Source organism: Paenibacillus physcomitrellae (assembly GCF_002240225.1).
GTDB lineage: Bacteria > Bacillota > Bacilli > Paenibacillales > Paenibacillaceae > Fontibacillus > Fontibacillus physcomitrellae.
This window is the reverse complement of the sequence record NZ_CP022584.1, coordinates 1,499,458-1,557,128: the sequence shown is the minus strand read 5'-3', so window position 1 is coordinate 1,557,128 and position 57,671 is coordinate 1,499,458. Positions and strand designations below refer to the sequence as shown.

50 protein-coding genes and 1 other RNA gene (2 of these 51 only partly in view) are annotated in these 57,671 nt (G+C 52.4%); 45 read left to right on the top strand and 6 right to left on the bottom strand.

What is annotated here, in order from left to right:
- A protein-coding gene (locus tag CBE73_RS07155; protein ID WP_157739432.1) for a GNAT family N-acetyltransferase crosses the window boundary here: on the top strand, positions 1 to 629 show its 3' portion. Its footprint begins 334 nt before the window's first position; only the last 629 of its 963 coding nucleotides appear in the window; the start codon falls outside the window, past its left edge; the stop codon is at positions 627 to 629.
- 64 nt (positions 630 to 693) lie between these two features.
- Here CBE73_RS07155 and rpsT read toward each other — a convergent pair whose 3' ends face one another.
- Positions 694 to 966, bottom strand: a complete 273-nt coding sequence (gene rpsT, locus CBE73_RS07150; RefSeq protein ID WP_068696583.1) for a 30S ribosomal protein S20 — start codon at positions 964 to 966, stop codon at positions 694 to 696.
- A gap of 178 nt (positions 967 to 1,144) precedes the next feature.
- Here rpsT and gpr point away from each other — a divergent pair, with 178 nt between their 5' ends.
- The 10 genes from gpr to dnaJ all read left to right on the top strand — a co-directional run bounded on the left by gpr (position 1,145) and on the right by dnaJ (position 13,809).
- Complete coding sequence (gene gpr, locus CBE73_RS07145) at positions 1,145 to 2,149, top strand: GPR endopeptidase (RefSeq protein WP_094093651.1); 1,005 nt, start codon at positions 1,145 to 1,147, stop codon at positions 2,147 to 2,149.
- A gap of 295 nt (positions 2,150 to 2,444) precedes the next feature.
- The gene (locus CBE73_RS07140; protein WP_094093650.1) at positions 2,445 to 3,851 is read left to right on the top strand and encodes a stage II sporulation protein P; all 1,407 of its coding nucleotides are present in this window, start codon (positions 2,445 to 2,447) and stop codon (positions 3,849 to 3,851) included.
- 49 nt (positions 3,852 to 3,900) lie between these two features.
- Positions 3,901 to 4,443, top strand: coding sequence for a hypothetical protein (locus CBE73_RS07135; protein ID WP_094093649.1), 543 nt, complete (start codon positions 3,901 to 3,903; stop codon positions 4,441 to 4,443).
- Positions 4,444 to 4,530: 87 nt separating this feature from the next.
- Positions 4,531 to 6,348: a translation elongation factor 4 gene (lepA, locus tag CBE73_RS07130; protein WP_094093648.1), complete on the top strand. Its 1,818-nt coding sequence runs from the start codon at positions 4,531 to 4,533 to the stop codon at positions 6,346 to 6,348.
- 263 nt (positions 6,349 to 6,611) lie between these two features.
- The gene (gene hemW, locus CBE73_RS07125) at positions 6,612 to 7,865 is read left to right on the top strand and encodes a radical SAM family heme chaperone HemW (RefSeq protein ID WP_094093647.1); all 1,254 of its coding nucleotides are present in this window, start codon (positions 6,612 to 6,614) and stop codon (positions 7,863 to 7,865) included.
- A 205-nt stretch (positions 7,866 to 8,070) separates the two neighbouring features.
- Positions 8,071 to 8,538, top strand: coding sequence for an N-acetyltransferase (locus CBE73_RS07120; protein ID WP_094093646.1), 468 nt, complete (start codon positions 8,071 to 8,073; stop codon positions 8,536 to 8,538).
- 107 nt (positions 8,539 to 8,645) lie between these two features.
- Positions 8,646 to 9,674, top strand: a complete 1,029-nt coding sequence (gene hrcA / locus CBE73_RS07115; protein WP_094093645.1) for a heat-inducible transcriptional repressor HrcA — start codon at positions 8,646 to 8,648, stop codon at positions 9,672 to 9,674.
- A 90-nt stretch (positions 9,675 to 9,764) separates the two neighbouring features.
- A complete protein-coding gene (gene grpE, locus CBE73_RS07110) occupies positions 9,765 to 10,355 on the top strand; it encodes a nucleotide exchange factor GrpE (protein WP_094096179.1) in 591 nt (196 codons plus the stop codon).
- Positions 10,356 to 10,641: 286 nt separating this feature from the next.
- Entirely contained in the window at positions 10,642 to 12,480 is a 1,839-nt protein-coding gene (gene dnaK / locus CBE73_RS07105) for a molecular chaperone DnaK (RefSeq protein WP_094093644.1), read from the top strand.
- A 201-nt stretch (positions 12,481 to 12,681) separates the two neighbouring features.
- Positions 12,682 to 13,809 carry a molecular chaperone DnaJ gene (dnaJ, locus tag CBE73_RS07100; protein WP_094093643.1) on the top strand — a complete coding sequence of 376 codons (1,128 nt, stop codon included), beginning with the start codon at positions 12,682 to 12,684 and terminating at the stop codon, positions 13,807 to 13,809.
- A gap of 149 nt (positions 13,810 to 13,958) precedes the next feature.
- On the opposite strand, the gene CBE73_RS07095 is transcribed toward dnaJ, so the two are convergent.
- From CBE73_RS07095 to CBE73_RS07085, 3 genes are all read right to left on the bottom strand, one after another.
- Positions 13,959 to 14,237, bottom strand: coding sequence for a YxcD family protein (locus CBE73_RS07095; protein ID WP_094093642.1), 279 nt, complete (start codon positions 14,235 to 14,237; stop codon positions 13,959 to 13,961).
- A 3-nt stretch (positions 14,238 to 14,240) separates the two neighbouring features.
- Positions 14,241 to 14,678 (bottom strand): hypothetical protein, encoded by a 438-nt coding sequence (locus CBE73_RS07090; protein WP_094093641.1) that lies wholly within the window; start codon positions 14,676 to 14,678, stop codon positions 14,241 to 14,243.
- Positions 14,679 to 14,811: 133 nt separating this feature from the next.
- A complete protein-coding gene (locus CBE73_RS07085) occupies positions 14,812 to 15,156 on the bottom strand; it encodes a hypothetical protein (protein WP_094093640.1) in 345 nt (114 codons plus the stop codon).
- Positions 15,157 to 15,281: 125 nt separating this feature from the next.
- Here CBE73_RS07085 and CBE73_RS07080 point away from each other — a divergent pair, with 125 nt between their 5' ends.
- The 7 genes from CBE73_RS07080 to CBE73_RS07050 all read left to right on the top strand — a co-directional run bounded on the left by CBE73_RS07080 (position 15,282) and on the right by CBE73_RS07050 (position 20,499).
- Complete coding sequence (locus tag CBE73_RS07080; protein WP_094093639.1) at positions 15,282 to 15,611, top strand: hypothetical protein; 330 nt, start codon at positions 15,282 to 15,284, stop codon at positions 15,609 to 15,611.
- A 44-nt stretch (positions 15,612 to 15,655) separates the two neighbouring features.
- The gene (locus CBE73_RS07075; protein WP_094093638.1) at positions 15,656 to 15,838 is read left to right on the top strand and encodes a YfhD family protein; all 183 of its coding nucleotides are present in this window, start codon (positions 15,656 to 15,658) and stop codon (positions 15,836 to 15,838) included.
- A gap of 227 nt (positions 15,839 to 16,065) precedes the next feature.
- Positions 16,066 to 16,989 (top strand): 50S ribosomal protein L11 methyltransferase, encoded by a 924-nt coding sequence (prmA, locus tag CBE73_RS07070; protein WP_229752513.1) that lies wholly within the window; start codon positions 16,066 to 16,068, stop codon positions 16,987 to 16,989.
- A gap of 2 nt (positions 16,990 to 16,991) precedes the next feature.
- The gene (locus tag CBE73_RS07065; RefSeq protein ID WP_094093636.1) at positions 16,992 to 17,672 is read left to right on the top strand and encodes a site-2 protease family protein; all 681 of its coding nucleotides are present in this window, start codon (positions 16,992 to 16,994) and stop codon (positions 17,670 to 17,672) included.
- Positions 17,673 to 17,788: 116 nt separating this feature from the next.
- Positions 17,789 to 18,553 (top strand): 16S rRNA (uracil(1498)-N(3))-methyltransferase, encoded by a 765-nt coding sequence (locus tag CBE73_RS07060; protein WP_094093635.1) that lies wholly within the window; start codon positions 17,789 to 17,791, stop codon positions 18,551 to 18,553.
- A 2-nt stretch (positions 18,554 to 18,555) separates the two neighbouring features.
- A complete protein-coding gene (gene mtaB, locus CBE73_RS07055) occupies positions 18,556 to 19,899 on the top strand; it encodes a tRNA (N(6)-L-threonylcarbamoyladenosine(37)-C(2))-methylthiotransferase MtaB (RefSeq protein WP_094093634.1) in 1,344 nt (447 codons plus the stop codon).
- 168 nt (positions 19,900 to 20,067) lie between these two features.
- The gene (locus tag CBE73_RS07050) at positions 20,068 to 20,499 is read left to right on the top strand and encodes an NUDIX hydrolase (RefSeq protein ID WP_094093633.1); all 432 of its coding nucleotides are present in this window, start codon (positions 20,068 to 20,070) and stop codon (positions 20,497 to 20,499) included.
- Here CBE73_RS07050 and CBE73_RS07045 read toward each other — a convergent pair.
- A complete protein-coding gene (locus CBE73_RS07045) occupies positions 20,496 to 21,470 on the bottom strand; it encodes a Na/Pi cotransporter family protein (protein ID WP_094093632.1) in 975 nt (324 codons plus the stop codon). The genes CBE73_RS07050 and CBE73_RS07045 overlap by 4 nt on opposite strands.
- A gap of 120 nt (positions 21,471 to 21,590) precedes the next feature.
- Here CBE73_RS07045 and CBE73_RS07040 point away from each other — a divergent pair, with 120 nt between their 5' ends.
- The 27 genes from CBE73_RS07040 to rnpB all read left to right on the top strand — a co-directional run bounded on the left by CBE73_RS07040 (position 21,591) and on the right by rnpB (position 56,936).
- Positions 21,591 to 22,952, top strand: a complete 1,362-nt coding sequence (locus CBE73_RS07040) for a class I SAM-dependent rRNA methyltransferase (RefSeq protein WP_094093631.1) — start codon at positions 21,591 to 21,593, stop codon at positions 22,950 to 22,952.
- A gap of 253 nt (positions 22,953 to 23,205) precedes the next feature.
- A complete protein-coding gene (gene addB, locus CBE73_RS07035; RefSeq protein WP_094093630.1) occupies positions 23,206 to 26,790 on the top strand; it encodes a helicase-exonuclease AddAB subunit AddB in 3,585 nt (1,194 codons plus the stop codon).
- Positions 26,778 to 31,310, top strand: a complete 4,533-nt coding sequence (gene addA, locus CBE73_RS07030) for a helicase-exonuclease AddAB subunit AddA (RefSeq protein ID WP_094093629.1) — start codon at positions 26,778 to 26,780, stop codon at positions 31,308 to 31,310. The genes addB and addA overlap by 13 nt, the downstream gene beginning before the upstream one ends.
- An 84-nt stretch (positions 31,311 to 31,394) precedes the next feature.
- A complete protein-coding gene (locus CBE73_RS07025) occupies positions 31,395 to 32,582 on the top strand; it encodes an exonuclease SbcCD subunit D (RefSeq protein ID WP_094093628.1) in 1,188 nt (395 codons plus the stop codon).
- On the top strand, positions 32,579 to 35,989 hold the full coding sequence (locus CBE73_RS07020; protein WP_094093627.1) for an AAA family ATPase: 3,411 nt from the start codon (positions 32,579 to 32,581) through the stop codon (positions 35,987 to 35,989). Before CBE73_RS07025 ends, CBE73_RS07020 begins: the two co-directional genes overlap by 4 nt.
- A gap of 807 nt (positions 35,990 to 36,796) precedes the next feature.
- A complete protein-coding gene (locus CBE73_RS07015) occupies positions 36,797 to 37,162 on the top strand; it encodes a histidine triad nucleotide-binding protein (RefSeq protein ID WP_094093626.1) in 366 nt (121 codons plus the stop codon).
- 315 nt (positions 37,163 to 37,477) lie between these two features.
- Positions 37,478 to 37,651, top strand: a complete 174-nt coding sequence (gene rpsU / locus CBE73_RS07010; protein ID WP_005547957.1) for a 30S ribosomal protein S21 — start codon at positions 37,478 to 37,480, stop codon at positions 37,649 to 37,651.
- Between the two features lie 15 nt (positions 37,652 to 37,666).
- Positions 37,667 to 38,110 (top strand): GatB/YqeY domain-containing protein, encoded by a 444-nt coding sequence (locus CBE73_RS07005; RefSeq protein WP_094093625.1) that lies wholly within the window; start codon positions 37,667 to 37,669, stop codon positions 38,108 to 38,110.
- Positions 38,111 to 38,631: 521 nt separating this feature from the next.
- Positions 38,632 to 38,925 (top strand): sporulation protein YqfC, encoded by a 294-nt coding sequence (gene yqfC / locus CBE73_RS07000; RefSeq protein WP_094093624.1) that lies wholly within the window; start codon positions 38,632 to 38,634, stop codon positions 38,923 to 38,925.
- Positions 38,922 to 40,103: a sporulation protein YqfD gene (yqfD, locus tag CBE73_RS06995; protein ID WP_094093623.1), complete on the top strand. Its 1,182-nt coding sequence runs from the start codon at positions 38,922 to 38,924 to the stop codon at positions 40,101 to 40,103. The genes yqfC and yqfD overlap by 4 nt, the downstream gene beginning before the upstream one ends.
- Positions 40,104 to 40,109: 6 nt before the next feature.
- Positions 40,110 to 41,078, top strand: coding sequence for a PhoH family protein (locus tag CBE73_RS06990; protein WP_094093622.1), 969 nt, complete (start codon positions 40,110 to 40,112; stop codon positions 41,076 to 41,078).
- Positions 41,079 to 41,291: 213 nt separating this feature from the next.
- Entirely contained in the window at positions 41,292 to 43,577 is a 2,286-nt protein-coding gene (locus tag CBE73_RS06985) for an HD family phosphohydrolase (protein WP_094093621.1), read from the top strand.
- A complete protein-coding gene (gene ybeY, locus CBE73_RS06980) occupies positions 43,549 to 44,046 on the top strand; it encodes an rRNA maturation RNase YbeY (RefSeq protein ID WP_094093620.1) in 498 nt (165 codons plus the stop codon). Before CBE73_RS06985 ends, ybeY begins: the two co-directional genes overlap by 29 nt.
- The gene (locus CBE73_RS06975; RefSeq protein ID WP_094093619.1) at positions 44,046 to 44,420 is read left to right on the top strand and encodes a diacylglycerol kinase family protein; all 375 of its coding nucleotides are present in this window, start codon (positions 44,046 to 44,048) and stop codon (positions 44,418 to 44,420) included. The genes ybeY and CBE73_RS06975 overlap by 1 nt, the downstream gene beginning before the upstream one ends.
- A gap of 36 nt (positions 44,421 to 44,456) precedes the next feature.
- Complete coding sequence (locus CBE73_RS06970; protein WP_483406840.1) at positions 44,457 to 44,876, top strand: cytidine deaminase; 420 nt, start codon at positions 44,457 to 44,459, stop codon at positions 44,874 to 44,876.
- A 25-nt stretch (positions 44,877 to 44,901) separates the two neighbouring features.
- The gene (era, locus tag CBE73_RS06965) at positions 44,902 to 45,801 is read left to right on the top strand and encodes a GTPase Era (protein ID WP_094093617.1); all 900 of its coding nucleotides are present in this window, start codon (positions 44,902 to 44,904) and stop codon (positions 45,799 to 45,801) included.
- A 95-nt stretch (positions 45,802 to 45,896) separates the two neighbouring features.
- Complete coding sequence (locus CBE73_RS06960) at positions 45,897 to 46,037, top strand: YqzL family protein (protein ID WP_094093616.1); 141 nt, start codon at positions 45,897 to 45,899, stop codon at positions 46,035 to 46,037.
- 63 nt (positions 46,038 to 46,100) lie between these two features.
- On the top strand, positions 46,101 to 46,847 hold the full coding sequence (recO, locus tag CBE73_RS06955) for a DNA repair protein RecO (protein WP_094093615.1): 747 nt from the start codon (positions 46,101 to 46,103) through the stop codon (positions 46,845 to 46,847).
- A 325-nt stretch (positions 46,848 to 47,172) separates the two neighbouring features.
- Entirely contained in the window at positions 47,173 to 48,057 is an 885-nt protein-coding gene (glyQ, locus tag CBE73_RS06950; RefSeq protein WP_094093614.1) for a glycine--tRNA ligase subunit alpha, read from the top strand.
- Positions 48,050 to 50,131, top strand: a complete 2,082-nt coding sequence (gene glyS, locus CBE73_RS06945) for a glycine--tRNA ligase subunit beta (protein WP_094093613.1) — start codon at positions 48,050 to 48,052, stop codon at positions 50,129 to 50,131. The genes glyQ and glyS overlap by 8 nt, the downstream gene beginning before the upstream one ends.
- Positions 50,132 to 50,211: 80 nt before the next feature.
- Positions 50,212 to 50,667 (top strand): YaiI/YqxD family protein, encoded by a 456-nt coding sequence (locus tag CBE73_RS06940; protein WP_094093612.1) that lies wholly within the window; start codon positions 50,212 to 50,214, stop codon positions 50,665 to 50,667.
- 40 nt (positions 50,668 to 50,707) lie between these two features.
- Positions 50,708 to 52,525 (top strand): DNA primase, encoded by a 1,818-nt coding sequence (dnaG, locus tag CBE73_RS06935; protein WP_094093611.1) that lies wholly within the window; start codon positions 50,708 to 50,710, stop codon positions 52,523 to 52,525.
- 46 nt (positions 52,526 to 52,571) lie between these two features.
- Complete coding sequence (rpoD, locus tag CBE73_RS06930; RefSeq protein ID WP_094093610.1) at positions 52,572 to 53,702, top strand: RNA polymerase sigma factor RpoD; 1,131 nt, start codon at positions 52,572 to 52,574, stop codon at positions 53,700 to 53,702.
- Between the two features lie 63 nt (positions 53,703 to 53,765).
- Positions 53,766 to 54,605, top strand: a complete 840-nt coding sequence (locus tag CBE73_RS06925) for a hypothetical protein (RefSeq protein WP_174704676.1) — start codon at positions 53,766 to 53,768, stop codon at positions 54,603 to 54,605.
- Positions 54,602 to 55,360 carry a tRNA (adenine(22)-N(1))-methyltransferase gene (locus tag CBE73_RS06920; RefSeq protein WP_094093608.1) on the top strand — a complete coding sequence of 253 codons (759 nt, stop codon included), beginning with the start codon at positions 54,602 to 54,604 and terminating at the stop codon, positions 55,358 to 55,360. Before CBE73_RS06925 ends, CBE73_RS06920 begins: the two co-directional genes overlap by 4 nt.
- A complete protein-coding gene (locus CBE73_RS06915; RefSeq protein WP_094093607.1) occupies positions 55,336 to 56,451 on the top strand; it encodes a Nif3-like dinuclear metal center hexameric protein in 1,116 nt (371 codons plus the stop codon). The genes CBE73_RS06920 and CBE73_RS06915 overlap by 25 nt, the downstream gene beginning before the upstream one ends.
- Before the next feature lie 73 nt (positions 56,452 to 56,524).
- An RNA gene (gene rnpB / locus CBE73_RS06910) (RNase P RNA component class A) lies at positions 56,525 to 56,936 on the top strand.
- A gap of 229 nt (positions 56,937 to 57,165) precedes the next feature.
- Here rnpB and CBE73_RS06900 read toward each other — a convergent pair.
- Positions 57,166 to 57,671, bottom strand: partial view of a S8 family peptidase gene (locus CBE73_RS06900; protein ID WP_094096178.1) — the 3' portion only. It continues 1,420 nt past the right edge of the window; 506 of the gene's 1,926 nt are visible here — the last part of the coding sequence; the start codon falls outside the window, past its right edge; the stop codon is at positions 57,166 to 57,168.

Genomic DNA, 57,671 nt, shown 5'->3' with positions numbered 1-57,671 from the left:
TAAGAGAAACGGAGAGCAAGCTCGCCAGTTTATACAGTCAATACGGATTTCAGGAGGTTCGGCGAACTTATTTGACGGCCTTGCCTCTTGAGCTTGTTTGCGACAGTAGGTTTGAACTTGAAATTGATCAGACTGTGAACCTTCCGCAGCATTACGAAATCATAAATATGTCCGTTTTATTATCCGGGCGCCCTCATCTTACAGAGGAGCTGGTCAGACTTGTGAAACGATATTACGAAGCTACCCATACGGTTAATCCTCCCGGGGAATTTGCGCTGGAACGTTGGGAGCAGCTGTGTTTCAGTGAAGATGTTGTGCTGGAAGGCAGTTATGTCGTTATAACGAAGCATGGCATTGCGGCATATGCATTTCTGCATAAGACGGATCAGCCGGAGGCGCTGGAGCTGGGGTGGCGGGGGACAAGGGATGCCGGCAGTCTGCCTTATTCGGTTCTGCTTGCTTCATTGCAAATCCGGTTCGCTTTGGATCACGGGTACAAACAACTGGAGGCAGAGATCGATACGACCGATCCCTGCGCCATGGCCATGTTTGAACGTTATCCCTTTTCCAGAGAAGCTGCCCTTATTACCTATCAGAACACAATCCATACAAAGCTTGTAGAAAGTTAAAAACCCCAAACGATTGCTCGTTCGGGGTTTCTCCATGTCAGCTATGCTGTATATAAACGGACAATTACGCTTGGGACGTAAGAGCGTTCAATTTCTTGGCAAGACGGGACTTCTTGCGGGCAGCTGCATTTTTGTGGATCAAACCTTTAGTTGCGGCTTTATCCAATTTCTTAGTAGCAGCAACGATTGCAGCTTTAGCTGCTTCCACATCGTTACCTACCAGCGCTGTATCGGCAGTTTTAACAACTGTACGAAGTGCGGATTTTTGGGAAGCGTTCAGAGCACGGCGTTTCTCGCTAGTCTTAACGCGTTTAATTGCGGATTTAATGTTTGGCATTGCATTTCACCTCCTGTAAGGCATGATCACTCAGATGGTTCACAACTTAAAATAGTTTAGCACGTGGTAGGACAAATTGCAATAAAATCCGCAAAATCCTTAAATCCATATCTTTTGTATAAACTTGACGGTTGTCCCGCAAACTACAGCTAAACAGGTGTAAGCAGGAGGTTAGACAATGGAACTGGATTTGCAGAAATATAATGTACGGACAGATTTGGCGGTTGATGCCAAAGAAATCGCGGAAGCTTCTTACGGGGGGCCGATCCCGGGGTTAAATGAAGAAGTCGAGGAACATGGCGGCATTAAAGTCACTCGTATCGATGTCACCAACGAGGCTGCTTCGCAGCGCATCGGGCGTGTTCCGGGCCATTATATTACGGTAGAGGTACCAGGCCTTCGCAATCAGGATACGGATCTGCAGGAGCGGGTAGCCCGGACGTTTGTACAAGAGTTCAGCGGATTCCTGCAAAAGATCGGCATTTCCTCGGAAGCCAAAATTCTGGTGGTTGGCCTTGGCAACTGGAACGTTACACCGGATTCGTTAGGACCGCTTGTAGTGGAAAATATCCTGGTGACCCGCCATTATTTCGAGCTTGCTCCGGAACAGGTCAACGACGGCTACCGTGAAGTCAGCGCAGTTGCACCGGGCGTGCTGGGCTTAACAGGCATCGAGTCCAGCGACGTCGTTAAAGGGATTGTGGACCGCATCAAGCCTGACGCGGTTATCGCTATCGACGCTCTCGCCTCCAAATCGCTTGAACGGGTGAATACGACGATTCAGATCGCGGACATCGGCATCCATCCGGGCTCCGGGGTGGGAAACAAACGCCGGGGGCTGACCAAAGATATCCTCGGTGTGCCGTGTATTGCGATCGGCGTGCCTACCGTTTGTTATGCTTCCACCATCGTTGGCAGCGTTATTGACATGATGAAGCAGCATTTTTCGGGCAGCGGGGCTGAACAGACGAAACAGATCCTCGGTATGCTGCCGGAGCTCGGCGAACAGGAGCGGCTTATGCTGGTTAAGGAAGTGCTTCAGCCGCTTGGCCACGACGTGGTGGTTACTCCTAAAGAAATCGACGAGTTTGTCGAGGACATTGCCAACGTGATTGCCAGCGGTTTGAATGCGGCCCTGCATCAGGCAGTGAACGGCGACAATGTGGCGTCTTACACGCATTAACCCTATATTAACCCTATATTCATCTAAACCAAGTCTGCTTCAGATTCCTCCCTATAAGAAGCGGCTCCGCGCCTGGTAAAGCTAAGGCAGCGGGGTTGCTTTTTTTCATTCCTGCAATTCTTGTACCTTCTAATTATTCTACTTTTACTTTTTACTTCTTATTCTCAAACCTCTGATTCTCAAAGGAACTCTCACAAACAGCAAAAAATAATAGATTCCAGGTTCTACCTCTATCACCCGGTTCATAGATTTGAAGTATAAACACGTAATTAACCAGGGTAAGGAGGCATCAAGGATGAACGGGTTCAAAACATGGAATGTCGGACAGTTCAAACGGAGAACCATTCAAATATTGGCGATGGGCCGGACGATGGTTGTGCTCACGCTATTGTCATTTGTGTTTTTTGTGCTGCTGGGGATTGGCGGGCTCGCCGAGAAACGGATCAACAGCTCCCCAGTCTCCTCTATGAAGGGGTTGGCAGCATCGATGCCCGGTAGCTTCTTTGCCGAAATGCTGGGCATGGAAGTGCCTCATTTGAAAGATAAGGAGCCGGTGGAGAATGAAGTTTTGTCCGGGGAAAATATGACCAACTTCGTCTTCCAGCTGCTGACGAACGTTAATCCATCGGATCCGAAAAGTCTGGTTGCCCGGGAAGTCCCGGGTTTGGCTGCCGGCAATCCGATTCTGCTTCGCGCCGGTTCGGGAACAGCTGCGCCGACTGCGCCGGAGGATTACCGGACGGGCGATACCGAGGATCATCCCGACAGCGGCGTAACCGGTGACTCGGACAAGCCGGATACGGATTCGGATCAAAGCCCGGATCAAAACGGATCTCCGTCTACCAGTTCCAAAGACCAGACAGACAGCGGCGGCAGTCCAACCAAGGATTCATCGGACCAGCAGCCTTCCGGGGCACAAACGGGAACAAGCAAACCTGATAATACGGGAAGTTCCAAGGGAACCGACGGGAAGGATGGAGCTTCGAATGGAGCCTCGTCCTCCTCGGCCAAAGAGCGTAAAACCGTCATGATCTATCATTCCCATCCCTACGAATCTTACAATCCGCTGCTCAGCAAGCAAACGGACAATCCAAGCTCGTCCGACCCGGCTAAAAATGTTGGTGTCGTCGGTGACTTTGTTGCCCAAGAATTGGAGAAAAAAGGAGTAGGGGCTTATCACGCCTTCGAAGACTATATGAAAAATGTACAGGGCTACAATTATAACTACTCCTATAAGTACTCCCGCGTGACTGTAAAAGAAACGCTGGCCGAATACGCGGATTTGAATTATTTCATCGACATTCACAGGGATTCGCAGAGATACAGCAAAACAACCACAACGATTAACGGAGTCAGCTATGCACAGCTGTATTTCATCATCGGACACGGCAACCCGGACTGGAAGAAGAACGAAGCGTTCGCGAACAAAATTTATGAGCGGATCGAAAAAGAATATCCGGGTTTATCCCGCGGCATCTGGGGCAAAACGAGCGCTCAGGGCAACGGGGAATATAACCAGTCCCTATCGCCGAACAGCGTCCTGATCGAGGTGGGCGGTATTGATAACACGAAGGAGGAGCTGCAGCGCACCTCCAAGATTCTGGCAGATACGCTGGCCGACGTTTATTTCGAAGACCAGAAAGCGGAGAAAGTAGGCGGCACAGCCTCCAGCTCCAATAAGACTAAGACGACCAAGCCTTAATTTAAACAGAAGCTGATCATCCAGCAAATCTAATCAAGGAGGAAACCTTATGGCCCGTGGATTAAAAAGAGTTCTGCTGTATGGAGGCCTGCTGGCCGCCGGGGCGGCCCTGGGCATGCAGCTCGTTTCAGGAGGGGATACAGCCGGCGGTTCTGGCGGTTATACCGCCCAGGCCGGCTCGCTGCAGGGAACGCTTCCCTCGGGCGCGGCCGCCGCTTCGCAGGGAGCCCCGGCTGCTTCTGCTCCGCTACAAGACGGCAGCGGAACTTCCGCAGCAGGAAGTGGATATGAGCAAGGAACTTATGTGAAACTGCCGGATGGGACGACTTATTATTATATTCAAACTCCGGGGCAATCGGGAGGCTCCCTGCCGGCTCCCACGAAGCTGCCGCAGGTTGCAGGCGGCTCAGCCGGAGAGTCTGGAAATACGGCTGGTGTTCCGCAGTACCAGTCGCCAGGCCAGCTTCTGCTGTCGCCTTCCCCGCAGACGTCGGTGGATCGCTTCGCGGATAAAACGGGGGAATTGCTGCAGAACGTCTCGCAGAAAAGCATCAATTGGGTGGTTTCTCTGTTTGGGTCGTTGACCGAATAGTTTGATTTTTGTACTTGCCATTGCTGGTGCCTCCTATGATCTGTTATAATGAAGTAATGGTTATAAGTACCTGTGTGGGGGTAAGGCATGAGCGACATTAGAGAACGACAGAAGAAAATCAGAAATTTCAGTATCATTGCACATATAGACCACGGCAAATCCACGTTGGCCGACCGGATTCTTGAATTTACCGGAGCGCTTTCGTCCCGCGAAATGCAGGAGCAGGTGCTGGACCAAATGGAGCTGGAACGGGAACGTGGAATCACGATTAAACTCCAGGCTGTCCGTTTGACCTATAAAGCCGATGACGGCGAAGAATATTTGCTGAACCTGATCGATACACCGGGACACGTCGATTTTACTTATGAAGTATCCCGCAGTTTGGCAGCCTGTGAAGGCGCATTGCTGGTCGTGGACGCGGCCCAGGGGATTGAAGCCCAGACCTTGGCGAACGTATACCTGGCTCTGGACAATAACTTGGAGATCCTGCCGGTCATCAACAAAATCGATCTGCCGAGTGCCGATCCGGAACGGGTCAAGCAGGAGATCGAAGACGTTATCGGTCTGGATGCCAGCGAAGCCGTATTGGCTTCTGCCAAAGCCGGAATCGGCATCAAGGAAATTCTGGAGCAGGTAGTGCGCCAGGTTCCTGCTCCGACCGGAGATCCGGACGAACCGCTTAAAGCGCTGATCTTTGACTCGCATTACGACCCTTATAAAGGGGTTATCGTTTATGTCCGTGTAGTGAACGGCAAAATCAAAGCAGGTTCCAAAATTAAAATGATGGCGACCGACAAGACGTTTGAGGTCATTGAAGTCGGCGCATTTAAACCGCGTATGAGCATCGTCGACGAACTTAATGTCGGAGACGTAGGTTTTATCGTAGCCGGCATCAAAAATGTCGGCGATACCCGGGTCGGCGACACCGTAACGGACGCCAAGACCCCGACGGCGGAGCCTTTGCCGGGTTACCGCAAAATCAATCCGATGGTTTACTGCGGGTTGTACCCGATCGAAACCTCGGATTACAACGACCTGCGCGAAGCGCTGGAGAAGCTGCAGCTGAACGACGCTTCCCTGAGCTTTGAGCCGGAGACGTCGAGCGCGCTGGGCTTCGGTTTCCGCTGTGGCTTTCTCGGTTTGCTGCACATGGACGTTATCCAGGAGCGGATTGAACGCGAGTTCAACATTCCGTTGATTACTACGGCGCCAAGCGTTATTTACAAGGTTACGCTGACGAACGGCGAAACGATCGAAATCGACAACCCTTCCAATTATCCGGAAGTGGGACGAATCGAATATGTAGAAGAACCATACGTGAAAGCAGCCATTATCGTGCCGAATGATTATGTAGGTACCGTAATGGAGCTTTGCCAGGGCAAACGCGGTGAATTCGTAAATATGGAATACCTGGATACGACCCGGGTGACGATTACGTATCAGATTCCGCTTTCGGAGATCGTTTATGACTTCTTCGATCAGCTGAAGTCGAGCACGAAAGGTTATGCGTCGTTTGACTATGAGCTGTCCGGCTACCGCAAATCCAATCTCGTGAAGATGGATATCCTGCTGAACGGAGAGCAGGTCGATGCCTTGTCCTTTATCGTCCACCGGGACAAAGGTTACCATCGCGGCCGGGTTATCTGCGAGAAGCTTCGCGAGCTGATTCCGCGCCAAATGTTCGAGGTGCCGATTCAGGCTTCCATCGGCACGAAGGTCGTGGCCCGTGAAACCGTTAAGGCGATGCGTAAGAACGTACTCGCGAAATGTTACGGCGGCGACATTTCCCGGAAACGGAAATTGCTCGAGAAGCAGAAGGAAGGCAAGAAACGGATGAAGCAGGTCGGCAACGTTGAAGTGCCACAGGAAGCATTTATGGCCGTGCTCAAGATTGACGATAACTAAGATTCATATAGAATCTGGGATTCATTGACGTTGGCGTTTGGTTGATGAATGGTGAGCTTAGTTCATAGCCGGGATCAAAGTATCCTTTATAGTAGGGATCAAGTAACAGGGGGAGCCGTTCAACCGGCTCCCTCTTACAAATTTTTCTGTCAGGAATGAAGGTCTGGATGAAGGATAGAAATGAAAGTCCGGAATGAGGATAAAGTGGTAAGTGGTAATTAAGGAAGAGGGAAGGTTTTGCTTTCAGGAGGTGTTATTGATCAATGAATGTTCATGCAGGTGGAACAGGAGTGGACAATCAAGGTTTGGCTGGTCAGCAAGTTGACGCAGGGGCAGGGGAAATCCGCTCCAGCTTTGGGCCGCCTAAAGCCGTTTATATTCATATTCCGTTTTGTACGAATAAATGTTTTTACTGCGATTTCAATTCCTATGTGCTGAAGGATCAGCCGGTTATGGATTATTTGCGGGCGCTGGACCGCGAAATGGAGCTGACGGTACAGCAGACGCCGCCGCAGCAGATCGATACGATTTTTGTGGGCGGCGGTACGCCGACCGTGCTGACTCCGGCCGAAATGGAATTTTTCTTGGCTTCGGTCCGCAAGCATTTTCCAAACTGGGCTCCGGATATTGAATTTACGATGGAAGCCAATCCCGGGACAACCGACCTGGATAAATTGGCTGTCATGAAGGCGGGCGGAGTGAACCGCGTGAGCTTTGGGGTTCAATCCTTCCAGAATACGCTGCTGAGCGGCATTGGCCGTATTCATAATACGGATGACGTTTACCGCAGCCTGGAGAACGCGCATAAAGCCGGACTTCACAATCTGTCGATCGACCTGATGTTTGGACTGCCGAATCAGACCGTGGAGATGCTGAACGAAAGCATTACTAAAGCGCTTGAGCTGGATCTGCCGCATTATTCGGTCTACAGCCTGAAGGTGGAAGAGAATACGCTGTTCCATACGATGTATCAGAAGAATCAGCTGCCGCTTCCAAATGAAGAAGATGAGCTGCAAATGTACCTGCTGCTGATGTCGCGGATGAAAGAGGCCGGCTACAAGCAGTATGAGATCAGCAATTTTGCCAAACCGGGCTTTGAGAGCCGTCATAATATGACTTACTGGCGCAACGAGGACTATTATGGTCTGGGTGCCGGAGCGCATGGTTATGTCGGAAGACAGCGGCACGTCAACATCAAAGGAGTCACCCCTTATAATCAAGGGGCCGCGGCCGGGCTTCCGAGATTGGAGCAGTTTACGGTATCCGCAGAGGAAGCGATGGAGGATTTCGCCATGGTTGGGCTGCGTATGCTGGACGGGATGCAAACCTCCCGTTTTGAAGAGCAGTTTGGCCGGAAATTTGAAGACGTGTTCCAGGCTCCGCTTGAACGCCTTCTCAAGCAAGGACTGCTCGTAAGCCGCAGCGACGGAGACGGGTATAAATTGAGTGAACAGGGCGTTTTATACGGAAACGATGTATTTGGTGCGTTTATTGGTTATTTGACGGTGGGAGACTGAACTTGGGGCAGATGCCCTTCACTATAAAAAGTTTTAAAACGGATTTTGCCCTTGCGGCAGGGTCCGTTTTTCTTTTTGATTAAAGGGTGTCCGGCCCTGAAAATAGGAGAAAATATTCCTTTAAAATTTGGAAGGAACCTATTGAAGTTTTATACGCGTTATTGTATATTTATTCGTGTTATTAACCCGAGGAGGTGCGCTGACGATGCCAGCCGTTGCCGTATGCAGAACTGCAACCATTGATGATGTTGAGCCTTTGTTTTTGATGATAGAAGAATACGCACGAAGGGGCATCATGCTTCCAAGGTCGCGCAAGGTTCTGGAACGACAGATCAACGACTTTGTAGTGGTTGAGGTAGACGGGCAGGTAGCCGGATGCGGATCACTTTGCCAGCTTGGCGACGATTTGGTGGAGATCAGATCCTTGGGAATTACGGAAGGCTGCAAAGGCCAGGGATTAGGTTCGATGATCGTCAGCAAGCTGATTGAACAGGCGAAAGCCAGATCTATTCCGAAAATTATGGCGCTAACTTATGAGGTTTCCTTTTTTATAAAAAACGGCTTCGAGGTCGTCAATAAAGAGATCTTTCCGGAGAAGGTCTGGACGGATTGCATCCACTGTGCAAAGCAGCATTGCTGCGACGAAATTGCCGTTCTTAAAATGCTGGACTGACTTGACAATCGTCATGTTGGTCTGGTATTTTTGTAATAGTGATTAGCACTCTATTGTAGTGAGTGCTAAAGCGGAAGCGTTAGATAACGAACGGGGAGGGATTACCTATGTTGACGGAGCGCCAGAGACTTATTTTAACAACGATTGTGGATGATTACATCCGTTCTGCAGAACCGGTAGGGTCCCGCAGTATCTCGAAACGCGGCGATGTCGGCTACAGCCCGGCAACCATCCGTAATGAGATGTCCGATTTGGAGGAGCTTGGTTTCCTGGAACAGCCGCATACGTCGGCAGGCCGGATTCCATCCCACAAAGGTTATCGGTATTACGTGGATCACCTGGTGCCTTTGACTTCGCTGGACGCATCGGAATTGAAGGTCCTTAAGGCCTTTTTTGCAGAAAAGCTGAATGCGGTCGAGCAGGTCGTGCAGCATGCAGGTACGATTTTATCCCATTTGACGAATTATACTTCGATCCTGTTAGGACCGGAAGTGTTCCATACAACGCTTCGTCATTTTGGACTGCTTCCTTTAAATGATAATAAGGCGGTAGCTATTGTAGTAACAAATACCGGACAGGTAGAGAATAAGACGGTAGCGATTCCGCCCGGCATTGCGGTTTCGGAAATCGAGCGGATGGTTAATCTGCTGAATCACCGTTTATCCGGCATGCCGATTTATAAGCTGAAAGCGCGAATTTTTCAGGAGATCGGCCGGGAAATGGAACGTCATGTGTCCCACTATCAGGAACTGATGAGTGTGCTTGATGAAACGTTTGGCTCCAATTTGGAGAGTCAGCGGATCTTCCTGAGCGGTACAACGAATATGCTGACCCAACCCGAGTTCAAGGATGTGGAGAAGGTCAAAAATATTCTTGATCTGCTTGAGGAAACACCGACCCTGACCAAGATGATTTCTTCGGTCGCCAGCGGTTCAGGTATCCAGGTCCGCATCGGCAGCGAGAACTCCCATGAGGCCATCGCCAATTGCAGCCTGATTACGGCCACGTATTCGGTTGAGGGAGAGGCTCTCGGATCCATCGCCATTCTGGGGCCGACCCGGATGGATTATGCGCGGGTAATCGGGATTTTGAACATTTTGTCCAACAACCTTACGGCGGCATTGTCGAAATCATAACGCGGGAAGCGGGATGGTCAAGCAGGCCTGCCCTTCAAGGAGGTGAAGATTTCTTTGAAGAATATCAATCGAACTGAAGAGGAAACCCATATGAACAACGAAGCAAATGTGAATGAGCAAGAGCAAGAGCAAGCGACAGTGGAAAATGAACAGGATCTTCAGCAGGAAACTGCGGTTCCTGAAGCGGGCACAGAATCCGTAACGGAAGAAGCCAAAGAAGCGGCTTCCGATTCGGAACTGGACAGTTTGCGTGCCGAAGCTGCTGAGCATCAGCAGCGGCTGCTTCGCGTTCAGGCCGACTATGATAACTTCCGCAGACGGACGCAGAAAGAGAAAGAAGAACTGGCTAAATACGCATCATCCAAGCTGATCGGCGAGCTGCTGCCGGTGTTTGATAACTTTGAACGCGCTTTGGCTGCCGGCCTTCCCGAACAGGAGGACCAGTCTTCTTTCGTCAAAGGGGTGGAGATGATTTTCCGCCAGTTTGAAGGCGTCCTGAAGAGCGAAGGTTTAACCATTATGGAAACAGTAGGACAACCGTTTAATCCGGAATACCATCAAGCGATCATGACGGTCGAAACCGATGAGTATGAAGAAGGCATCGTGGTGGAAGAACTGCAAAAAGGCTATATACTGAAAGACAAAGTTCTTCGTCCGGCGATGGTGAAGGTGAGCGGCTAAACGCCGTTAAGGAAACATTCAAGTTAAGCGGTTAACTTGAATGCCTGTACTTAGAGGCACGGATGCGGGAATCGCTTGTGCTTCCGGAAGTTTTTACGACCAAAGAATACCTAACGAAGCAAATGCTTCATAAAAATTAAGCTGATGCTTACGAAGTCATTTTGTTTCGAAGATAATTCAAGAAGCGTATGCTCAACAAAAAGCTTATGCTTCCGAAGTGAATTTTTATTGCGAAGTTAACCTAACGAAGCAAATGCTTCATAAAAATTTTAGGAGGACATGTTCCATGAGTAAAGTAATCGGTATTGACTTGGGTACAACCAACTCTTGCGTAGCGGTAATGGAAGGCGGCGAAGCCGTTGTTATCCCGAACCCTGAAGGCGCGCGTACGACTCCGTCCGTAGTAGGCTTCAAGAAAGACGGCGAGCGTATCGTAGGTGAAACGGCTAAACGCCAGGCGATCACGAACCCTGACCGTACCATCATCTCCATCAAGAGACATATGGGTACGAACCATAAAGAATCCATCGACGGCAAAGATTTCACGCCTCAAGAAATCTCTGCAATCATCCTGCAGAAGCTGAAAGCTGACGCGGAAGCATATTTGGGCCAACCGGTAACCCAAGCGGTTATTACCGTTCCGGCTTACTTCAACGACAGCCAGCGCCAAGCCACTAAAGACGCGGGTAAAATCGCCGGTCTCGAAGTGCTGCGTATCGTCAACGAACCAACGGCGGCAGCCCTTGCTTACGGTCTGGAAAAATCGGAAGATCAAACGATCCTCGTGTTTGACCTTGGCGGCGGTACCTTTGACGTTTCCATCCTTGAACTGGGCGACGGCTTCTTCGAAGTTAAAGCCACCAGCGGTGACAACCACCTCGGCGGCGACGACTTTGACCAAGTGATCATCGATCACCTCGTGAACGAATTCAAGAAAGAGCAAGGCATTGACCTGAGCAAAGACAAAGCGGCTGTACAACGTTTGAAAGACGCTGCCGAGAAAGCGAAAAAAGAACTTTCCGGCGTGCTTACAACAACGATCTCCCTGCCGTTTATCACCGTAGTTGACGGCGTGCCTCAGCACTTGGAAGTGAACCTGACTCGTGCTAAGTTCGAAGAGCTGGCCGCAGGTCTGGTAGAGCGCACGCTGGGTCCTACTCGTCAAGCGATGAGCGATGCAGGTTTGACCGCTTCGGATATTGATAAAATCGTTCTTGTCGGCGGTTCGACTCGTATTCCTGCCGTTCAAGAAGCCATCAAGAAACTGACAGGCAAAGAACCTCACAAAGGCGTTAACCCGGACGAAGTGGTTGCCCTGGGCGCAGCTGTTCAAGCGGGCGTATTGACTGGTGACGTTAAAGACGTGGTACTGCTCGACGTAACTCCATTGTCTTTGGGTATCGAAACTGCAGGCGGCGTGTTCACGAAAATGATCGACCGCAACACTACGATCCCTACAAGCAAATCCCAAGTGTTCTCCACTTATGCGGATAACCAGCCAAGCGTTGAAATCCACGTGCTGCAAGGGGAACGTGAAATGGCGGCCGGCAACAAAACGCTGGGACGTTTCACTTTGAACGATATTCCTTTGGCTCCGCGCGGCGTACCGCAAATCGAAGTTACGTTTGACATCGATGCCAACGGTATCGTTAACGTATCCGCTACGGACAAAGGCACAGGCAAGAGCCAAAAAATTACGATCACTTCCTCCAGCGGCCTGAGCGACGAAGAAGTAGAACGTATGATGAAAGACGCCGAGCTGCATGCGGACGAAGACAAGAAACGCAAAGAGCTTGTTGAAGCGAAAAACAATGCCGACCAGCTGATCTACAGCGTTGATAAAACGATCAAAGACCTGGGTGACAAAGTGGACGCTGGCGAAATCGAAAAAGCGAACGCAGCTAAAGAAGAGTTGTCCAAAGCTGTTGGCACTGACAACCTGGATGAAATCAAAGCAGCTACTGAGAAGCTGACCGAAATCGTTCAGCAGCTGTCCGTGAAGCTGTATGAGCAAGCTCAGGCTGCTCAAGGCGGCGCTGAAGGCGCAGACGCTTCCCAAGGCGGAGCCGGCAAAGACAACGTCGTAGACGCTGATTATGAAGTCGTTGACGAAGACAAGAAATAAAACCTCCAAGAGGAGCACTGGCTAACCTCAGAGCAAATCTTTTTGAGGAAATAAGGACTTTACGATACAATGGGTTAATCCAAAACAGAACCGGGGCCGTTCAGGCATCGGACGAATAGATTAGCACAGTAGGGAGGTCAAAGCGCTTAGGCATTCCGCGCTTTGACTTTCCTTTTGTGCGATGATGGCGGAGGTGGAACTGTGGCAGATAAGCGAGATTATTATGAGGTGCTGGGCGTCGGGAAAAGCGCTTCGGACGATGAAATTAAGAAAGCTTACCGAAAGTTGGCGCGCCAATATCATCCGGACGTAAACAAAGCGGACGATGCCGAGGCGAAGTTCAAGGAAGTGAAGGAAGCCTATGACGTATTAAGCGATGGGCAGAAGCGGGCTAGATACGACCAGTTCGGCCATGTTGATCCTAACCAGGGCATGGGCGGCGGAGGGTTCTCCGGCGGTGACTTTGGCGGCTTTGGCGATATCTTTGATATGTTTTTCGGCGGCGGTGGCGGTGGGAGACGTGATCCAAACGCACCGCAGCGCGGGAACGATTTGCAGTACACAATGACGATTGAATTTAAGGAAGCTGTATTTGGCGTGGAGCGCGATATTACGATTCCACGTACGGAAAGCTGTGATACTTGTCATGGCTCCGGTGCTAAACCGGGTACCCATCCGGAAACCTGCTCCGTATGTCATGGTTCAGGTCAGCAGGAAGTCGTTCAGAATACGCCGTTTGGCCGTATGGTAAATCGCCGTGCTTGTACGCACTGCGGCGGACGCGGCAAAATCATCAAAGAGAAATGCTCAACCTGCTCCGGCAGCGGTCAAGTTAAAAAGCAGCGCAAAATTCATGTCCGGATTCCAGCCGGCGTAGACGACGGCGCTCAGCTGCGTATGTCGGGTGAAGGTGAAGGAGGTCTTCGCGGCGGCCCTGCAGGCGATCTGTACATCGTCATTCGCGTGAAATCCCACGATTTCTTTGAACGCGAAGGTGACGACATCTACTGCGAGGTTCCGCTTACTTTCGCGCAGGCGGCGCTTGGTGACGAGATCGAGATTCCTACGCTTACGGAGAAAGTGAAGCTGAAGATTCCGGCCGGAACGCAGACGGGAACCTATTTCCGCCTTAAAGGCAAAGGGGTTCCGAAGCTTCGCGGCGTTGGCCAAGGCGACCAGCATGTAAAAGTTGTTGTCGTTACGCCAAGCAGACTTAGCGATGAGCAGAAAGAACTGCTGCGCCAGTTTGCGGCCCATGACGGGGAACATACCCATGAGCATGAGCAGTCTTTCTTTGATCGGATGAAGAAAGCTTTCAGGGGCGACTAAACCTAAGCTCAAGTCTAAGTTTAAGCCTAATAAGTACAAAGAGAACAGCGCACCTTTGCGCTGTTCTCTTTGTTTTCTCCGTATTTTTTCTTCGGTTATAAAAAAAGGTCCGGGATCGGCTTGAGCCGTATCCCGGACCTTTTCTTTTTTTAATCGTTAACTATCGCAATAATTTCGTCTTCAAGGTCGAGTCTGACCTCATCCTTAAATACTCTTCTTCCGTACTCCTCATGCATGTAAAGCAGAATGGCTTCAATGAGATTGGCTTCAACAATATATTGGCTTCTGCCCGCGGCCCAAACCTCAGCGGTGAAACCCGTATCTTCATCCCAGGCCAGCTCGACTTGAACATCCGAAGGACGGATTTGCTTGCGGCTGGCCGTATGGATACAAACCGCGTTTACAATTTCGTCTTCCGTCAGAATCATAGATTAATACCGTCCATCCCGTGGGTCTGGTTTGCGGGGACGGGTGAAGCGGCGGAACAATGCGGCTGCAATCACAATAATCAGATAGATGGCAAAGATGTTAACCGCTAGTCCAAGCAGGTTGCCGAAGCCGCCCATGCCGGCGAACAAGCTGCCGAACAACAGACCGGACAAACCGCCGATCATCAAACCTTTCATAAAGCTTCCGCCGCTGAAAAATCCGCGGTTAGCCGTTGTACCGGCTGTCCCTTTAGTCGAACTGGTCGTGCCGGATTTGGACACGTTGTCCGTTGTAGTCGATTTATTTGGGGTTGTAGTGTGGGATTTAACACCTGATTTGTAGCCTCCGCCAATGCGGCCTTTTGCATCAACGTTGTCCTGAATAGTAAAAGCAAAAAACAGGGTAAATGCCATTACAACCATCACGATTTTCTTTAACATTAAATTTGATGCCCTCCTGTGAAGTGATGTTATTTGTGCAATCTACAAGGTAATACGGACAAGTGCGGAGGACGTTTCAAATTTTTATAAAAAAATGCTAAATAATTTTTGCCAGTTTCGACACTTGGGCCCTTTAAATAAAATGGCTTAAAAAGTTCTCATACTCCGGCGGAAATACAGGTGTAAATGAGCTATCTAAATAAGTAGTTGTCTGTACAGCAGAGATTACCTGAGGATACATGGTGTTTGGAGCCGGCCGAAGCGGGATAACGAAGATTAAGGCTTTATCGCCTGAAAAATAAATCCCCGTTACCCGGATTCCGTAGCCGGGATTAGGGGCCGCAGCTTGAATGATAACCCGGTTGATCTCCTGATTGACCGGCTGGACAGTCATACTCAAACGGCGAAGCGGGGACAGGGTGAGGGACGGATTTTCGCTGCCGTGATTAATAGGTAAAAAGCGCTTGCTTCTGTCCATGTTATTGACCCCCATCAGTTAAATAGATTTGATATTCGAGGCATAAAAAGAGCCTCACGCTTACACAATAAGGTTTAAGCGGTAACGATTGCGTTAATATCTGAATAAAAGAGCAGGTGAAGAAGTTGACCGAGAAAAACATACTCGCTTATTTCAAAAGTCCGGAAGAAGCGGAGGGAGCGGCACGCAAGCTCCAGGCGTTGCGGGTCGTCGATTACTCTATAGACCGCTTCAGCCGGTATGGCAGCGGGACGATGATGGAATTCGCGCAGGACCTGGAGCTGTCCCATCAATCCGCAGGCATCATGGCAAAAGCAGATCCGTCCAACAGCGGGATGAGCGACGGAGGTCAAGGCGGCCCGACAGGACGGGATATACTGCTTACGGCAGTCGTGGATGACCATGTTCATCACCAGGCCATGAAGATTATAGAAGACGCTGGAGGAATGATTTAATCCCGGTATTTTGAAATCCCAGCAGCGAAAAGGAGAGCGATAAAATGAAACAGCAGAGTAAATCGCAAGGACAAGGACAACACGCAAAAAGCTTGTCCAAACAGCTTGAAGGCCACAATCTGGACGTAGAGTTCTCGGAAGAACGTGCCGACCAGGAGGATTGGGAAGCACTCGAACGCAGTGAACGCGCCGATGCCCGCCAGGAGAACAAAACGCCTAAACTGTAAATCTAATTTCAATTCTGAATGAAACAGAACCTTGCTATTAAGCATCAGCCTCTGAGCACAGCCGCCGAGTTCACGAAACCTGTCAGACGACAGGCAAGTGAAGCCTTGGCGGTTTTCTTTTTTGCTCCTTTTTATAGTACAATAGAAGGCATGCAAATATCGAGGAGGAAATCGTTTTGAAGATTTGGAAAGAGCTTACGATACATACGACAGAGGAAGCGGTGGAGATGATTTCGAACTTTCTGCACGAATCCGGTGCAGGCGGCGTTTCCATTGAGGAGCATGTCGATAACAATAAACCGAGAGATACTTCTTTGGGACAATGGTTCGAAATTCCGCCCAATGATATTCCGGAGGGAGAAGCAAAGCTCAGTGGTTATTTTCCTGAAGGCAGTGACATGGATGCCATTCAGCAGGAGATCAAAGAGCGGATCGAGGAGCTGCGCGAATATGACATCAATCCAGGTGCTGCCGAATTTTCACTGCGGGATGTAAGCGAAGACGACTGGGCGAATAATTGGAAAAAATACTTCAAGCCCATCCGCGTTTCGGACCGCTTGACGATCAAACCGACTTGGGAGGATTACCTGCCGGCCTCCGAACAGGAGAAAATTATCGAGCTTGATCCGGGCATGGCTTTCGGAACAGGAACCCATCCAACAACGGCGCTCTGCTTGCGGACGCTGGAGTCCGTGATTCAGGAAGGCGACGAAGTTATTGATGTAGGCACAGGTTCCGGCATTTTGGCTATCGGGGCAGTCCGGCTTGGAGCCAAGCATGTACTCGCGCTTGACCTTGATCCGATTGCAGTTACGAGCACCCGTGAGAACACGCAGCTGAACGGGCTGGAGAAGCAGATCTCGATCTTCGAAAGCGATCTTTTGGCCGTGCTGAAGAGCGGCAAAGGCGCCTCAGAGCTGGGTGTAACTCTGCCGGTCCGCGTCGTGGTTGCCAACATTTTAGCCGAGATTATTCTTCTGTTCATTGATGATGTTTATCAGGCGCTTCAGTCTGGCGGTTATTATATCGCTTCCGGCATTTACAAGAACAAAGAGAAGGAAGTTGAAGAAGGACTTACTGCGGCAGGCTTCGAGATCACGCATACGGCACGTGAAGAAGATTGGGTCGCGTTTGTGGCGAGAAAGGGGTAAACATGGGTTTTCTGGATTCCATTTTTGCTTTTCCCATGGATGTGCTGCCTTTTATTCTGGTAGTCATCCTGATTGCTTTTACATTTCATGAATTTGCCCACGCCTATACGGCCTATAAATTTGGAGATCCAACGGCCAAGATGCTGGGAAGGGTCACCTTAAACCCGGCGTCCCATATTGAGCTGTTCGGTACGATCATGATCCTGCTGCTTGGCTTTGGTTGGGCCCGGCCTGTTCCGGTGAACAGGGACAACTTCAGCAAACCTCGTTTGATGGGGATCATTGTTTCGTTAGTTGGTCCTTTAAGTAATCTGCTGATTGGTTTCATTGCTACGATTGTTTATGTGGCATTAATCAACGCAGGGGTGATCGGGGGAGAAGGGGATTCCCGCTTCCAGGTTGCCGTTCAGCTGTTCCTGTACTATTTGAGTATTCTGAATATCGGTCTGTTCTTATTTAACTTGCTGCCTTTGCCTCCGCTGGACGGTTACCGGATTGTTGAGGATCTCGTTCCAAGACGCATTCGGCCGATGCTGCAGCAATACGAACAATGGGCTTCGTTGATCTTCCTGCTGTTTGTATTTGTCCCGCCTTTAAGGGCGGTAACGATAGCTCCTTTATACGGATTGATCTATCACATTTTTCATGCGTTTACCCAGTTATACTTAAGTTTGTTCGGCTGAGCTGAGCGGAGAATCAAACGGACCATTTTGGCAAAAAGAACCTCCGGAAGCTGTAGCCAGCTCGGAGCAAAAGTTGTATGATGTAGGATGGCAATTTGGAACAAGGATGGATGTACATGCAGCGTTATTTTATTCCGCCTGAGCAGTTCGGAGAGCAGCAGGTGCAGGTCACGGGCGAAGATGCACGCCATATCACAAAAGTGATGCGCGGCAAGCCCGGTGACAAGTTCATTGTCAGCGACGGACAAGGCCGTGTGGTGCTGGCAGAGCTGTCTTTACTGGAACCGGAGGGTGTAACCGCGGTTATTCTGGAGACAATAGAAGATACCAGTGAGCCCCGGATCAAGGTGGATATAGCCCAAAGTCTGCCAAAAGGCGATAAAATGGAGACGGTCATCCAGAAGTGCACGGAGATCGGAGCCGCCGCCTTTGTGCCGTTTCTATCGGAGCGGACGATCGTGCAGTACGATGAGCGGAAGGAAGAGAAGCGCATCGCGCGCTGGAGCAAAATCGCCAAAGAAGCGGCCGAGCAGGCCCATCGCAGCCGTATTCCTGACGTGGGACAGCCGGTGAAATGGAAGAAGCTGCTGGAGCTTTTTGACGGTTATGATCTGGTGTGTATGTGTTATGAAAAAGAACTTGGCGAACAGTTAAGAGACATCGTTCAGCCGTTTGCCGCTTCGCTGGGACCTGAGGTCTCCAGCCGTGTGCTGGTGGTTGTAGGTCCGGAAGGCGGATTTACCGAAGAGGAAGTGGCCGAGGCAGAAGCCGCCGGCGCGAAATCAGTCGGACTCGGCAGGCGGATTTTGAGAACGGAAACGGCCGGCATGGCCGCCCTGACCTGCATATTATATGAAACCGGAGAAATGGGGGGAGTTTAGCAATGCCATCTGTAGCTTTTTATACGCTTGGATGTAAAGTTAACTTTTATGATACAGAAGCCATTTGGCAGCTGTTTAAAAATGAAGGATACGAGCAGGTGGACTTCGAGCAGACCGCTGACGTCTATCTGATCAATACTTGTACAGTAACGAATACCGGGGATAAGAAGAGCCGTCAAATTATCCGCCGGGCCGTTCGGCGCAACCCGGATGCGATTATCGCCGTAACCGGATGTTACGCGCAAACCTCGCCGGCCGAAATTATGGACATCCCGGGCGTGGATCTTGTCATCGGTACCCAGGACCGGGACAAAATTCTAAATTACGTCAATGAAATTCAAACCAAACGCCAGCCGATCAACGCGGTCCGCAATATTATGAAGACCCGCGAATTCGAGGAGCTGGACGTTCCAAACTTTACGGATCATACCCGGGCTTTCCTGAAAATCCAGGAAGGCTGCAACAACTTCTGCACCTTCTGTATTATCCCTTGGTCCCGCGGATTGTCGCGCAGCCGTGATCCGAAGAGCGTTATCGCTCAAGCGAGACAGCTTGTGGCTTCAGGGTATAAAGAAATCGTATTGACCGGCATCCATACCGGCGGATACGGCGACGATTTGGACGATTACAAATTGGCCGATCTGCTGTGGGATCTGGATAAAGTGGAAGGGCTGGAGCGCGTTCGAATCAGTTCGATCGAAGCCAGCCAAATCGACGATAGAGTGCTTGAGGTGCTTAAGAAGTCGCCGAAAATGTGCCGCCACTTCCATATTCCGCTTCAGGCCGGCAATGACGAAGTGCTGAAACGGATGAGACGGAAATATACCATCGCCGAGTTTGAGGAGAAGATCCGTAAAATCCGCGAATTTATGCCGGACGTAGCCATTACTACCGACATCATTGTAGGTTTCCCTGGTGAAACGGACGAGCATTACCGCGACGGCTTCGAGGCCATCAAGCGGATCGGATTCTCTGAGCTGCACGTCTTCCCTTATTCCAAACGGACCGGCACTCCGGCAGCCCGTATGGAAGATCAGGTCGATGAAGAAGTGAAGCATGCACGTGTGCATGAGCTGATCGACTTGTCCGAGCAAATGCAGCTGGCTTATGCCGAGAAGTTCGTCGGCGAGGTGCTTGAAGTCATTCCGGAACGCGATGAGAAAGGCCAATACGGCCCAGGACGTTCGATGGGCATGAGTGACAACTATTTGCAGGTTGTGTTTGATACGGCCGAAGATTTGACCGGACGTTTGTGCCGCGTGAAGGTTACCGAAGCAGGCGTGAACGGCTGCGAAGGAACGCTGGTCCGCATCCTGGACGAGCTGCCTGAGGCTGCCGGACGGTAGGGAATCGCCGGGTTCTCTGACTTCTGGGTAGCCCGCAGCTTTACCAGCTATTCTCTACAGCTATTTCAGCTTTATATTTGATGAACCTCAAGGATTTCATTCCGCTGCGGGATGGAATCCTTGTTATTCAAGGTTACTGAAGGAAAGACAGAAAGGTGGGGGAACAAGATGGCACATAAAGAAATTTCGGCCGGAGGCGTCGTTTATCGCCGGGAAGAAGGACAGCTTCAAATCCAGCTCATTACGGACCGTTACGGCAAAATGTCTTTTGCCAAAGGCAAACAGGAGCCGGGCGAAACGGTAGAAGAAACCGCGCTTAGAGAGATTTGGGAGGAAACGGGCGTTCATGGCGTCATTATCCAGCCAATTGATATCATCGCTTACCAATACGAACATGCCGAATATGGCCTGGTGGATAAGGAAGTCCATTATTATTTGGTCGAAAGCGCTCAAGGCGAGCTTAAAGCCCAAATTGAGGAAATCCGCGGCGTAGACTGGTATGAACCGAAGGAAGCCTGGGAGAAGCAGCGTACATCCGGGTATGATAATAATGATTTTATTTTGGAAAAAGGGCTGAAGCTGCTTGGTGTGGAAGTCTAGGTGAATTTATCCAGCCGTTTCCATACTGGCAGGTAACACAATGGCAGGGCGATCAGGGAGCTTAACACATTAAACAAAGTTTGACTATGAGCGATCATCGCCGAAGCATCGGAGGTCATCCAGGCGGAGGCTGCCCCAAGCTCGCGGATAAAAGGCAGGAACAGCAGGCAGCCTCCGACATTAAGCGCAATGTGGGACCAGGCTACAAAGCGGCCGGAGCGGGTTCCGCCGATCGAGGCGATCACGGCGGTCACGCAGGTGCCGACGTTGGAACCCAGCACAACGGCGATGCCAAGCGGCACGGGCAGGGCCCCGGCAGCAGCCAGTCCCATGGCGAGCCCGATCACGGCGGCGCTGCTGTGAACAACCGCAGTCAGAACGGCACCGGCGGCTACGCCCCACAGGATGCTGCTTTCGGCACGTTTAGTGAACCAGTCGATCAAACCGTAGGTTTGCAGGGCTGCGCCGGTGCTTTGCATCCAGGCAATGGCCGTAAGCACGATGCCGAAGCCTGCAGCTGCCAAAGCCGCGTGCTGGGTGGAAATCAGCAGAGAGGCATGTTTTTGCAGCCGGAACGGTAATTTATCATGCAGGACGACCGCCGCAAGCCAGATGCACAAGGAAAGCAGGAGCAGCGGAGGGCCAAAGGAAGAAATATGAAGGGCAATAAGTTCGGTGGTCAGACAGGTACCGATATTGCCCCCGAGGATGATCCCCAGCGTACGGCCATAGGTCAGCAGACCGGCATTGACGAGGCCGATCGTCATCACGGTAACGGCTGTGCTGCTCTGCAGCAGGGCAGTCACGGCCGTACTGAACACAAGCCCTTTAAGCGGGGTTGCCGATACCGTGTTCAGCAGCTTCGTCAGTACCGGTCCTGCCCAGGCCTGCAAGGCCAGCTCCATCATTTTCATGCCAAATATAAAGAGGGCCAGTCCAAAGATCAGCGGGATGATTATTTCGCGGAACACCGGCGGGCCTCCTTTCCATAGACAAGTTCATGCTGTGGTAATATTTATGCGCGGCAGGGACGAGTCATGACATCAGCAAGAAGTCACTTATTTTGAGAACAGCTAGGAGTGGAAATAGAAATGGCAGCAGTAATTTTGCAGCGCAGCCGCAAGAAAAGGCTGGAACAGGGGCATCCCTGGGTTTATAAAAGTGAGATTGACCGGGTGGAAGAAGGAGCACTTCCAGGCGATCTGGTAGAGGTCGTGAACCATCAGGGACGTTATTTGGCAACTGGTTATTATAACCCGGCTTCCCAAATTACAGTGCGGATCGTTTCATATAAGCCGATTCAGGCGATGGATACGGCTTTTTTTGTTGAGCGGTTTACCGATTGCCTTCGCCATCGCAGCCGGTTTGTGCAGGAAGATGCCTACCGGCTCGTTTATGGGGAAGCTGATTTCCTGCCGGGACTGATCGTGGACCGCTTTGGCGATGTTCTGGTCGTACAGCTGCTTACGCTGGGCATGGATAAACACCGCGATGAGATCGTGGAGGCATTGTGGCAGGTTCTGCAGCCAAAAGGCATCTACGAGCGCAGCGATGTCGGCGTCCGGGAGATCGAAGGCCTTGAACAGGTGAAGGGGCCTTTGTACGGCGATTGTCCGCGTCATGTGACCGTAACGGAGAACGGCCTTCTGATCTCCGTAGACATCATGGAAGGACAGAAGACCGGCTATTTCTTTGATCAACGGGAGAACCGTGCGTCAATCGCTCCGCTTATGCTGGGCTGGGGGGAGAAAAGCGGCATCCGTCTTCAGGAGCTGGAAGATGCGGAGGCAGGTACCCGCCTGGTGCCTGTGAACAAAAGCGGCAAAGAAGTGACGTTCCCCTATTGGGACGGTGCGACCGTGCTGGAGTGCTTCTCACACACCGGCAGCTTCACGCTGCATGCCTGCAAATACGGAGCCAAGAAGGTCACTTGTCTCGACATCTCCGAGCATGCCATCGAAAGCGCCCGCGAGAACGTAAAGCTGAACGGGTTCGAAGACCGGGTCGAGTTTGTGGTAGCCGATGCTTTTGATTACCTGCGAAGTCAGGTCAAAGGCCAGGAAGAACGCAAAGCACGGGCTGAAGGCAAAGCTGACACCTCTACGCCGCTTGCGCCGGGCACAGGCCGGACATGGGATGTGGTTATTCTTGATCCGCCGGCCTTTGCCAAAACGAGAAAAGCGGTAGCCGGAGCCTGCCGGGGCTACAAGGACATCAACCTGCACGGGATGAAGCTGGTTAACGAAGGCGGGTATCTGGTTACAGCCAGCTGCTCCTACCACATGCGTCCCGACCTGTTCCTGAGCACGATCGCCGAGGCGGCAGAGGATGCGGGGAAAATTCTGCGGCTGGTGGAATGGCGCGCAGCAGGCAAGGATCATCCTCAAATTTTAGGTGTGGACGAAGGCCACTATCTGAAATTCGCTATTTTTGAAGTTCGCAGCAAAGTCTGAGGACCTCCGTCTAAAGGGGCGTTCTGCAACAAAAAGAAATCTGGCTATAGGAGCCGTTTCACGGCCTTATGCCTATATACGAAGTCAAGCAGGTCCGGTACAGCACCGGCCTGCTTTTTCTTTTTTTCCAATCGGCAGGGTTTCGGCAAACACATGTTCCAGTTCCGTTCGTTATGGTATACTAGAATCTATCGAAATAGGAAACGAACAGCTTTTTACGAGAAGCTTTTTTTATATAAGGGAGGATGCTCAAGTGTCACTTCAATTGATTATCGGCCGGGCCGGCAGCGGCAAAAGCCGCTATATGCTGGAACAAATCCGTGAACGGCTGCAAGAGGAGCCTATGGGACCGCCTATCATCATTCTGGTGCCGGAGCAGGCGACCTTTCAGCTTGAGCGTGCTATCGCGTCTTTTTCTGGATTAAAAGGGACCGTTCGGGTGCAGGTTCTGGGCTTCAAACGGCTGGCATACCGAATTATGCAGGAGACGGGGGGCTCGGCGCTGATCCCGATCAGTGATGAGGGGAAAAAGATGCTGCTCTACCGCATTATGCGCCGGCTTCAGGATGATCTGAAGCTGTATGGCAGCGCCGGCGGGCCGCTGGGGCTGATCGACAAGCTGAACAGTCTTTATACGGAAACGAAAAAATACGGGGCGGACTCCGCCTCTTTGCAGCAGCACTTCCGGCTTCTGGAATCCTCCGGCAAGGAATCGCCGCTGCTGAAGAACAAGCTGCACGATCTGCAGCTGCTGTTCGGAGAGTTTGAGAAGGAGCTTTCGGGATTGTATATCGATTCGGAGGACCACGTCCGGAAGCTGGCGGAAGGTGCTTCAAGTTCTGCTTATCTGCAAGGCTCGGAAATTTGGGTGGACGGCTTCCATTCGTTTACGCCAGTGGAATATGAAGCGCTTGGCAGGCTGATGGAAGCGTCCGTGCGCGTAAATGTAGCGCTGACCTTGGACCGCCCTTATGATGACTCGCGTCCGCCAAATGAACTGAATATGTTCTATACCCCGGCGGTTACGTACATGAAGCTCCAGACTTTGGCCGAATCGGCAGGAATGGCGGTATGGCCGGTCAAGATCATGGACGAGCGTCCTTTTCCTCGATTCAAGAACAGTGAAACGCTGGGACTGCTTGAATCGATTTACGGGACAAGAAGGAAAGTCCGCGAGGGGGATCAGCCTGGCGATCTTGCGCAAAGCCTGCGGCTTAGAGCAGCGGTGGGCAAACGCTCCGAAGTGGAAGCGGCCGTTCGTGAAATGGTCCGTTTGGCCCGTGAGGAGCAGGTCCGCTGGCGGGACATGGCTTTGTACGTCCGTACGCTGGATGAATATGCCGACTTGATCGAGCCGATATGTGGCGATTACGGGGTTCCGGTATTTATTGACCGGCGCAAAAGCATGGCCGCCCACCCTTTGATCGAGCTGGTGCGGGGAGCGCTGGACGTGGTTAAGCGTTTCTGGAAGGCACAGGATGTTTTACGCTGCGTGAAGACGGATTTCCTGCTGCCTTTGGAGGGCAGCTTGTCGCGTGAAGACATGGACGTGCTGGAGAACTATGTGCTGGCGTCCGGTATTGAAGGCGCGCGCTGGAACAGCGACAAAGCCTGGAGAGGCAAACCGAATCTCTCCCTTGAGCCGGGAGAAACGGGCGGAGCCGAGCCAGCCGGGCAGCAGGAGGGCAGCGAACAGGAGAATATGCAACTGGAGAAGCCGGTTTCTGCTGTGCAAAGAGCCCAGGAGGAGGAGATGGAACGAATCCGGCAGGCTAGAGATGCTGTGGTCGGTCCTCTCTCCTCATTTGAGAAACGGATGAAAAGAAGCAAAACGGCCAGGGAAATGTGTGAAGCTGTATTTGCGCTGCTGGAACAGGTATCGGTGGCCGAGCGGCTTGACCTCTTGGCCGAGGAAGCGGCTGCCGCCGGAGAGCCGCAGCGGGCGATGGAGCACCGGTCCGTATGGGGAGCTGTCCTGGATCTGCTGGATCAAATCGTAGATATGATGGGAGAAGAAGGCCTGGATATTGGCTTGTTTAGCGGAGTACTGGATACCGGGCTGCGAAATCTCAAGCTTGGCCTTGTGCCGCCATCCCTGGATCAGGTGTTGGTCGGCAGTGCGGACCGGACCCGTTCGGTCCATGTCAAACATGTTTTTATGCTGGGCGTAAACGAAGGCGTCATGCCTGCTCTTTATCAGGAGGAAGGCATTCTGACCGATCAGGAACGAAGCAGATTGGCCGAAACTGGTTTGGTGCTGGAGCCGGGGACGGCAAGGAAGCTGCTGGATGAACGTTTTATGATCTACCAGATTTTATCCTCCGCGGAGTCGTCCCTCTGGATTTCTTATCCGGCTGCGGATGAAGAGGGCAAAGCTTTACTGCCTTCCGAGGTTATCCGTGATCTTAGGAAGAAGTTTTCCCTGGAGGAAAAATGGGTGGAAGCCGTGCCGGCGGCTGCATCGCCGGTGGATGTTCAGCTGACGTATGTCGCCCGTCCTGAACCGGCCTTGTCCGCCTTGGTCGGACAGCTGCGGCAATGGCGTGCCGGTGCCGAAATATCCCCGGTGTGGTACGGAGCGATGGCCTGGTTTGGCCGCACCCGCGATTTTCATCATAAGCTGAATTATTTGCTGCAGTCTCTGGACTACCGCAACGGAACGCGGACGCTTACGGAAGAGACCAGCCGCAGGCTGTACGGCACGCGGCTGCGCACAAGCGTATCGCGGATGGAGAGATTTGCGGCGTGTCCGTTCTCCCATTTTGCTTCGCATGGTTTGAAGCTGAAGGAACGCCAGCTATACCGGCTGAAGGCTCCGGACATCGGGCAGCTGTTTCACGCCGCGCTGAGCGCGATGGCTCTTTCGTTCAAGGACAGCAACCGCAGCTGGGCCAGCCTTACGCCCGAAGAATGCGTGCGCGAGGCTGAAGCGGCCGTGGATAAGCTGGCGCCCCAATTGCAGGGGGAGATTCTGCTCAGCTCCAAACGTTATGGCTTTATTACCCGCAAGCTGAAAAATATCGTCGGCCGGGCTTCCTTGATCCTCGGCGAACAGGCCAAACGCGGCAGCTTCGAGCCGGTAGGGCTTGAGCTGGACTTCGGTCCCGGCAAAGAGCTTCCTCCGCTGACCTTTGAGCTGGAGAACGGCTGCGTCATGGAAATTGTCGGACGTGTGGACCGGGTCGATATGGCGGAAAGCGAGCAGGGGATTTTGCTGCGGGTCATCGACTATAAATCCAGCCAGACTGACCTGAAGCTGCACGAAGTCTATTATGGGCTGGCCTTGCAAATGCTGACCTACCTGGACGTTGTCCTTTCCTCGAGCGAGGAATGGCTGGGCAGCCCGGCCAAACCGGCCGGAACGCTTTATTTTCACGTCCACAATCCTCTGCTGCAGAGCAGCAACGGCATGTCGCCTGAACAGGCCCGCCAGGAAATGCTCAAGCGGTTTAAGCTGAGAGGTCTGGTGACGGCGGACCGCGATATTGCTTTGATGATGGATAACAAGCTGGAGAAAGGTCATTCGGACATCCTGCCTGTAGCGGTTAAGGCCGATGGCGGGTTTTACAGCAGCGCGGCAGTTGCAACGCCCGAGCAGTGGGATGTGCTGTTGTCTTCGGTCCGCCGCACGATCCGCGGCATTGGTACCCGAATTACCGAAGGGGATGTGGCTATCGAGCCTTATCGTTTGGGACAGGAAACGGCTTGTACGTTCTGCGCCTTCAAGTCGGTCTGCCAAATCGAACCTTCGGATGAAAGCCGTTATAAATTGTTGGCCAAGCCGGGTAAAGACCGGATTTGGAGCACGTTAGAGGAGGAATCGCCATGGAACCCGTAATTCCGAAACCGGCGGGCAGTTATTGGAGCGACGATCAATGGAACGCGATTGCGCTGTCCGGCGGGAACATTCTGGTTGCAGCGGCTGCGGGGTCCGGCAAAACCGCCGTGCTGGTGGAACGGATTATCCGCAAGATCACGAACCCGGATCAGCCGGTCGATATTGAACGGCTGATGGTGGCCACCTTCACCAAAGCGGCGGCGACAGAAATGCGCCATCGCATCCGCGAAGCGCTGGAGGGCCTGCTGGAGCAAGGCGAGCCTAACGAACAGCTGGAGCGGCAGCTGGCGATGCTGGGCCGAGCTTCGATCACAACGCTGCATTCCTTCTGTATGGAAGTGATCCAGCGGTATTACACGATGATTCCGCTTGATCCGGGGTTCCGGATCGCCTCCGAACATGAAGCACAGCTGCTCAGACAGGAGACGCTCGAGGAATTATTTGAGGAAAAATACGGCGCCGAAGACGGTCAGGCCTTCTTCAGCCTGGTGGAATGGTTCAGCGGCGAACGCAGCGATGAAGGAGCTTTCAGGCTCGTACAGAGGCTGTATGATTTCTCCCGCAGCCATCCTTGGCCGGATTTCTGGCTCCGCAGCATGGCCGCTTCCTTCGCGGACGCGACGGTCGATTCCCTGGAGAACAGCCTCTGGATTCGGAGCATTACCCAGGATACGCTGCTGTCGCTCGAAGGCATCATCAATCTGCTGTCCCAGGGCAAGGCGCTTGCGTTATCTCCATCAGGCCCGGCACCGTATGCCGTCTCACTTGAGGAAGATCTGAATGTGATGCTCGGACTCAAGGAAGCGGTTCTGAACGGCTCATGGAGAGAGCTGCATCCGGTGTTCCAGGCTGCGGCCTTCGGGAAGCTGAAGCCGGTTAAGAAGGATCAGACCGACCCGGCCGTTCAGGAACGGGTAAAAGCGCTGCGCGAGGAAGCGAAGAAATCGCTAAACGAGCTGAGGCTGCAGCTGTTCGGCAGACCGGCGGAGGACTTTGTTGCCGAGCTTCATGATGCGGCCCCGCTTATGTCCAGGCTTGCCGAGTTTGTCATTGAATTCGGAGAACGCTACGCGGACGCGAAGAAGGAACGCGGCTGGCTGGATTTTTCCGACTTGGAGCACTACTGCCTGCGCATCCTGCTGCATCCGGACGCAACGCCGCTCCGTATTCTGCCTTCCGACGCCGCCTTGGAATATCAGGCTCAATATGAGGAGGTTCTTCTGGACGAGTATCAGGACACGAACACCGTCCAGGAGACGATCGTACAACTGATTTCCCGGCCCGATAAGGGCAACCGGTTTATGGTTGGCGACGTCAAGCAGAGCATTTACCGCTTCAGGCTGGCCGAGCCGGGTCTCTTCCTGGAGAAATACAGGGAATATGGGGACGATTTCTCCGGGAGCGGCCTCAGAATCGATTTGGCCCGGAACTTCAGAAGCCGCCGCGAGGTGGTCGGCGCTGTAAATATGCTGTTTCGGCAAATCATGAACCGGACGGTTGCGGAAATCGACTATGACGAACGGGCCGAGCTGATCTACGGCGATCTGTTCCCTTCGTCCGAGAAAGGGCTGCCTCAATATGAACCGGAACTGTTGTTGATCGACCGCAGCGGGGGAGATCCGGGCCTGGAGGCCGATCAGGCCGCCGGAGCGGACAACGCGGAAGGAGAAGCTGAGAAGGATTCGGAGGCGGAGGAAACCGCCGATCTCGAAGCGGTTCGTCTGGAAGCCCGAGCGATCGCGGCTCGTATCCGCGGCCTGCTCGGTGAAGGCGGAGCTCCGCTGATGGTTTACGATAAAAGCCTGAAAGGCTCCCGTCCCGCAGCGCTTGGGGATATCGTGATATTGCTGCGCTCGACCTCTGGCTGGGCGCCGATTCTGATTCAGGAGCTGCAAATGGAAGGGATTCCGGCGGCCGGGGAAGTGAATCAGGGTTATTTTCAGGCGTCTGAGGTTGAAATTACTCTTTCGCTGCTGCAGATCATTGACAATCCGCGCCAGGATATTCCGTTAGCTTCTGTCCTTCGTTCTCCGATAGTCGGATTGGATGAAGAGGAATTATCCCGCATCCGGCTGGCCTGCTCGGGCTCCGGGTTCTATGAAGCTTTACTGGCTTGGATGGAAGAAGCCGAGCAGACAGAGCAGGAGCCAAGCGAATTATATGTAAGGCTGGAACGTTTCCTCGCTTTGCTTGAGGGCTGGCGGAGGATGGCCCGGGAAGGCGAGCTGAGCCGTCTGATTTGGACGGTATACCGTCAAACCTCTTACCTCGACTGGGTCGGAGGTTTGACAGGCGGCCCGCAAAGACAAGCCAATTTGGAGGCGTTGTACAGTCGTGCCAAACAGTTTGAGCAGACGTCCGGGACTCCCGGATTATACAGCTTCCTTAGATTTATCGACAAGCTGAAGGAAACCGGCGGTGATTTCGGTGCGCCTTCCATTGGCGGTGCCGATCAGGACACGGTTCGGATCATGACCATTCACAAGAGTAAAGGACTTGAATTTCCGGTTGTGTTTGTAGCCGGACTGTCGAAAATGTTCAACCGTCAGGATTTGAACGCTCCTTTTCTAATGCACAAAGAGCTTGGTTTCGGTCCGAAATACGTCGACCCGGATACCCGGGTAAGCTATCCGACGCTGCCGAACCTGGCGATTCGCAGAAGGAGCCAGATGGAGCTCATCGCCGAAGAAATGAGAATTCTGTATGTCGCTTTAACCCGGCCGAAGGATAAGCTGATCCTCGTATCGGCGGTGAAGGATCTGGGGAAATCGGCGGTGAACTGGGGCCAGTCGCTCAGCGGAACCGAGGAACTGCTCCCGGACTATTTGCTCGCCCGCGGGCGCAGCTATCTGGATTGGATCGGCCCGGCTTTGATCCGGCACCCGTCTGCCGGGGCGCTGCGCGAATTAGCGGGATTAAGCGCTGAAGGGCATCATTTGCTGCCCTACCGGGAAGACAGCCCGGACTGGCAGTTTATGTTGGTCCCTTCCCGGGAGATGGCTTATGCAGCGGCGGCAGGACGCGAATCCGCGCTGGTTCCCGCATTGCGGGGCGAAGAGGCCTTGCGCGAGCTGCTGGCGGCAGCCGGTTTGACGGGAGATTCTGATTTCGCAGGATCTCTGGATATTGCCGAAACTACGGATTTTGAAGGAATTACGGATTTTGAGGGAACTACGGATTCTGCTGAAACTGCGGATACAGCTGAAACCGAGGGCTTGGCAGGAAATCCTGATTTGAAAGGAACTCGTGGTTCTGAAGGTTTCCGTGATCTCGAAGAAATGAATGAGGCTCGTCCAACTGGCGGCGCTGGACCGGAAGCCATCAGATCTGCGCTGTTCGGCGAGGTAGCCCGCAGGCTCGAATGGTCTTATCCCTATGAATGGAGCAGCCGCGTCGCTGCCAAAACGACAGTGACCGAGCTGAAATCCAGACTTGTGTCGGAGGAGTCGCCGGCTGCTGATGGCCTGGAGTTGCAGGCGGAACGTGCCGGGGAACTCCAGCGTACATGGCCAGGCACGTTGTCTTCTTTGGGACAGGAACGGGCAAGCGGACAGGAAGACGGAGACAGAGGCTCCAAGCTGCGCTTAAGACGCCCGAAATTCATGGAGCAGCGGAGAATGTCCGGAACGGAGCGGGGCACGGCCTATCATACGGTGATGCAGCATTTGCCGCTGCAGGAGGCAGGAAGAGACGCGCTGGAGCTGGTGGAAGAGACCTTCCGCAAGCTGGAGGCCAGCCAGATTCTGCTGCCGGAGCAGCTTCGCGAGCTGGAACCGTATAAAATCGCCGGATTCCTGGACAGTGAACTGGGAAGCAGACTGCTCCATGCCGAATGGGTGAAAAAAGAACTGCCGTTTACCTATGCGATGCCGGCTGAAGAGGCTTACCCGCATTTTACACCTGCTTTATCCGGAGATCAGAGTGATGCCGGAACGAACCTGACCCTGCAGGAAAGTGGGAAACAGGGCAGCAGGGAAGAGCAGTGGGTGAAAGCAGAGGGTTCCGAAGCTGGACGATTTGAACAACTAAAAGAAACCGAACAAGCTGCACGCACAAGAGAAATGGGAGAATCCGAACAAACTGAACACGCCGGATACGTAAGAGAATCAGAAAAAGCAGAACAAGCTGAACAAGTAACAGAAGTTGAACAACGAGTAGGAAGAGAACAACCAGAACAATTAGGGGAACAGCTTCCTGCCTCTCCCGGTTTAGGAGCTGCAACAGAAGAAGCCGAGCCGGCCGAAGAGCAGTCTGCCAAGCTGGGTCTTCAGGGCGAATCGGTTATTGTACAGGGAATTATCGACTGTCTGTTCAAGGTGAATGGCCAATTGATCATGCTGGATTACAAGAGCGATTATGTTCCGGACTATGCCCGGGAACAGCAGCTTGAAATGCTGAAGGAGCGCTACCGGATTCAATTGGAGCTGTACTCGAGGGCGGTCGAACAGATCACCGGGGAAGAAGTCGCAGAGAAATGGCTGTATTTCTTTGATTCCGGAGATGCGGTACGGCTCGGTTAAGACCGGCAGCTTTAAGCCCGGGCTCAAGGCCTGTATCAGTCTGTGAAAGCAAAGAGGAAGAGTAATGAATTAGGAGGAAACAGGATGCGCATTTTGCATACAGGTGACTGGCATTTGGGCCGGACACTTGAAGGACGGAGCCGGCTTGCGGAACAGGAGCAGTTCCTGGACGAGCTGGTCCAGATCGTAAGGAACGAGCAGGTGGATTTGATTCTGATGGCCGGGGACGTATATGACAGCGTCAATCCGCCGGCAGCGGCGGAGCAGCTGTTCTATGAAGCGGCCGCGCGGCTTAGCGAAGGCGGGCGCCATCTGGCAGTCATTGCGGGCAATCATGACCAGCCGGAGCGGGTCTCTTCGGTTTCGCCGCTCGTTTCAAGCCGCGGGATCAGCCTGACCGGTCTGCCGACGAACCAGGCAGTACGGCTTCGTGCAGCTCGAACCGGTGAGGAAGCGGTCATTGCGGCCTTGCCCTATCCTTCAGAGGCGAGGCTGCAGGAGCTGCTCGCCGGAGACGGGGATGAGCAGGAGCTGCGCCTTGCCTACAGCGCACGGGTCGGCCAGCTGATGAAGCAATTGGCGTACTCTTTCCGTCCAGACACGATCAACCTGGCGATGAGTCATCTGTATGTGCTTGGAGGACTGGAATGCGACAGCGAACGTCCGATCCAAGTCGGCGGCGCTTATACCGTGGATCCGTCCGCTTTTCACGTTGGAGCCCAATATACAGCTTTGGGACATCTGCATCGTCCTCAGGTGGTCAAGGGGGAAGGCGTGATCCGCTACAGCGGCTCTCCGCTGGCCTACAGCTTTTCAGAGGCGGGACAATCCAAATCGGTGATGCTGCTCGATCTCAAGCCTGGAGAGCAGGCTCAGCCGCAGGAAATTTTTCTTCGCAGCGGCAGACCGCTCGTGAAATGGGCATGCAGAGGCGGACTGGAAGAGGTTCACCGCTGGATTGAGGAAGGACGCGATGTGAACGCCTTTATCGATCTGGAGATTTCGCTTACGGAAGCGATGTCGATGGGCGATATCGGCATGCTGCGCAAAAGCCGGGAGGGGCTTGTGCATATCAGGCCGGTGTATCCCGGCAGTCCGTCGATCGAAGAGACGATGGCGGAGCGGTCGCAAATGCCGGTTGACGAGCTGTTCCGGAAGTTTTACCAGCGGCAGAGCGGAGGCGCCGAACCCGGAGAGGAGCTGGTCCGGTTATTTATGAGCCTGCTGGCTGAAGATGAGACTGCTGCAGTCACGGAGGAGGACGCGGAATGAAGCCGATTCTACTAAAATTATCAGGATTGCAAAGTTACCGGGAAAGTCAGGAAATAGATTTTACGGCGCTTTGCGAGACAGGTTTGTTCGGCATCTTCGGACCGACGGGAAGCGGTAAATCGACGTTGCTGGATGCGATGACTCTTGCACTTTACGGTAAGGTGGAACGGGCGGTAAACGGCACGCAAGGCATTATGAATCATTCCGAGGACAGCCTGTTCGTCGCTTATACCTTTGAGCTGACAAGCCCGAAAGGCAGCAGCCGCTACCGGGTGGAACGGCGTTTCAAACGGACCGGGGAGCAGTCGGTGAGCTGCACGATCAGCCGTTTCATTGAACTCAAGCCTGAAGGGGAGACTGTGCTCGCGGACAAGCTGGCCGAGGTGAACCGTTGTGTGGAAGAGAAAATCGGCTTGAAGATGGACGACTTCACCCGGGCGGTTGTGCTGCCTCAAGGGAAGTTCTCGGAATTTCTTGCATTAAAGGGGAGCGAGCGGCGGCAGATGCTGCAGCGTCTGTTCCATCTGGAGAAATACGGAGATCAGCTTGCAGTCAAGCTGAGCCGGAGAGTGAAGGAGACGGAGAGCCGTCTGAAGGAGCTGACCGCCGAGCAGCAGGGGCTTGGCCAGGCTTCCGAGGAAGCGGTCAAAGCAGCTGCTGAAAGGCTGGCTTTGGCAGAGGAAGAGGCACATGCGGCTCGGACCCGGCTTGCAGAAGTCCGTCAGAAGGCGGAGGAAGCGTCCAAAATCCGCGAGCTGATGCAGGAGAAACAGCGGTTGATGGCGGAGGAAGCACGCCTTACCGCAAATAACCCGGCCATTGAAGCAGCCGAGCATAAGCTGCGCCATGCTGAAGCCGCCGAGCAGCTGCTGCCTGTCCTGAAAGGCTGGCAGGAAGCGGCAGAGACGGCGAGGGCGCGAAGGGCTGCGGCTGAAGCTGCAGCCTCCAGCGCGGCTGCAGCCGAGGAAAAGGCGGGCGAAGCCGTGAAGATGTCAGCTGCTGCAGATGAAGTTTTGGCGCAGGAGGAACCGCCGCTGCTCCGCAGGCTGGAGCAGCTGGAGCAGGCCCGCCAGCTGCAGGCTGAAGCCGAGCAGCTTAAAGCTGAGCAAGCCGGGCAGCTGGGCAGACAGCAGGAGATCGAGCAGAAGCGGAAGCTGGCTGCTGAAGAGGCGGCGAAGGAAGAAACGCTGCTGAACAAGGCTGTGCACCGGCGCAAAGAGCTGGAGCAGCAGCTCAAAGAGCTTGAGGTGAAATCGGCCGAGCGCCGGTTGCTGCAGGAAGGGATGCAGCGCAAGGAAGCTTTGGCCGCTGCGGAGCAGCAGCTGGAGCAGACCCGCTTGGAAGCCGGCCAGCTGCGCAGCAGACAAGAAGAAGCGCTCCGGCAGCTGCAGGAGTTGACGGCAGAGGCGGCGCGCAGCGAAGCTGAGCGGCAGGACACCCTTGCCGAAGCCTACCGGCTTGCCGCTGAGCTGCAGAACCAGGAGCAGGAGCTGCAGGGCCTTGGTGAGGAGCTGGAGCGGCGTGAAGCACAGCTCCGGCATCAGCTGAAGGAGCAGGAGCTGCACGTCTGGTCCGTCCGGCTGGCCCAGGAGCTGCACGAGGGCGGAGCCTGCCCGGTGTGCGGCTCGCTGGAGCATCCTTCGCCGGCTGTGCACGGTGACGAGGGAACGGCGGCGCTGGAGGCGGAGCTCCAGGCCGTGGCCGCTCTGCTCCCGGAATGCCGGGAGCTGCGCTTCGGGGCCGCGCGCGACCTGGAATCGGTGCGCGCGGCCCTGGAAAGCCTGGATGCCGCCGCAGACCCGGCGGCATCCAGCGAAGCGGCGGCGGCTACGCAGACCGCCGCCGCCCGGCCGGGCGCTCCGCTGGACGCGGAGAGCGCCCGCGCCCGGCTTGCCGCGCTGCGCACCGCGCGCGGCGGCAGCGGCACCCGGCTCTCTGCGTTGCAGAGCCGGGTCCGCGGGCAGCGCAGCGCTGGCGCCGAACTGCGCCAGCGCTGCGCCCTGGCGGCTGCCGAGGAACAGGCAGCCGCGGCCCAGGCGGAGCAGCAGCAGGCACGCTGCTCCGCGCTTGAGGCTGACGTGCAGCGCCGTGCAGCCGAATGGGCTGCAGCTCATCCCGGTATGACCCCGGATGAGCTGCAGCGCAGCTACGAGGCCATGCAGGCCAAGGACCTGCAGGCCGAGGATGTGCGCCACCGCCTCGAAGTCAGCGGGCCGTACATCGAAGACAAGACGAGCAGGCTGCGCGTCTTGTCGGAGCAGCTGGCGGCCTTGGACAGAGAGCTGGTTGAATGCTCAACCCGGCTCAAGGGCGGCCTCCAGCTGATAGAAGAGAAGAGTAAACGGCTGGCTGCCCTGACGGGCGGGGAACCAGCCGAAGCGCTGCTGGCCGCAGCCGAGTCAAGGCTGGTTCAGCTGCGAACGGCTGCTCGGGAGGCCCGGGAACAGCTGGCAGCGGCCCAGCAGCTGCGGAATGAAACGGCCCAGGCTGACGTGTTGGCTCGTCAGGCAGCGGCAGCCGCTGCCGAACAGGCGGCTGAGCAGGAGCGCCGCTGGGAACAGGCGTTGTCAGACGCCCCTTTTGCGACCGAACAAGCGGCTGCAGAAGCGGCGATCGGCCGGGAAGAAGCCGAGGAGCTTGCGCGGCTGGCTGAACAGCACCGTAAGCAGCAGCAGGAACTGGCCGTAACGCTGCGGGATCTGGAGCTTCGTTTGAACGGCAGAAGCCTTTCGGAAGAAGCGTGGAACGAAGTCCAGCGGACCTTCCGGGAATACCAGGCGCAGGATGAGCTGGCTCTTCAGGAGAAAGCGAAAGCACAGCGCGATCTGGAGGATGTGGAGAAACGCCATGTCCGCTGGCAGGAGCTTGAACAGCAGCGCAGCGCGCTGGAGCATGAGAGCGGGCTGCTCGGCAAACTTCAGAGTACGCTAAGAGGTAATGCGTTTGTGGAGTATGTAGCCGAGGAGCAGCTGGTTCATGTCAGCCAGGCGGCTTCGCAGCGGCTGCGGTTTCTGACCAAGCAGCGCTATTCCCTGGAAACGGATTCCGGCGGCGGATTTGTCATTCGCGATGACGCCAACGGCGGTGTGAAACGGCCAGTGTCCACCTTGTCGGGAGGCGAAACCTTCCTGACCTCGCTGGCTTTGGCGCTGGCTTTATCCGCCCAGATCCAGCTGCGCGGCCAATATCCGCTCCAGTTTTTCTTCCTGGACGAAGGGTTCGGCACACTGGATCCGGAGCTGCTGGACACGGTGATTACGTCGCTTGAGCATCTGCATCATGATCATCTCTCCGTCGGCGTCATCAGCCACGTAGCAGAACTGCGCGAGCGCCTGCCCCGCAAGCTGATTGTACAGCCGGCGGTGAATGCGGGAGAAGGCTCCCGCATTCACCTCGAGAAACTTTAATTTTATATAAACCTAGGCGAGAATCCTTTCATTCAGGAGGATCGCCTAGGTTTTATTTTTTTTCTATTTTCCTACCTATTTTTAATTCGTTTTCTAAGTTTTATTTGTTCCTAAGTTTTTTAGCTTATAGTTATTTAGTTAGGCGTTTAAATCGCTCTGATTTCCTACTCTTTTTCCTGTCTTTCTTTTCTCTCTTGTTTCTTCTGTCCTGTTTCTTCTGTTATTCCGTTATTGCATTATTCCATCAGAGAAGTAAGCGAATATTTCAGTCTGCTATTTTCATTCAGGCAGTAATATCGGCTATTTTTAAATCCGAGTAAGTATGGAACGGTACAACACAAGTGACCAATTGGCCGTGTTGATTCGTGGAAAAAGGTGAAAGAAATCAGCTGTTTCGCATTGAATCCCCCAGTATAAACTCTCGCTAAGCATTTAAGCCTGAGTTGAGCCTGAGGAAACTTTTGGGCTTTTAATTATCACAGGCTTCTAAATCATAGGATAACGGTCGGTTGTAAGCGGAAGGATTTGGCGTGATCCAAATCACAGAGACAGTTTAATACCGCTGTTATAATACAGCTAAGCCGACATTACTCAAGAAGCCACCTGGACGGACGTATGGGCTAGAGTTCGAGCAACGCAGCTGCAGCTCCTGCTAATACGTCCGTCCGGCGCACTCCTTTCAGGGGAGTGCCGGGTGCTTCTTTTTTTTGCCTGGTTTATTAGGTATGATAGTTAAGGAGAGGCTGCCGGCAGACGGTTTCCGGCACCTGAAGCTCCAGTACATAAATTTCCAGGAGGCCATGTAACATGGAGAACTGCTTATTTTGCAAAATCGTAAACGGAGACATTCCTTCCAACAAAATTTATGAAGACGACGAGTTTCTGGTCTTCCATGACATTCAGCCTGCTGCGCCGGTTCATGCGGTCATGATCCCGAAGAAACATATCGCTTCAATGAATGAGGCGGAAGGCGAGGATTTTGCCTTGATCGGCAAGCTGCACCAAGTTGCGCAAACGACAGCTAAACAGCTGGATATTGCTGAAACGGGCTACAGACTGATCAACAATTGCGGACCTGACGGAGGACAGACCGTATTCCACCTGCACTTCCATTTGCTTGGCGGGGCCAAGCTGGGGGCGCTTACTGGAGTTTCTGCTTCGCACGCCGAGTAAGTTGCCAGGTTGGTTGTCAGGTTGAGCAGGCTTAGAAGAGGCTGAGATCTGATTCAAGAAGAAATAGAGTTCGGCGCTTTAAACTTTTCCAAATCTGGATTGCAAGATTTAAGTGAAATTTAAAGAGAATGGCGGATTTATGCGGGTTTTTGTAGTGTTTTTCGGACTTGTTAGAGTTTGTCGAACCCGGAACTTAAGTCTGAGTTGCAGGGATTATTTTCAGAGTAGTTGACCTAAGTTCTCTCTTCACCTATAATGAAGAATGATGAACCGTGTTATGCTCTTGGACGGTCTGGTCGGAGGGAGGGAAAACTGGTGTCTGAAACGAAAGTTCGCAAAAATGAGACAATCGATGCTGCACTTCGTCGCTTTAAGCGCTCCATTGCTAAGGACGGTGTCCTGGCTGAGGTGAAGAAACGCAAGCATTATGAAAAGCCAAGCGTTAAACGCAAGAAAAAGTCTGAGGCTGCTCGTAAGAGAAAGTTCTAGGAGGATTTGAACTTCATGAATCTTAGCGAACGATTAAACGAAGATATGAAGCAAGCGATGAGGAATCAGGAAAAGTTCAAACTCACCACGATTCGTATGGTTCGTGCTACGATCAAGAATCTTGAAATAGATCTGAAGAGAACTCTGAACGATGATGAAGTGCTTGATATCCTAAGTCGTGAAATCAAACAGCGCAAAGATGCCCTCCAGGATTTTATTAAAGCAGGCCGCGAAGATCTTGCAGATAATTTAAATGTCGAGATTGATATTATTGCCCGGTACCTCCCCGAGCAGCTTACCGAAGAAGAAATTAAAGTAATTGTACAGCAGACCATCCAGGAAACCGGTGCTTCTTCGAAAGCCGACATGGGGAAAGTAATGAGTGCGCTAATGCCTAAAGTCAAAGGACGGGCGGATGGCAAACTTGTAAACCAGGCAGTTCAGCAACTGCTGCAATAAAAGAATAGCAAAACGCCCTTCCTTTGGAGGGGCGTTTTTTGCTGTCTAAATTTCCAACTCACTTCCAACCTCGATTCTAACCTGAACCTTAACCCGAACTTATTACCCAAACCTTAACTCTAACCGGAACTGGCACTGGACCCGGAACCCGAATTGGAACCCGAATTGAAACCCGAACTGGAATCCAAACTCAACTCTAACTAGGGGCCCTTTCCCAAAGTTCTCATAAGATCAATTTCCACAGTACCCTTTTATCTTCATTTATGCTAACTCCTCAACCGCAACCCCAATCCCATAAATTCTAATTCCTAAATCCCTCTTTGTCTTAATTCCAAGTGAATTTCACACGTTGATTTCGCTACTCCTTGAACTTTCCCCTAGCAGTCAAATGGGATTGATCTTGTCCATCCAGCTAAACGGGTCTTTTTCAATACGGGATCTGCCTTGTTTCTTAGCTGCTTCTCATAAAACAGGAGCTTCCCGCATAATTTTGTAGCATAGGGAAAGGAGGATTGCCTCGTATGAGCCGCATTGCCCGCAAATTTCGCAAATGGACCGTTGATGCGCTCGATCTCCCGGGGGATCTCGTCTTTGAGCTGCCCAGACTTACGCTTGTAGGCGGGAAGCAGCTGCTCATTGAGAATCACAGGGGCGTTCTGCATTTTTCGGAAGAGCGGTTAAGTTTGGCACTCAGTGAAGGCGGCCTCGAAGTAACGGGAAAAGATCTGGTCATCAAGACCATTATGCCCCAGGAGATCATGGTAGAAGGGGATATCGAGGAAATCAAGTATCGTGGAACGGGGGAGAAGCCGTGAAAGAATCGGCCTTTAGCTTTCTCCGCGGATGGGTTAGGCTGGACATCCGTGGAGGCGATTTGGAACAGTTGATCAATAAATGCGGGGAGAAGGGGATAGGGGTTTGGGAGGTCAAACCCCTGCCAGGAAGGCGGATGGAGCTGAACGTCATGCTTGGTGATTTCTTCAGGCTGCGTCCGCTCTTGAAGCAGACAAGCTGCCGGATGCATGTGAAACAGCGGAATGGCCTGCCGTTCCTTTCGCTCCGGGTGCTGCGCCGCAAATGGTTTGCCGCCGGTATCGTTCTATTTGTTCTGGCTATCTTTTTTATGTCCTCCTTGGTTTGGGATGTGGAAGTGAAGGGCAATGTGAATATCCCGGCTGAAGACATTAAGGAGGCCGCCAAAGAGGAGGGGCTGTTCCCTTTTCAGTGGAAATTTAAGCTGCCTGAACAGGACAAGCTCTCCAAAACATTGACAAGGAAGTTGGAAGGCACGTCTTGGGTAGGGGTTACCATCCATGGTACCAAGGCGACGATTGAGGTGGTGGAAGCAACTAAACCGAAAGACCAGAATTTAAACAGCCCCCGCAATCTTGTCAGCAAATCGGATGCGGTTGTTACTTATATTTATGCGGAAAGAGGATATCCGAAGGTGGCTAAGAATGACCGGGTCAAAAAAGGTGCGGTGCTGATTGCCGGTTATCAGGCCGGGCAAACGGTCGTCTCCAAAGGAGAGGTGCGCGGACTGGTTTGGCATGAATATAACATTGAAACTCCGCTGGTGAAGAAAGAAAGTGTCCTTAGCGGCGCCAAAAAAACAAAAGGGTATCTGTACTTTGGGAACACGGCGATTCAGCTTACCGGTTACGGGAAAAACCAATTTGCCGAGAGTGTCACCTATACAGAAAACAATCCGATCACCTGGCGGAAGTGGAAGCTTCCGATCGGCTGGATGAGCGAAAACGTAATGGAAAAGGCGGATATTGAAATTGAGCAGACGCCGGAGCAGGCGAAAGCGAGCGGGATTGCCCAGGCGAAACGGGATATTTTAGCGAAAAACGGTGCGGATGCCGTCGTTAAAGCGGAAAAAATTTTGCATGAGAAGACTGAGAATGGTAAAGTTTATATGAAAGTGTTGTTTGAGGTAGAGCAGAATATCGCGGAAGAGGTTCCTATAGTCCAAGATCAAGGAGAATGAGTATATTTGGCAGAACAACAGACTGTGATCAGAATCCCGCTTAAAAATGCTTCAGAAGGACTTTCTTTATTTGGTCCTCAGGATATATTCCTGAAACTGGTGGAAAAGAAAATTGACGTGCAAGTGGTCTCACGCGAATCGGAAATTTCGGTCCGCGGCGGGGACCGGGATACCATGGTTGCCCAGCAGCTGTTCGAAGTGCTGCTTGAGCTGATCCGGGGCGGATATGTGCTGACGGAACGGGATGTTTCTTACGCCATCGATCTTGCGCTGGATCTGCGGGCAGACCAGCTGCTTAATTTATATAAAGGTGAAATCGCCGTAACCTACCGCGGCAAACCGATCCGGGTCAAAACCATTGGCCAGAATCATTACGTAACGATGATCAAGAAACGGGATATCGTATTTGGAATCGGTCCTGCAGGTACGGGTAAGACCTATTTAGCTGTCGTTCTGGCCATTGCGGCTTTGAAGGAAGGATCAGTCAAAAAGATCGTCCTTACCCGTCCAGCGGTGGAAGCGGGTGAAAGTCTCGGGTTCCTGCCGGGAGATCTACAGGAAAAGGTGGATCCTTACCTGCGGCCTTTGTACGACGCCCTGTATGACGTGATGGGCCCGGATCAGGTGGCCAAGGCGCTGGAACGCGGATTGATTGAAATTGCTCCGCTTGCTTATATGCGGGGAAGAACGCTGGATGATTCGTTTATTATTTTGGATGAGGCCCAGAACACAACGCCGGAGCAAATGAAAATGTTCTTGACGCGGCTTGGTTTCGGCTCCAAAATGGTCATAACTGGCGATATGACGCAGATCGATTTGCCTAGAGGCAAGAAATCCGGATTAATTGAAGCCAGCACGATTTTGAGCCAGATTGAGGAAATCGGGTTCGTTCACTTCAATGAGTCGGATGTTGTGCGTCATTCTTTGGTACAGAAAATTATTGTGGCCTATGATGCGGCTTCGGATAACAATTGAGCGCACTAGATCCGTATTACCTTGATTCTGAGCAAACGCTCCGGCGGGCAGCCGGACAAGACAGTCTGTCTACGTATCTAGCGAGATAGAACCTCTGTATGCTGTAAGCGTCAGGGGACCCTGGAGGAGACAAGATGAGAAGGCAAAGTCAATTGCGGTGTTCCGTATTCTTACAGGGGGCAAATTTCACAAAGATAGAGAGGGCTGTTTCCAATGACCTCAAATCAGAATGATAATCGTCAAACTATACAATCCAAAATGGTGGGCTGGAGGCATAGCGTAGGAATGCGCTATGCTCTGTTCGCATTGCTGATTATTATGCTTTATGTCAGCCTGGCTCCTAAATTATTGCCGGAGAAATACAACATCGCGGTCAATATGCCAAGCGAAAAGGAAATTTTGGCTCCGATGCAGATTCAGAATACCAAGGCGACTTTGAAGGCCCAAGAGGAAGCCGCTGAAGCGGAGAAGCCGGTATATACCAAAATTTCTTTGCGGAATGAAGCTATTATCACTGAAATGCTGGATCAGATTGCGCGGATTAACCAGGACGATCAGGTTTCACGTGAGGATAAGATCTCGATTTACCGGCAGGACTTGCCGCAAATCTTCCAGACTCATATTCAGAATTTTATTATGTCGAGCCGTAATTCCGGCAATTATTCCTCAACCTTTCTGGATGAGGTAAGAACGAGAATTAACGAGCAGATGTACCATATTTCGGAAGAAACGTATGTCAAGCTGCCGCAGCTTACCCCCGAAGACATCGCGGAAATGAAACCGGTGGCTTCGGATATTGTGGGAAGATTGATGTATGACCCGGCGACAGAAGCCCAAACGACCCGGGTAAAGGTGGCTGAGCAGGTCAGCTCCAGTTCGCTTAGTAAACGGATTTCGCGGGAAATCGTACAGGAGCTTGCGCGTTATGTCATTACGGCCAATAAGTTCTACGATGAAGATGCAACCAAAGACGCCAAGGTAAAGGCCAGAGAAAATACGGCGCCTGTCTACATCAAGCAAGGGGATGTGCTTGTCCCTAAAGGCCAAATCATTACCCAGGAAATGTACACGCTTTTAAAAGACAACGGATTGTTAAAAAATGAAGTGAATTACTGGCCTCAGGTCGGAGTAGCTTTGTTGTCCGTTCTGCTTGCTGTTGGTCTTTATATGTCCATCAGACAGCCGGAAGCGAGTGTTCGCTTCAAATATAACAACTCCCAGCTTGCGATGCTGCTGTTAATCTTCCTGATTACGCTGCTTTCCATGCATCTCTTGGAACTTCTGCATAATGACCGCAGGCCATATCTGGGTTATTTGGCGCCTGTGGCGGTCGGAGCGATGCTGATTACATTGCTGCTGGATGTGCCTTTAGCTTACATTGCCTCGGTTATTTTCTCCGTGGTGGCCAGTATTGTGCTTAACATTCATCAAGGGCAAATTTTTGATTTTTATTACGGGCTGTTTACACTCGTCACTTCTTTCGTTTCGATCTTCTCGATTCACCGCGCCAGCCAACGCGCTTCAATTCTGAAGGCAGGGGTGATGGTTTCCTTCTTTGGAGCCCTTCTGGTTGCTGCTCTCATCATGATTAATTCGAGCGGCTGGGATCAAACCAGTACGTTATATGCGCTTGGCTTCGCGTTTGCCAGCGGTCTGCTCGCGACCATTATGGTATTTGGACTCATGCCTTTCTTTGAAGTGACGTTCGGTATTTTGTCCGCTTTAAAGCTGGTAGAGCTGACCAATCCGAACCATCCGCTGCTGCGCAAGCTGCTTACGGAGACACCGGGAACTTACCATCACAGCGTCATGGTCGGCAACCTGTCGGAAGCTGCTGCGGAAGCGATCGGCGCCAATGGATTATTATGCCGGGTAGGTTCGTATTATCATGACATCGGAAAGACGAAGAGACCGGGGTATTTCATCGAAAATCAAAACGGTATGGAGAATCCGCATGATTTTATCGATCCTAAGCTCAGTAAATCGATCATCATTGCCCATGCCCGGGACGGGGTAGAGATGCAGAAGGAATACAAACTTCCGAAGCCGATCCGTGATATTGCCGAGCAGCATCATGGGACTACGTTCCTGCATTTCTTCTACCACAAAGCTCTAAAGCAAGCAGAGGAACAGGGCGTCGAACCGGATTTCACCGAAGATGACTTCAGATATCCGGGGCCGAATGCCCAGACGAAGGAAGCCGCTATCGTGGGCATTGCAGACAGCGTGGAGGCCGCGGTGCGTTCGCTGCATAAACCGACGGTGAATCAGGTGGAGACGATGATCGAGAAGATTATCAAAAGCCGCCTGGACGACCACCAGTTCAAAGAATGCGATCTGACGATGCGCGAGCTTGATGTGGTGGGGCAAACGTTAAAAGAAACGGTTATGGGGATCTTCCACTCCCGGATTGAATATCCGGACGATGTGAAGATCACGAAGAATAATGATGGGAAAGAGCGTGAGAAAGATGGCGATTCACCTGGCGTGGAGCAATGAACAAGAGCAATTTGACATCACCGAGGAGCTGATTGCTCTACTGGATGTCCTCCTGCAGAAAGCGGCTGCGGCGGAAGGTATCGAAGATGGCGAGGTCGCGCTTACCTTTGTCGATAATAAACAGATTCATGAACTGAACCGTGATTACCGCGGTATCGACCGGCCAACGGATGTTTTGTCTTTCGCCATGAATGAAAGTCTGGATGAGGAACCTGAGATCATCTATGAAATCGGCGAAGATGAGCAGGCGGAGCTGTTTCCGGACATGCTGGGGGATATTATTATTTCCATGGAGCGGGCCAAAGAACAAAGCGAAGATTACGGCCACTCGTTTGAACGCGAGCTTGGATTTCTGTTTGTACATGGTTTTCTGCATTTGCTTGGTTATGATCATCAGGACGAAGCGAGCGAAGCGGAAATGATGGGCAAACAGGAAGCTGTACTGGCTGAAGCGGGTCTGGTACGCTAATGAAGCCGCGTCCAAGGTGGAAGTTCACTTTCCGTTATGCGGCTGCCGGCATCTGGTATGCCCTGCGCACGCAGCGGAATATGAAGGTACACCTGGCCATGGCCATTCTGGTAACGGCCGGAGCTATTGTTTTTCATCTGCCGCCCATGAGCTGGGTGCTGCTCCTGCTGACCATTTCATCGGTAATCGGGCTGGAGCTGGTCAATACGGCACTGGAAACGGTTGTGGACCTGGTGACGGAGGAATGGCATCCGCTGGCGAAAATTGCTAAAGATACAGCCGCAGGTGCGGTGCTGATCGCCGCTTTTTTTTCGGTAGTGATCGGTATCGTGCTTTTTTACTCTCCGGTTTGCGCTTATTTTGGCTGGGGCTGAAGAATCGGAAGTTTGAACTTAAGAAGCGAGGTTAAAATAAAGATGGATAACAAAGAACTGCTTCAAGAAGCGATGAAAGCCTATCAAAACGCTTATGTCCCTTATTCCCATTTTTCGGTCGGAGCTGCTTTGCTCGATGAGAATGGCAAGGTCCATCACGGCTGCAACGTGGAAAATGCGGCGTTCAGCCCAACCAATTGTGCCGAGCGTACCGCGCTGTTCCGTGCCATTGCCGACGGCAACCGTCCAGGCAGCTTTAAAGCCATTGCGGTAGTGGGCGACACGGACGAGCCAATCGTGCCCTGCGGCGTATGCCGGCAGGTTTTGGCCGAGCTCGGAGGTCTTGATATGCCGGTGATTTTGGGCAACTTGAAGGGGGACATCATGGAAACGACGATGCGGGAACTGCTGCCGCATGCATTTGTGCCTTCCCATCTGAAGGAAACCCAGTCTTAAGAATTGTTTGTATAAAGGAGAAATTATGGCAAAATCCTCATTTAAATCCGGCTTTGTTACGATTGTAGGCCGGCCAAACGTCGGCAAATCAACGCTGATGAACCATATCGTTGGACAAAAGATCGCCATTATGTCGGACAAACCTCAAACGACACGCAATAAAATCCATGGCGTATACACGTCAAATGACATGCAGGTTATTTTTCTGGACACGCCGGGTATTCATAAACGCCAATCCAAGCTTGGCGATTACATGAACACAACCGCTCTGAATACGTTCGGCGAGGTGGAAGCAGTATTGTTCCTGGCTGATGCTTCGGAAGGTTTTGGCGGCGGCGACCGTTATATTATTGAACGGCTGAAGGAAATCAAGACGCCGGTTATTCTGGTGCTGAACAAAATCGACAAAATTACGCCGGAAGAACTGCTGCCGATGATTGAATCGTACAGCAAGCTGTATCCGTTTGCGGAAATCGTGCCGATTTCGGCGATGATGGGTAATAATGTGAATACACTTCTGGACCAGATTGCCAAATATTTGCCAGAGGGACCGCAGTACTACCCGGAAGACCAGGTAACGGACCATCCGGAGCAGTTTGTCTGCGCAGAGCTGATCCGCGAGAAGATCCTTCATCTTACCCGCGAAGAGGTTCCGCATTCTATTGCGGTTACGATTGAAGATATGCGCGTCCAGGAGAATGGCGTTGTGTACATTTCGGCCGTCATTTTTGTGGAGCGGGATTCACAGAAAGGAATTATTATCGGCAAGCAGGGCGCGCTGCTGAAGGAAATCGGCAAGCTGGCCCGTCACGATATCGAGCATCTGCTCGGATCTAAGATTTTCCTTGAATTGTGGGTCAAAGTGAAGAAAGACTGGAGAAACCAGGATCGTGTACTGCGGGATTTGGGCTTTAACCGCGATTAATCTTTTCCCAGTTATTAGGGCGAATAGTTAAGCTGGCTCGGTACATCCTATTCTTACAAAGCAAGGCGTCATGTCCGAAGAAAGGGTGAATACGAGTGCGAGACTTTTCGTGGAAGTATTTTACGATGACTGGTGATGTAGATGCTTATATGCTTTATAAGGAGGTCGGAGCTCCCCCGGAGAAGGATGAACAGGAGGAGCCCGAAGAGTTGGTTCTGGAGCAGGAGGAGGCATAATTGCCCCTCTTGTTTTGAGTTTTGGGGATCTTTTGGAGAGAGGTCCGGAGGCGGGGGGAACTTATGTTATACAGAGTGGAAGGCATTGTCATCCGCAGTATGGATTATGGTGAAGGCAACAAAATTATTACGCTGCTGACCGAACATTACGGCAAAGTGGGCGTGATGGTCCGCGGAGCCAAAAAACCGAAAAGCCGGCATGCCGCCATGACGATGCCCTTTACATACGGCCAATATATTTTTTTCAGAAATAAAGGACTTGGCACATTGAACGCAGGGGAAATCATTGAATCACACCATAAACTGCGGGAGGATTTGACATTGGCTGCATACGGGTCTTATGCCTGCGAGCTGCTGGACCGGGTGCTTCAGGAGGAAGAAACGGGTTCTTTCTGGTTTGGCCAGCTGAAGGCCTGTCTGGATGCGCTGCAGGAAGGCAAGGACCCGGAGGTGCTGATTCACCTCTATGAAATGAAGATCTTGCAAGCGGCCGGTTACGGGCCGGAGATGGACGTTTGTGTCGTTTCGGGCACCGATCAGGAGCTGGAGTTCTTCAGTCCGAGGCTTGGCGGTGTGCTCAGCCGGCGAAGCCGGCATCTGGATCCGGCGGCTATGGCTGTATCGCCTTCCGTGCTGAAGCTGCTCCGTCTGTTCGCGAAGCTGGATATGCGCAGATTGGGCAATGTTGCCGTGAAGGACACGACCAAAGCCGAGTTAAAAAGCGTAATGCGGGCGCTGATGGACATGCAGCTTGGCATGCAGCTCAAATCGCGCAATTTCCTGGATCAGCTGGATAAATACCAGATTTGACTTGGCGTGTGAAATCAGCTATTATAAATCATATTTCTCATGAAAATGAGTTGCTGTGTTGAAAGGGAATAGGATAAAATGCAAGCCGATTGTAGCGAGCCGGGGACGGTGCAAGCCCGGATTGGCGGTTTTATCTGATTGGCGGTCCCCGGAGCAGCAAATGAAACGTGAAAAGTGGATTCGGCAATGAGCCGGGTCAAGTAGGGTGGAACCGCGGGAATCATGCTCTCGTCCCTACGTCTGATATACAGGCGTAGAGGCGGGAGCTTTTTGCTGTCTGTATATAATTTGGGGAACCATAAAAATTCTGGTAAGGAGTGTTGGTATGAATTTTCAGCAAATGATTTTGACGCTGCAGAAGTTCTGGGCCGAACAGAACTGTATTCTCGTACAGCCGTATGATACGGAAAAAGGAGCAGGCACAATGAACCCGATGACCTTCCTGCGGTCGCTCGGTCCCGAGCCTTGGAAAGTCGCTTACGTCGAACCTTCCCGCCGCCCTTCGGACGGCCGTTACGGGGAGAACCCGAACCGTCTTTATCAGCATCACCAGTTTCAGGTAATCATCAAGCCATCGCCGGACAACATCCAGGAGCTTTACCTGGACAGCCTGAAGGCTTTGGGCGTTGATCCGCTTAAACACGACATCCGTTTCGTTGAAGACAACTGGGAGAACCCTTCCCTCGGCTGCGCAGGCCTGGGCTGGGAGGTTTGGCTCGACGGTATGGAGATCACGCAGTTTACTTACTTCCAGCAGGTGGGCGGCATTGAAACCAATCCGGTAGCGGTTGAAATTACTTACGGTATGGAACGTCTTGCTTCCTACATCCAGGAGAAAGAAAACGTGTTTGATCTGGAGTGGGTGGAAGGCATCAGCTACGGCGACGTGTTCCATCATCCGGAAGTCGAGCATTCCAAATATACGTTTGAAGTATCCGACGTCAAAATGCTGTTCACTTTATTCAACATGTATGAGCAGGAAGCGAATCGCGCGATGAGCGAACACCTCGTGTTCCCGGCCTACGATTATGTCCTGAAATGCTCGCATACGTTTAACCTGCTGGACGCGCGCGGCGCGATCAGCGTAACGGAAAGAACCGGGTACATTACCCGGGTCCGCAATCTGGCGAGACAGGTTGCCGCAACTTACCTGGAAGAACGCGAGAAGCTCGGATTCCCGCTGCTTAAAGGAGGAGTAGACCATGCCTAAGGATCTGCTGTTTGAAATCGGATTAGAAGAAACACCGGCCCGCTTTATCCGGGCGGCGATGGACCAACTCAAGGACCGCACGGTGAAATGGCTGGATGCTTCCGGCATTCAGCACGGAGCAGTAGAGGCTTATGCCACGCCCCGCCGTTTGGCCGTATTGGTTAAAGAGGTAGCGGAGAAACAAGAGGACGTCGAAGAGGAAGTAAAAGGCCCTTCCCGCAAGATCGCTTTGGATGAGAACGGCAACTGGAGCAAAGCGGCGCTTGGTTTTGCCCGCAGCCAGGGCGTTGAGCCTGAACAGTTTACGTTCCGTGAGCTTGGCGGAGTTGAATATATCTATGTTACAAAAAATACCAAAGGCGTTTACACGGCCGATGTACTGCCAGAAGGTCTGCTTGGGATTCTGACTTCGATGACTTTCCCGAAAAACATGCGCTGGGCCAGCTATGATTTCAAATTTGTCCGTCCAATCAAATGGCTGGTGGCCTTGTTTGGCCAGGACATCGTGCCGGTATCCATTGCAGGCGTAGAGTCCAGCAATGTGACCCGCGGTCACCGCTTCCTCGGCAGCGAAGCTGTTATTACGGATCCAGCAACTTACCTGGATGTGCTTCGCAAGCAGCATGTCATTGCGGATACGGAAGAACGTCAGAAGCTGATTGTCGACCAGATCAAGAAGCTTGCCGCTGAAAAAGGCTGGAACATCGCAGTCAAAGAAGATCTGCTGGAAGAGGTGCTGTTCCTTGTAGAAACGCCTACGGTGCTGGTTGGCACATTTGAGGAATCGTTCCTCAACATCCCGCAGGAAGTATTGATTACGTCAATGCGTGAGCATCAGCGTTATTTCCCGGTGCTGGACGACCAAGGTTCGCTGCTTCCGTTCTTCGTTACGGTGCGTAACGGTAACGCTGAATCGCTGGATGTCATCTCCAAAGGGAATGAAAAAGTACTCCGCGCCCGTCTGTCCGACGCCAAGTTCTTCTATGAGGAAGACCAGAAGCTGGCGATCAAAGACGCGCTCTCCAAGCTGGAAACGATCGTGTTCCACGAAGAGCTCGGAACGATTGGCGATAAAGTGCGCCGCATCCGCCGGATCGCCGACAGCCTGGCTGCCAAGCTGAACGTGGACAGCAGCGTACGCGAAACAGCGAGCCGCGGCGCTGAAATCTGCAAGTTCGACCTGGTTACGCAAATGGTTTATGAATTCCCTGAGCTGCAGGGGGTTATGGGGCAGGATTACGCCCGCAAAGCAGGCGAACCGCAAGCAGTGGCAGACGTAGTGTTCGAGCATTATCAGCCTCGTTTTGCCGGAGACAACGTGCCAGCTTCGCTGGCAGGGGCTATCGTCAGCATCGCAGACAAAATCGATACGATGGTTGGCTGCTTCTCCATCGGTATTATCCCTACAGGCTCTCAGGACCCGTACGGCTTGAGACGCCAGGCTCAAGGCATTGTGCAGATCGTGCTTGAGCATAAGCTTGAGATTAACCTCAGCGACATCTTTGCTTTGGGAATCGAAGCGCATGAAGAGCTGCGCGGACTGAAACGTCCGGCTTCGCAAATTTCGCAGGATATGAGTGAGTTTTTCAGTCTGCGGGTGAAGAAGATATTGTCGGATGACCTTCGTTACGACATCGTTGATGCAGTCATTGCTGCAGGCTATGACGACGTGGTTTCCGTGGTGAAGCGCGGGAATGCGCTCGCCGCTGCTGTAAACGGGCAAGAGGATTTCAAGACGACGGTCGAGTCCTTTAACCGGGTCAGCAATCTGGCAGCCAAAGCCGTCTCTGCGGAAAAAGTCAGATCGGATCTGCTCACGGAGTCTTCCGAACAAGCACTTTACGAGGCTTGGCAATCGGTTTCGGGCGGTTACCAGCAGGCGCTTGAGCACAAAGAAGCCCAGCAGGCGCTTGATACGCTCAGCGGATTAAAGGCACCAATCACCACTTTCTTTGACAGCGTCATGGTTATGGCGGAAGATGAGCAGATCCGGAATAACCGGCTTGCCCTGCTTGCCGCGATTGACGGAGATCTGAAAGCATTTGCGGATTTCAGCAAACTTGTTTGGGCTTAAAGAGTTGTCCCATTAGCAGTGTGGAATACTACAGACGTTAGCTGCTAGGACGTTAAGATGGATATATAGGGGGCCGAAACATGAATATCGTGGTTGACGGAGATTCTTGTCCGGTGAAACAGGAAATTGCGCAGACAGCCCGAGCTTTTTCGGTCCCTGTTCTTATGGTGGCCTCCTTTGACCATCTCCTTCAGGAAAGTGAGGGAGTGAGGGTGGCCAGAGTTGACCGGAGCTCTCAAAGCGCCGATATGTTTATCGCTAACCATATCGCCTCCGGCGATATTGTAATTACACAGGATTACGGACTCGCAGCACTGGCGATTGCCAAGTGCTGCGATGTTCTGTCTCCAAGGGGCGAAACCTACGATGCCGGCAACATCGACTATCTGCTGGAGCGGCGCCATGTTCAGGCTAAAGCGCGCAGAGGGGGACGGCATTCCAAGGGGCCCCGTCCTTTTACGGCGGAAGATCGGGTGCGTTTTCAGCAAAAGCTGACAAAACTTTTAGAAGGCCGGCAGGAGATCGGATGTTCTTAGCGAATTAGTATACTGTGTAAAAGAGATGAAGGTGGTATAGATGAGTACCGGACGAAATATCCCGGAAGAAGTCATTGAAGCTGTTTTGCGACACCATGATATCGTGGATACCGTTAGCAAGCATGTTCATCTCACGAAACAAGGGAAGTACATGAAGGGGCTTTGTCCGTTTCATTCCGAGAAAACCCCGTCTTTCACCGTGACGCCGGACCGTCAGATATTCCATTGCTACGGATGCGGCGCAGGCGGTAATGCTATTAAATTCAGAATGGAAATTGAAGGCCTGACCTTTCCGGAAGCGGTGAAGACGATGGCGGAGGAAGCCCATATTCCTTTTCAGGATGCGGGAACTTCGGCTGCTGCTCCGCAGAATCCGGAGCTTGAAGCGCTGCTTCAGGCGAACGAATGGTCGGGCAAATTCTATCACTTTCTGCTTAAAAATACGGAATATGGCCAAAGTGCAATGGACTATTTGAAGAACCGCGGCATTCATGAACGGCTGATCGATCAGTTCGGGATCGGTTATGCGCCGGCCCGCTGGGATACGCTCCTTCAATTTCTGGAGAAACGTTCCTTTGATCTTGCGGCCATGGAGAAAGGCGGATTGCTGTCGGCGAAGAATGACGGATCCGGTTTTGTCGACCGCTTCAGGGACAGGGTGATCTTTCCAATCCATAACCGGAGCGGCAAAGTGATTGCATTCGCCGGGCGTATCATGGGGGATGGGCAGCCGAAGTATTTGAACTCACCGGAGAGCAAGCTGTTCAGCAAGAGCCGGACCCTTTACAATCTGCACCAATCCAAGAATGAAATCCGCAAGAAACGCCAGGTCGTGATCTTTGAAGGTTTTGGCGATGTGATCAGTGCCTGGGACGCCGGTGTGCATAACACGGTAGCCACTATGGGCACGGCGTTGACGGAAAGCCATGCGGCGATTCTGAAATCACTCGCGGATGAAGCTTTGGTCTGCTATGACGGGGATAATGCCGGACAAGCAGCTGCGATGAAGAGCATCCCGATTTTGGAAGGAGCCGGCTTCAAGGTACGGATTGCCATGATCGGCGAAGGCCTGGATCCGGATGAATATATCCGGAAATACGGGGGAGAACGTTTCCTTCATCAGATTGTGGAGGGCGCGGTTTCAGCGGTTAAATTTAAGCTACTATATTTGAGGAAAAACCATATACTGCTAGAAGAAGCAGGAAAAGTGGCCTACATTAAAGAAGCTATGGAAGTGGTTGCGCCACTGCCTTCACCAACGGAACGGGAAATTTATTTGAAGGAGTTATCCACTGATCTGCAGGTGTCGTTTGAGAGCCTGAAGCAGGAATGCAATCAGTATCGGCAGGAACTTCAAAAAAACCAAAACGATGGGGATAATAACGCCAATTGGTGGAATAATGGTAGGCATAAAAATAGGCAGCCCGAAGCTCCGGTGCTGCTGCCGGCCTATCATGTGGCGGAACGGCGGCTGTTATCATTTATGCTGCAGGACGAAGAAGTGGCGAACTATGTCCATGATCGTCTTGGAGATCAATTTAACATTAAGGAACACGCGGCGATTGCCGCTTATCTATATGCTTATTACGCCCAAGGGAAAAGTCCTGACGCCAGTCGGTTTATGTCTTCTCTCCAGGATGAGAAGCTGGAGAAGACGGTCAGTTCCATTGCGATGATGGACACGCCGGGGGAGTGGTCCAATCAGGAGCTGGACGACTGCATCAGGGAAATCCGCAAAGTTCCCGTAAAGAGCAATATTGATCGCAAGAGAGAAGAAATGATTGCAGCGGAGAAAGCCGGCGATTTTCTAACCGCGGCACAAATTGCAAGTGAGATTATAGCCCTAGAAAGACAGTAGACACAAGTGATTGATGCACAGTTTCTAGGGAGGAGGGAGCCCCGATATGACGAACGAACAGCATACTGAACTAGAAACGGAATTGACCCTTGAGCAGGTGAAAGACCAGCTCATGGAACTGGGCAAGAAGCGGTCCTCTCTGACATATAAGGAAATCATGGAGAAGCTTTCTCCGTTTGAACAGGATCCCGAGCAGATGGATGAGTTTTTTGAACAGTTGAACGATAACGGCATTGATGTGACCAACGTCAGCGACGAGGAATTGGCGAGACGCCAGAACGACGACGAGGATAATAACGATCAGGACGATTTTAATTTTGATGATGACTTGAGTTTGCCGCCAGGGATCAAAATTAATGACCCTGTACGGATGTATTTGAAGGAAATCGGCCGGGTTCCTCTATTGTCTGCCAATGAAGAGATCGAACTGGCTCAGCGGATTGAGAACGGCGACGAGGAAGCGAAACGGCGGCTGGCGGAAGCCAATCTCAGGTTGGTGGTCAGTATTGCCAAACGTTATGTGGGCAGAGGCATGTTATTCCTGGATTTGATTCAGGAAGGCAATATGGGACTTATTAAAGCGGTTGAGAAGTTTGACTATTCCAAGGGCTTTAAATTTAGTACCTATGCGACATGGTGGATTAGACAGGCCATTACCCGGGCCATCGCCGACCAGGCGAGAACCATTCGGATTCCTGTGCATATGGTTGAAACGATTAACAAGCTGATCCGGGTATCCAGACAGCTGCTTCAGGAGCTTGGCCGTGAACCGGCACCTGAAGAAATCGCGGCCGAAATGGAGTTAAGCGTTGAGAAGGTGCGCGAAATCATGAAAATTGCCCAGAAGCCTGTGTCTCTGGAGACACCGATCGGGGAAGAAGACGATTCGCATTTAGGAGACTTCATCGAGGATCAGGAGGCGCTTGCCCCTGCGGACGCTGCAGCCTATGAACTCTTGAAAGAGCAGCTCGAAGACGTGCTCGATACCCTCACCGAGCGCGAGGAGAACGTACTCCGGCTGCGCTTCGGTCTGGATGATGGACGTACACGGACGCTGGAGGAAGTAGGTAAAGTATTTGGCGTTACCCGGGAGCGTATCCGTCAGATCGAAGCCAAAGCTCTGCGGAAGCTTCGCCATCCAAGCCGCAGCAAACGGTTGAAGGATTTTCTTGAATAAGCTATAGGCACCCTGGACCTTCTGCAGTATGCAGCAAGGTCTTTTTTTTAGAACTGGAAAGAGGTGAAACGCGTGTCCATAAATGCCGACAAAAAGGAAATCATTTTAAACGAAATCAATCATTGGAGAAACGGTCGTTTGCTGCCCGAGCAATACTGTGATTTTCTTGAGAACCTGTACATGGACGAAGCCAGACCGCCCCGGAAGAGCTTTATCTCCGTCACTTCTATCCGGCAAGGAAATCCTTGGATATGGTTTCTTGGATTTGGAATTTCTGCATTCATTTTCTTTATTGGATTTTATTTTAGCCGTTTTCCCTGGCCATTGCAAATGGCGTCGGCGCTGCTGCTAACTTGCTTACTGTATACCGTTGCCACGCTGGTAAGGCCGCGCAGTAAATGGAACGCTTATCTTGCTGCTTTAACGGGCAATCTCCTGCTGCTCGGCTTCGGCATCTGGATGCTTCGTCTCCAGGGATGGGAGGATGAGCTGTCCAGGGCAGCCTTGATTGGCACCTGCGCAATCGTCTGGGCGTTGGCCGGCTTTTTCTTACGTCTGTCATTTGTGCACTATTGCGGACTGGCTTGCGGGATCCTGCTGTATGCCTTCCTGTTCCGGTATTGGCATCCTCATGAATCGTGGCAAATTCTGCAGCTGCTCTGGCTGCCGCTGTGTATCGTTTTGTGCTGGTTAAGCTGGCTGGTGCATTTTAAACGTAAGGATGTATCATCGGTTTATTTCGGCGCGGCAGCAACCGTCTGGTTTATGCCGGAAGTGGATGCCTATCTGCTCAGGCATGAGGCCCCAGGGGTTCTGGTTTGGCTTGGTTTGGCGAAATTGGCTCTTGCCTTTATAATATTGTTTATGTTCCGAAAAAAATGGATAACGTGGGTGGCTTCATGAAATTATCAGCAAGATTGCAAAAAATAGCAGATTATTTGCCGCAGGGCTGCAAATTCGCCGACATCGGCTCTGACCATGCGCTGCTGCCGGTCGCTGCCGTTCTGTCCGGCCGTGCCGTCAGTGCGGTGGCCGGAGAAGTTAATGACGGCCCGTTTGAAGCGGCCGGGCGCCAGGTAGAGTCAGCTGGACTTACGGCTAAAATATCGGTGCGCAAAGGCAACGGCCTCGCCGTCGTGCAGCCTGGTGAAGTGAATACCGTAACCATCGCGGGTATGGGCGGAGCGCTCATCGCTACGATCCTAAGCGAAGGCGAGGACAAGCTCTCCGGCGTTCAGCGGTTAATCCTGCAGCCGAATGTGGGCGAAGATATGGTGCGCCGCTGGCTGCTGGAGCGGGACTGGGTGCTGACAGCCGAAGAAATTTTAGAGGAAGACGGAAAAATCTATGAAATTCTGGTGGCAGACCGGCGGAATGAGGCGGCTGCCTTGAATGATATGCTTTATCAGGAACGTGAGCTTCCCGGCGGGCTGAATTTGACGCGGGAGTGGCTGATTTGGATGGGGCCGATGCTATCTCAGCATCCGGCGGATGTCTTTTTTGAGAAATGGGAGTCTGAACTGGACAAGCTGGCCAAAATCAGGAAGCAGATGGGGAAATCCGATCAGGAGAGCGCCCGGCAGAAGGAAGCAGAGCTTGATCTGCAAATGAGTCAGTTAAAGGAGGTACTCGCATGTTTGCGAAAGGTCAGACTGTAATTCAGCTTATGGAGCAGCTTGCTCCCAAACATGTAGCGATGGAAGGCGACAAGATCGGGCTGCAGCTTGGCACCTTGCAGAAAGAGATCAGACAGGTGCTGGTCGCTCTCGACGTCAACCAGGAGGTTGTCGACGAAGCGATCCGGATCGGCGCAGATTTGATTATTGCCCATCATGCGATCATCTTCCGGCCGCTGGCTCAATTGCAGACAGACACGCCTGCCGGACGGCTGTATGAGAAGCTGATCAAACACGATATTGCCGTCTATATCAGTCATACCAACCTGGATGTGACTGAGGGAGGCATGAACGACTGGATGGCGGAAGCGCTGGGCATTGAAAGCTCCGATTCGATGGAGGACGTGCACACGGACAAGCTGTTTAAGCTTGTGGTGTTTGTACCTAAGGAACATCATCAGAAGGTGCTGGACGCCGTATTAAACGCAGGAGCCGGCCATATCGGCAACTACAGCCACTGCAGCTTTAATATTGAAGGGTACGGCACTTTTCTGCCGGGTGAAGGCACCGAACCGTTTATCGGCCAGCCTGGCAAGCTGGAGCGCGCCGAAGAAATCCGCATTGAAACGATTGTGCCGGCCAGCCTGCGCAGCAAGGTTATTCAAGCCATGCTCAAGAACCACCCTTACGAGGAAGTGGCTTATGATCTGTACCCGGTGGATCTGAAAGGACGCACCTTTGGTCTTGGGCGGGTTGGCAAACTCAAAAAGCCAACAACACTTGGCGAATACGCTGAGCTGGTGAAGCGGGAGCTGGAGGTTCCTTTTGTCCGGGTCGTGGGCGATATGGAGAAAAAAATCCGCAAAGCCGCCGTCATCGGCGGCTCCGGCGGCAAGTACTGGCGCAGTGCCCAGTTCCGCGGCGCTGATGTGCTGGTGACCGGGGATGTGGATTACCACACCGCTCAGGATGCTTTAGCGGCGGGGATCGCTTTCATAGACCCCGGTCACAATGCTGAGAAGATCATGAAGAGAAAAGTAGCGGATTGGCTGAGCGCCAAACTGGCCGAACAGCGCAGCGAGACGAAAGTGTCGGCTTCTGAAGTGAATACCGAGGTTTTTGTGATTCGTTAACAATTGCCAGTATTTCCGTCTTTTTGGGCTTGTGCTCTATATTAAATTTCGGTATACTATACGATGTTGTTTGGAAGTTTGACAGACAATCGCCGGCAGCCATCAAGCTGCGGGAGGAAAGTCCGGGCTCCACAGGGCAGGATGCTGGATAACGTCCAGTCGGCGCGAGCCGAAGGATAGTGCCACAGAAATGGACCGCCGATGGCCGCGCTTGCGTGTGCGGCACAGGCAAGGATGGAACCGAGGTGTAAGAGACCCCGAGGAACGCTGGTGACTTCGTTCCTGGTAAACCCCATCTGGAGCAAGACCTAATGGGACGCAGCTTTCCGCAAGGAAAGCAGCCTTTGCCCGAGGCGCGTCTAGGTTGGTCGCTGGAGCCGTTTAGCAATAAACGGCCTAGATAGATGATTGTCACTTCATGTGGGAGGGTAGTTCCCGTTATCACCACAATGAGTACAGAACCCGGCTTATGGAAAACTTCCGTCACTGCAACAATCTTAATTGAATGATACGCGTCTTACTTAATGGGAAAACCCCTGTCTGATTCCAAGGCCTGAAGGCCAAGGATTGAACAGGGGTTTTGTTTGTATTTTGGTTTTCTGTTGGTCTGTTTGGCTTGCTGTTGTTTTGTCCGTTGTTTTGCTGTTTGGTTTGTCTGAATTGTATTGTTGTTCCGAATTGAACTGTTGTTTTGTTTCGTTTCTGCCTGAACGATCAAGAGCGGGAATTCAGCCGTTTCAGCAGACGGTAAAGCTCCTCCTCCATCTGCTGCGGCCACAGCTGCACGGGACCCGGATTTTGGACATTTCCATTAGCGTTCTCATTAGCGTTCCCGCTTCCGGCCGCCTGAAGTGCGGATAACACATTAATTTGGCCGAAGCCGTAATATTTGTCCCGTCCCGGCGTCCCCAGATCTTCCGTTGTGTGGCGGATAATATCCATCACCTCGGTATTCTTGAGCTGAGGATTCTCAGAGCGGATCAAGGCGGCTAACGCCGCCACATGCGGACTGGCCATGGAAGTACCAGACAAGGCTGCATATTGGTTGCCGGGATAGGTGCTGGCGATGCTTTCGCCCGGTGCCATCACGTCGATATAATCCCCGAAGTTGGAGAAAGAAGCCCGTTTCTGGCTGGAGTCGGTAGCTGAAACGGACAGCACCTCCTGATAAGCTGCAGGATATCCCGGGCGTTCCGTATTGTCATTCCCTGTGGCGGCGA

Bases quoted from the DNA above. Each gene is read 5' to 3' on its own strand.
- dnaG (WP_094093611.1), top strand. From the start codon at position 50,708: ATGAGTACCGGACGAAATATCCCGGAAGAAGTCATTGAAGCTGTTTTG.
- CBE73_RS07065 (WP_094093636.1), top strand. From the start codon at position 16,992: ATGGGTTTTCTGGATTCCATTTTTGCTTTTCCCATGGATGTGCTGCCT.
- CBE73_RS07005 (WP_094093625.1), top strand. From the start codon at position 37,667: ATGAATCTTAGCGAACGATTAAACGAAGATATGAAGCAAGCGATGAGG.
- CBE73_RS06920 (WP_094093608.1), top strand. From the start codon at position 54,602: ATGAAATTATCAGCAAGATTGCAAAAAATAGCAGATTATTTGCCGCAG.
- CBE73_RS07090 (WP_094093641.1), bottom strand. From the start codon at position 14,678: ATGTTAAAGAAAATCGTGATGGTTGTAATGGCATTTACCCTGTTTTTT.
- CBE73_RS07020 (WP_094093627.1), top strand. From the start codon at position 32,579: ATGAAGCCGATTCTACTAAAATTATCAGGATTGCAAAGTTACCGGGAA.
- yqfC (WP_094093624.1), top strand. From the start codon at position 38,632: ATGAGCCGCATTGCCCGCAAATTTCGCAAATGGACCGTTGATGCGCTC.
- CBE73_RS07140 (WP_094093650.1), top strand. From the start codon at position 2,445: ATGAACGGGTTCAAAACATGGAATGTCGGACAGTTCAAACGGAGAACC.
- mtaB (WP_094093634.1), top strand. From the start codon at position 18,556: ATGCCATCTGTAGCTTTTTATACGCTTGGATGTAAAGTTAACTTTTAT.
- CBE73_RS07015 (WP_094093626.1), top strand. From the start codon at position 36,797: ATGGAGAACTGCTTATTTTGCAAAATCGTAAACGGAGACATTCCTTCC.
- gpr (WP_094093651.1), top strand. From the start codon at position 1,145: ATGGAACTGGATTTGCAGAAATATAATGTACGGACAGATTTGGCGGTT.
- CBE73_RS07075 (WP_094093638.1), top strand. From the start codon at position 15,656: ATGAAACAGCAGAGTAAATCGCAAGGACAAGGACAACACGCAAAAAGC.
- lepA (WP_094093648.1), top strand. From the start codon at position 4,531: ATGAGCGACATTAGAGAACGACAGAAGAAAATCAGAAATTTCAGTATC.
- glyQ (WP_094093614.1), top strand. From the start codon at position 47,173: ATGAATTTTCAGCAAATGATTTTGACGCTGCAGAAGTTCTGGGCCGAA.
- CBE73_RS07050 (WP_094093633.1), top strand. From the start codon at position 20,068: ATGGCACATAAAGAAATTTCGGCCGGAGGCGTCGTTTATCGCCGGGAA.
- CBE73_RS06975 (WP_094093619.1), top strand. From the start codon at position 44,046: ATGAAGCCGCGTCCAAGGTGGAAGTTCACTTTCCGTTATGCGGCTGCC.
- CBE73_RS07025 (WP_094093628.1), top strand. From the start codon at position 31,395: ATGCGCATTTTGCATACAGGTGACTGGCATTTGGGCCGGACACTTGAA.
- CBE73_RS07040 (WP_094093631.1), top strand. From the start codon at position 21,591: ATGGCAGCAGTAATTTTGCAGCGCAGCCGCAAGAAAAGGCTGGAACAG.
- glyS (WP_094093613.1), top strand. From the start codon at position 48,050: ATGCCTAAGGATCTGCTGTTTGAAATCGGATTAGAAGAAACACCGGCC.
- CBE73_RS07135 (WP_094093649.1), top strand. From the start codon at position 3,901: ATGGCCCGTGGATTAAAAAGAGTTCTGCTGTATGGAGGCCTGCTGGCC.
- era (WP_094093617.1), top strand. From the start codon at position 44,902: ATGGCAAAATCCTCATTTAAATCCGGCTTTGTTACGATTGTAGGCCGG.
- CBE73_RS06940 (WP_094093612.1), top strand. From the start codon at position 50,212: ATGAATATCGTGGTTGACGGAGATTCTTGTCCGGTGAAACAGGAAATT.
- prmA (WP_229752513.1), top strand. From the start codon at position 16,066: ATGATTTCGAACTTTCTGCACGAATCCGGTGCAGGCGGCGTTTCCATT.
- ybeY (WP_094093620.1), top strand. From the start codon at position 43,549: ATGGCGATTCACCTGGCGTGGAGCAATGAACAAGAGCAATTTGACATC.
- CBE73_RS07095 (WP_094093642.1), bottom strand. From the start codon at position 14,237: ATGATTCTGACGGAAGACGAAATTGTAAACGCGGTTTGTATCCATACG.
- CBE73_RS06915 (WP_094093607.1), top strand. From the start codon at position 55,336: ATGTTTGCGAAAGGTCAGACTGTAATTCAGCTTATGGAGCAGCTTGCT.
- recO (WP_094093615.1), top strand. From the start codon at position 46,101: ATGTTATACAGAGTGGAAGGCATTGTCATCCGCAGTATGGATTATGGT.
- hemW (WP_094093647.1), top strand. From the start codon at position 6,612: ATGAATGTTCATGCAGGTGGAACAGGAGTGGACAATCAAGGTTTGGCT.
- hrcA (WP_094093645.1), top strand. From the start codon at position 8,646: ATGTTGACGGAGCGCCAGAGACTTATTTTAACAACGATTGTGGATGAT.
- CBE73_RS07060 (WP_094093635.1), top strand. From the start codon at position 17,789: ATGCAGCGTTATTTTATTCCGCCTGAGCAGTTCGGAGAGCAGCAGGTG.
- rpsT (WP_068696583.1), bottom strand. From the start codon at position 966: ATGCCAAACATTAAATCCGCAATTAAACGCGTTAAGACTAGCGAGAAA.
- grpE (WP_094096179.1), top strand. From the start codon at position 9,765: ATGAACAACGAAGCAAATGTGAATGAGCAAGAGCAAGAGCAAGCGACA.
- rpoD (WP_094093610.1), top strand. From the start codon at position 52,572: ATGACGAACGAACAGCATACTGAACTAGAAACGGAATTGACCCTTGAG.
- addA (WP_094093629.1), top strand. From the start codon at position 26,778: ATGGAACCCGTAATTCCGAAACCGGCGGGCAGTTATTGGAGCGACGAT.
- CBE73_RS06985 (WP_094093621.1), top strand. From the start codon at position 41,292: ATGACCTCAAATCAGAATGATAATCGTCAAACTATACAATCCAAAATG.
- CBE73_RS07120 (WP_094093646.1), top strand. From the start codon at position 8,071: ATGCCAGCCGTTGCCGTATGCAGAACTGCAACCATTGATGATGTTGAG.
- CBE73_RS07085 (WP_094093640.1), bottom strand. From the start codon at position 15,156: ATGGACAGAAGCAAGCGCTTTTTACCTATTAATCACGGCAGCGAAAAT.
- dnaK (WP_094093644.1), top strand. From the start codon at position 10,642: ATGAGTAAAGTAATCGGTATTGACTTGGGTACAACCAACTCTTGCGTA.